54 protein-coding genes (2 of these 54 only partly in view) are annotated in these 56,787 nt (G+C 65.4%); 23 read left to right on the top strand and 31 right to left on the bottom strand.

Annotated features, from left to right (window positions below; genetic code table 11):
- The 3 genes from gltB to ABFX23_RS10120 form a co-directional block, all read right to left on the bottom strand.
- Positions 1-454: the 5' portion of a glutamate synthase large subunit gene (gene gltB / locus ABFX23_RS10130; protein WP_346032943.1), read on the bottom strand. It extends 4,205 nt beyond the left edge of the window; only the first 454 of its 4,659 coding nucleotides appear in the window; it begins with the start codon at positions 452-454; the stop codon falls past the left edge of the window.
- Positions 455-676: 222 nt separating this feature from the next.
- The gene (locus ABFX23_RS10125) at positions 677-1,828 is read right to left on the bottom strand and encodes a hypothetical protein (protein WP_346032942.1); all 1,152 of its coding nucleotides are present in this window, start codon (positions 1,826-1,828) and stop codon (positions 677-679) included.
- Positions 1,829-1,896: 68 nt separating this feature from the next.
- Entirely contained in the window at positions 1,897-3,126 is a 1,230-nt protein-coding gene (locus ABFX23_RS10120) for a TIGR04063 family PEP-CTERM/XrtA system glycosyltransferase (protein ID WP_346032941.1), read from the bottom strand.
- Between the two features lie 88 nt (positions 3,127-3,214).
- Between ABFX23_RS10120 and ABFX23_RS10115 the strand changes: the two genes are divergently transcribed.
- Genes ABFX23_RS10115 through ABFX23_RS10105 form a run of 3 tightly spaced genes read left to right on the top strand, consistent with a single transcriptional unit; the run spans position 3,215 to position 5,839 of the window.
- Positions 3,215-3,370 (top strand): hypothetical protein, encoded by a 156-nt coding sequence (locus ABFX23_RS10115; protein ID WP_346032940.1) that lies wholly within the window; start codon positions 3,215-3,217, stop codon positions 3,368-3,370.
- Positions 3,363-4,730, top strand: a complete 1,368-nt coding sequence (locus ABFX23_RS10110; RefSeq protein ID WP_346032939.1) for a putative O-glycosylation ligase, exosortase A system-associated — start codon at positions 3,363-3,365, stop codon at positions 4,728-4,730. The genes ABFX23_RS10115 and ABFX23_RS10110 overlap by 8 nt, the downstream gene beginning before the upstream one ends.
- Complete coding sequence (locus ABFX23_RS10105; RefSeq protein WP_346032938.1) at positions 4,727-5,839, top strand: acyltransferase family protein; 1,113 nt, start codon at positions 4,727-4,729, stop codon at positions 5,837-5,839. Before ABFX23_RS10110 ends, ABFX23_RS10105 begins: the two co-directional genes overlap by 4 nt.
- Positions 5,840-5,924: 85 nt before the next feature.
- On the opposite strand, the gene ABFX23_RS10100 is transcribed toward ABFX23_RS10105, so the two are convergent.
- The gene (locus ABFX23_RS10100) at positions 5,925-7,154 is read right to left on the bottom strand and encodes a polyhydroxyalkanoate depolymerase (RefSeq protein WP_346032937.1); all 1,230 of its coding nucleotides are present in this window, start codon (positions 7,152-7,154) and stop codon (positions 5,925-5,927) included.
- 209 nt (positions 7,155-7,363) lie between these two features.
- Between ABFX23_RS10100 and ABFX23_RS10095 the strand changes: the two genes are divergently transcribed.
- From ABFX23_RS10095 to ABFX23_RS10075, 5 genes are all read left to right on the top strand, one after another.
- The gene (locus ABFX23_RS10095; RefSeq protein WP_346032936.1) at positions 7,364-9,160 is read left to right on the top strand and encodes an ABC transporter transmembrane domain-containing protein; all 1,797 of its coding nucleotides are present in this window, start codon (positions 7,364-7,366) and stop codon (positions 9,158-9,160) included.
- Between the two features lie 156 nt (positions 9,161-9,316).
- Positions 9,317-11,446 (top strand): M13 family metallopeptidase, encoded by a 2,130-nt coding sequence (locus ABFX23_RS10090; RefSeq protein WP_346032935.1) that lies wholly within the window; start codon positions 9,317-9,319, stop codon positions 11,444-11,446.
- A gap of 115 nt (positions 11,447-11,561) precedes the next feature.
- Positions 11,562-12,407, top strand: coding sequence for an undecaprenyl-diphosphate phosphatase (locus ABFX23_RS10085; RefSeq protein WP_346032934.1), 846 nt, complete (start codon positions 11,562-11,564; stop codon positions 12,405-12,407).
- A 143-nt stretch (positions 12,408-12,550) separates the two neighbouring features.
- Positions 12,551-12,841, top strand: a complete 291-nt coding sequence (locus ABFX23_RS10080; RefSeq protein ID WP_346032933.1) for a hypothetical protein — start codon at positions 12,551-12,553, stop codon at positions 12,839-12,841.
- A gap of 61 nt (positions 12,842-12,902) precedes the next feature.
- Positions 12,903-13,154, top strand: a complete 252-nt coding sequence (locus tag ABFX23_RS10075; RefSeq protein WP_346032932.1) for a hypothetical protein — start codon at positions 12,903-12,905, stop codon at positions 13,152-13,154.
- Positions 13,155-13,234: 80 nt separating this feature from the next.
- Here the strand turns inward: ABFX23_RS10075 and phhA are convergent, their stop codons facing one another.
- Genes phhA through ABFX23_RS10060 form a run of 3 tightly spaced genes read right to left on the bottom strand, consistent with a single transcriptional unit; the run spans position 13,235 to position 14,774 of the window.
- Positions 13,235-14,209, bottom strand: coding sequence for a phenylalanine 4-monooxygenase (phhA, locus tag ABFX23_RS10070; RefSeq protein WP_346032931.1), 975 nt, complete (start codon positions 14,207-14,209; stop codon positions 13,235-13,237).
- A 47-nt stretch (positions 14,210-14,256) separates the two neighbouring features.
- A complete protein-coding gene (locus ABFX23_RS10065) occupies positions 14,257-14,475 on the bottom strand; it encodes a hypothetical protein (RefSeq protein WP_346032930.1) in 219 nt (72 codons plus the stop codon).
- Positions 14,472-14,774 carry a hypothetical protein gene (locus ABFX23_RS10060; protein WP_346032929.1) on the bottom strand — a complete coding sequence of 101 codons (303 nt, stop codon included), beginning with the start codon at positions 14,772-14,774 and terminating at the stop codon, positions 14,472-14,474. Before ABFX23_RS10060 ends, ABFX23_RS10065 begins: the two co-directional genes overlap by 4 nt.
- 122 nt (positions 14,775-14,896) lie before the next feature.
- On the opposite strand from ABFX23_RS10060, the gene recQ reads away from it, so the two are divergent.
- The 6 genes from recQ (at position 14,897) to asd (ending at position 20,119) form a co-directional block, all read left to right on the top strand.
- On the top strand, positions 14,897-16,690 hold the full coding sequence (recQ, locus tag ABFX23_RS10055) for a DNA helicase RecQ (protein ID WP_346032928.1): 1,794 nt from the start codon (positions 14,897-14,899) through the stop codon (positions 16,688-16,690).
- An 82-nt stretch (positions 16,691-16,772) separates the two neighbouring features.
- Positions 16,773-17,681 (top strand): SPFH domain-containing protein, encoded by a 909-nt coding sequence (locus ABFX23_RS10050; protein ID WP_346032927.1) that lies wholly within the window; start codon positions 16,773-16,775, stop codon positions 17,679-17,681.
- 6 nt (positions 17,682-17,687) lie between these two features.
- Positions 17,688-17,888 carry a type II toxin-antitoxin system antitoxin gene (locus ABFX23_RS10045; protein ID WP_346032926.1) on the top strand — a complete coding sequence of 67 codons (201 nt, stop codon included), beginning with the start codon at positions 17,688-17,690 and terminating at the stop codon, positions 17,886-17,888.
- 41 nt (positions 17,889-17,929) lie between these two features.
- Positions 17,930-18,919 (top strand): right-handed parallel beta-helix repeat-containing protein, encoded by a 990-nt coding sequence (locus tag ABFX23_RS10040; RefSeq protein ID WP_346032925.1) that lies wholly within the window; start codon positions 17,930-17,932, stop codon positions 18,917-18,919.
- Positions 18,920-18,995: 76 nt separating this feature from the next.
- Positions 18,996-19,259, top strand: coding sequence for a DksA/TraR family C4-type zinc finger protein (locus ABFX23_RS10035; RefSeq protein WP_346032924.1), 264 nt, complete (start codon positions 18,996-18,998; stop codon positions 19,257-19,259).
- A complete protein-coding gene (asd, locus tag ABFX23_RS10030) occupies positions 19,259-20,119 on the top strand; it encodes an archaetidylserine decarboxylase (protein ID WP_346032923.1) in 861 nt (286 codons plus the stop codon). The genes ABFX23_RS10035 and asd overlap by 1 nt, the downstream gene beginning before the upstream one ends.
- Here asd and ABFX23_RS10025 read toward each other — a convergent pair.
- The 9 genes from ABFX23_RS10025 to pabB form a co-directional block, all read right to left on the bottom strand.
- Positions 20,098-20,595: a GNAT family N-acetyltransferase gene (locus ABFX23_RS10025; protein ID WP_346032922.1), complete on the bottom strand. Its 498-nt coding sequence runs from the start codon at positions 20,593-20,595 to the stop codon at positions 20,098-20,100. The two genes, asd and ABFX23_RS10025, sit on opposite strands and share 22 nt — an antisense overlap.
- Positions 20,592-21,617 (bottom strand): GTP cyclohydrolase II, encoded by a 1,026-nt coding sequence (gene ribA, locus ABFX23_RS10020; protein ID WP_346032921.1) that lies wholly within the window; start codon positions 21,615-21,617, stop codon positions 20,592-20,594. The genes ABFX23_RS10025 and ribA overlap by 4 nt, the downstream gene beginning before the upstream one ends.
- A 44-nt stretch (positions 21,618-21,661) precedes the next feature.
- Positions 21,662-22,450 carry an exodeoxyribonuclease III gene (gene xth / locus ABFX23_RS10015; protein ID WP_346032920.1) on the bottom strand — a complete coding sequence of 263 codons (789 nt, stop codon included), beginning with the start codon at positions 22,448-22,450 and terminating at the stop codon, positions 21,662-21,664.
- Positions 22,451-22,699: 249 nt separating this feature from the next.
- Positions 22,700-23,368, bottom strand: a complete 669-nt coding sequence (locus ABFX23_RS10010; protein ID WP_346032919.1) for a LolA family protein — start codon at positions 23,366-23,368, stop codon at positions 22,700-22,702.
- Positions 23,369-23,492: 124 nt separating this feature from the next.
- On the bottom strand, positions 23,493-23,660 hold the full coding sequence (gene rpmG, locus ABFX23_RS10005) for a 50S ribosomal protein L33 (RefSeq protein WP_120077387.1): 168 nt from the start codon (positions 23,658-23,660) through the stop codon (positions 23,493-23,495).
- A gap of 160 nt (positions 23,661-23,820) precedes the next feature.
- The gene (gene arfB / locus ABFX23_RS10000) at positions 23,821-24,225 is read right to left on the bottom strand and encodes an alternative ribosome rescue aminoacyl-tRNA hydrolase ArfB (RefSeq protein WP_346032918.1); all 405 of its coding nucleotides are present in this window, start codon (positions 24,223-24,225) and stop codon (positions 23,821-23,823) included.
- A gap of 9 nt (positions 24,226-24,234) precedes the next feature.
- Complete coding sequence (locus ABFX23_RS09995) at positions 24,235-24,891, bottom strand: RluA family pseudouridine synthase (protein WP_346032917.1); 657 nt, start codon at positions 24,889-24,891, stop codon at positions 24,235-24,237.
- On the bottom strand, positions 24,888-26,066 hold the full coding sequence (locus ABFX23_RS09990; RefSeq protein WP_346032916.1) for a pyridoxal phosphate-dependent aminotransferase: 1,179 nt from the start codon (positions 26,064-26,066) through the stop codon (positions 24,888-24,890). Before ABFX23_RS09990 ends, ABFX23_RS09995 begins: the two co-directional genes overlap by 4 nt.
- Complete coding sequence (pabB, locus tag ABFX23_RS09985; protein ID WP_346032915.1) at positions 26,063-27,859, bottom strand: aminodeoxychorismate synthase component I; 1,797 nt, start codon at positions 27,857-27,859, stop codon at positions 26,063-26,065. The genes ABFX23_RS09990 and pabB overlap by 4 nt, the downstream gene beginning before the upstream one ends.
- 55 nt (positions 27,860-27,914) lie before the next feature.
- Between pabB and ABFX23_RS09980 the strand changes: the two genes are divergently transcribed.
- A complete protein-coding gene (locus ABFX23_RS09980) occupies positions 27,915-29,441 on the top strand; it encodes a helicase HerA-like domain-containing protein (protein ID WP_346032914.1) in 1,527 nt (508 codons plus the stop codon).
- Here the strand turns inward: ABFX23_RS09980 and ABFX23_RS09975 are convergent.
- From ABFX23_RS09975 to ABFX23_RS09960, 4 genes are all read right to left on the bottom strand, one after another.
- Positions 29,438-30,829 (bottom strand): sensor histidine kinase, encoded by a 1,392-nt coding sequence (locus tag ABFX23_RS09975; RefSeq protein WP_346032913.1) that lies wholly within the window; start codon positions 30,827-30,829, stop codon positions 29,438-29,440. The two genes, ABFX23_RS09980 and ABFX23_RS09975, sit on opposite strands and share 4 nt — an antisense overlap.
- Before the next feature lie 20 nt (positions 30,830-30,849).
- The gene (locus tag ABFX23_RS09970) at positions 30,850-31,584 is read right to left on the bottom strand and encodes a response regulator (protein ID WP_346032912.1); all 735 of its coding nucleotides are present in this window, start codon (positions 31,582-31,584) and stop codon (positions 30,850-30,852) included.
- On the bottom strand, positions 31,581-32,117 hold the full coding sequence (locus tag ABFX23_RS09965) for an EF-hand domain-containing protein (protein ID WP_346032911.1): 537 nt from the start codon (positions 32,115-32,117) through the stop codon (positions 31,581-31,583). Before ABFX23_RS09965 ends, ABFX23_RS09970 begins: the two co-directional genes overlap by 4 nt.
- 207 nt (positions 32,118-32,324) lie before the next feature.
- Positions 32,325-34,133, bottom strand: a complete 1,809-nt coding sequence (locus tag ABFX23_RS09960) for an aminopeptidase P family protein (protein ID WP_346032910.1) — start codon at positions 34,131-34,133, stop codon at positions 32,325-32,327.
- A gap of 116 nt (positions 34,134-34,249) precedes the next feature.
- Between ABFX23_RS09960 and ABFX23_RS09955 the strand changes: the two genes are divergently transcribed.
- Together ABFX23_RS09955 and ABFX23_RS09950 are read left to right on the top strand one after the other, a co-directional pair.
- Positions 34,250-36,394 carry a S9 family peptidase gene (locus ABFX23_RS09955; RefSeq protein ID WP_428831655.1) on the top strand — a complete coding sequence of 715 codons (2,145 nt, stop codon included), beginning with the start codon at positions 34,250-34,252 and terminating at the stop codon, positions 36,392-36,394.
- The gene (locus tag ABFX23_RS09950; protein WP_346032909.1) at positions 36,391-36,804 is read left to right on the top strand and encodes an acyl-CoA thioesterase; all 414 of its coding nucleotides are present in this window, start codon (positions 36,391-36,393) and stop codon (positions 36,802-36,804) included. Before ABFX23_RS09955 ends, ABFX23_RS09950 begins: the two co-directional genes overlap by 4 nt.
- On the opposite strand, the gene ald is transcribed toward ABFX23_RS09950, so the two are convergent.
- From ald to ABFX23_RS09935, 3 genes are all read right to left on the bottom strand, one after another.
- Positions 36,801-37,916, bottom strand: a complete 1,116-nt coding sequence (ald, locus tag ABFX23_RS09945) for an alanine dehydrogenase (RefSeq protein WP_346032908.1) — start codon at positions 37,914-37,916, stop codon at positions 36,801-36,803. The genes ABFX23_RS09950 and ald overlap by 4 nt on opposite strands.
- Positions 37,917-38,022: 106 nt before the next feature.
- A complete protein-coding gene (locus tag ABFX23_RS09940; RefSeq protein ID WP_346032907.1) occupies positions 38,023-39,270 on the bottom strand; it encodes an SGNH/GDSL hydrolase family protein in 1,248 nt (415 codons plus the stop codon).
- A 206-nt stretch (positions 39,271-39,476) separates the two neighbouring features.
- Positions 39,477-40,916 (bottom strand): helicase HerA domain-containing protein, encoded by a 1,440-nt coding sequence (locus tag ABFX23_RS09935; RefSeq protein WP_346032906.1) that lies wholly within the window; start codon positions 40,914-40,916, stop codon positions 39,477-39,479.
- A 123-nt stretch (positions 40,917-41,039) separates the two neighbouring features.
- Between ABFX23_RS09935 and ABFX23_RS09930 the strand changes: the two genes are divergently transcribed.
- On the top strand, positions 41,040-42,614 hold the full coding sequence (locus ABFX23_RS09930) for a tannase/feruloyl esterase family alpha/beta hydrolase (protein WP_346032905.1): 1,575 nt from the start codon (positions 41,040-41,042) through the stop codon (positions 42,612-42,614).
- Positions 42,615-42,685: 71 nt separating this feature from the next.
- On the top strand, positions 42,686-43,444 hold the full coding sequence (locus tag ABFX23_RS09925; protein ID WP_346032904.1) for a siderophore-interacting protein: 759 nt from the start codon (positions 42,686-42,688) through the stop codon (positions 43,442-43,444).
- Between the two features lies 1 nt (position 43,445).
- Here the strand turns inward: ABFX23_RS09925 and ABFX23_RS09920 are convergent, their stop codons facing one another.
- The 6 genes from ABFX23_RS09920 to ABFX23_RS09895 form a co-directional block, all read right to left on the bottom strand.
- On the bottom strand, positions 43,446-44,075 hold the full coding sequence (locus tag ABFX23_RS09920) for a hypothetical protein (protein ID WP_346032903.1): 630 nt from the start codon (positions 44,073-44,075) through the stop codon (positions 43,446-43,448).
- 73 nt (positions 44,076-44,148) lie between these two features.
- Entirely contained in the window at positions 44,149-44,919 is a 771-nt protein-coding gene (locus ABFX23_RS09915; protein WP_346033044.1) for a sugar-transfer associated ATP-grasp domain-containing protein, read from the bottom strand.
- Positions 44,837-46,387, bottom strand: coding sequence for a 7TM domain-containing protein (locus ABFX23_RS09910; protein ID WP_346032902.1), 1,551 nt, complete (start codon positions 46,385-46,387; stop codon positions 44,837-44,839). Before ABFX23_RS09910 ends, ABFX23_RS09915 begins: the two co-directional genes overlap by 83 nt.
- Entirely contained in the window at positions 46,377-47,297 is a 921-nt protein-coding gene (locus ABFX23_RS09905) for a BamA/TamA family outer membrane protein (RefSeq protein WP_346032901.1), read from the bottom strand. Before ABFX23_RS09905 ends, ABFX23_RS09910 begins: the two co-directional genes overlap by 11 nt.
- 151 nt (positions 47,298-47,448) lie before the next feature.
- A complete protein-coding gene (locus ABFX23_RS09900; protein ID WP_346032900.1) occupies positions 47,449-49,794 on the bottom strand; it encodes an FtsK/SpoIIIE family DNA translocase in 2,346 nt (781 codons plus the stop codon).
- Between the two features lie 172 nt (positions 49,795-49,966).
- Positions 49,967-50,503 (bottom strand): thiamine phosphate synthase, encoded by a 537-nt coding sequence (locus tag ABFX23_RS09895; RefSeq protein WP_346032899.1) that lies wholly within the window; start codon positions 50,501-50,503, stop codon positions 49,967-49,969.
- A 20-nt stretch (positions 50,504-50,523) separates the two neighbouring features.
- Between ABFX23_RS09895 and ABFX23_RS09890 the strand changes: the two genes are divergently transcribed.
- Both ABFX23_RS09890 and ABFX23_RS09885 read left to right on the top strand, forming a co-directional pair.
- Entirely contained in the window at positions 50,524-51,189 is a 666-nt protein-coding gene (locus ABFX23_RS09890; RefSeq protein WP_346032898.1) for a YggS family pyridoxal phosphate-dependent enzyme, read from the top strand.
- A gap of 77 nt (positions 51,190-51,266) precedes the next feature.
- Positions 51,267-51,833 (top strand): hypothetical protein, encoded by a 567-nt coding sequence (locus ABFX23_RS09885; protein WP_346032897.1) that lies wholly within the window; start codon positions 51,267-51,269, stop codon positions 51,831-51,833.
- 9 nt (positions 51,834-51,842) lie between these two features.
- On the opposite strand, the gene ABFX23_RS09880 is transcribed toward ABFX23_RS09885, so the two are convergent.
- The gene (locus ABFX23_RS09880) at positions 51,843-54,602 is read right to left on the bottom strand and encodes a [protein-PII] uridylyltransferase (RefSeq protein ID WP_346032896.1); all 2,760 of its coding nucleotides are present in this window, start codon (positions 54,600-54,602) and stop codon (positions 51,843-51,845) included.
- A gap of 143 nt (positions 54,603-54,745) precedes the next feature.
- Between ABFX23_RS09880 and lgt the strand changes: the two genes are divergently transcribed.
- The gene (gene lgt / locus ABFX23_RS09875; protein WP_346033043.1) at positions 54,746-55,666 is read left to right on the top strand and encodes a prolipoprotein diacylglyceryl transferase; all 921 of its coding nucleotides are present in this window, start codon (positions 54,746-54,748) and stop codon (positions 55,664-55,666) included.
- On the top strand, positions 55,663-56,766 hold the full coding sequence (locus ABFX23_RS09870; RefSeq protein WP_346032895.1) for a class I SAM-dependent methyltransferase: 1,104 nt from the start codon (positions 55,663-55,665) through the stop codon (positions 56,764-56,766). The genes lgt and ABFX23_RS09870 overlap by 4 nt, the downstream gene beginning before the upstream one ends.
- Here ABFX23_RS09870 and ABFX23_RS09865 read toward each other — a convergent pair.
- Positions 56,763-56,787: the end of an ABC transporter permease/substrate-binding protein gene (locus ABFX23_RS09865; RefSeq protein ID WP_346032894.1), read on the bottom strand. It continues 1,517 nt past the right edge of the window; 25 of the gene's 1,542 nt are visible here — the last part of the coding sequence; its start codon lies beyond the right edge, outside the window; it ends in the stop codon at positions 56,763-56,765. The genes ABFX23_RS09870 and ABFX23_RS09865 overlap by 4 nt on opposite strands.

The raw sequence follows: 56,787 nt of genomic DNA, 5'->3' as shown, positions 1-56,787 counted from the left end.
TGAAGCACTGGCGGATCACCGGCATCGAATCGAGCACGGCCTTGCCGAGGCCATCGGTGGTGGTCGGCACATCGCGCCAGCCGATCAGGTGCTGGCCTTCCTTGGCGATGAACTTCTCGAACTGGGCGGTGATGAATTCGCGCGCCTCGTCCTGCTGCGGCATGAAGCACATGGCGACGGCATATTCGCCAGCCGGGGGCAGAGTCAGGCCCTCAGCTGTCGCCCAGCGGCGATAGAGCTTGTCCGGAATCTGGATGAGGATGCCCGCACCGTCACCCAGCAGCGGATCCGCGCCCACCGCGCCGCGGTGATCGAGGTTCGCCAGAATTTCCAGGCCCTGGGTAATGATATCGTGCGAGGCGGTGCCTTTGATATGGGCGACAAAGCCCATGCCGCAGTTATCGTGCTCGTTTACGGAATCATACAGACCCTGGGGTGCGGGATACTCGGTCAATCTTCAACTTCCTGTTTCGCGTGCATATTCCGGGCGGAACAATAGCGCGCTTCGAAACCAGTTTCACTGGTAACGAAACGCGAATCAACAGCCCGGCAAGGCACGAAAATTTCGCGAGGCGCCCTCATGGCGACAGGAAGCAATTTTTGCAAGGTTCGGTGCACTGCAAAATAGCTTTGCAGTGCCAAAATGCAGCTTTGGCAGGCGGTTGGCCGCCTGCGTTTAGTTGCTCATGCGCTGCAGGTTCATCAGCGCTTCGCGCAGGGCGCGCTCGTTGTCGTCGTTGGAGTGGCGTGGTGTCTCTACGGGCTTCTTCTCTTTCAGGATAGGCAGAGTGAATGACGCGGCGTGATCGTCTTCCGTGCTCGCCGAAGCGGAGGCAGCGCCGAAATAGGCCGCCATGGCTTGCGACACGTCTTCTGGCCCGGCAGGCTCAAATTCCTCGGATACGGGAGCTTCGGATTGGAGGACCTCGGTGCGCGGAGCTCCCGCTTCGTCCTGTGTCTCGCTGGTGTCCGCTGCCGGGATGGAGGCCTCGGCGGCCGCACGCGCGGCATTGCGTGCTACCCACTCCCGGTGTTTTTCGAGCGTGGAGCCGAGCCGCTGGACCAGTTGAACGAGCCCGTCGCTGTCGCGGTCCTCGCGGACGATGGGCGAATCCAGGACAGGGCCCGCATCGCAATTGGTGACGTGCGCCTCATCGTCCGTTTCGACATCCAGCTCATCGGGTGTCTGGAAAGTGTGGTTCTCGGACACGGGTTCCTCGCTCTGGGTCCAGGTCTTTGGATCCGGGCCCGCTGTCGGTTCGTATTCGGCCGCGGTGGCGCGTGCTTCGGCAGGCTCGGAATATCCGGGCGCACCCATGGGCTCGTTCTCACCACGGTGCGCGCCTGCGCTGGATTCCCCGCCCGGGAGGGTTTCCGGGAGGACGGCGACCTCCTCCAGCTCGAATGGCTCTTGTTCCGCATCGCTAGCCGATTCGGAAACCTTGGCACGCTCGAGCAGTACCGGGCCTTCCGCACGATCGTCGACGCCATGCTTGCCGGTGTTCGTTGCCGAGATAAGTGGCTGGCGACCGTTCCGGAACGCCGCAATCCGGCGTGCGAGCAACAACCCGAACGCCCCGCCTGCCAGCGTGCCGACCAGTGCCAGCAGCGCCTTGGCGGTGAAGCCCAATGGCGGTGCCGCCGCCGGAAACTCGGCGGCAAGGCCGGTGGCGAGGACGGCCCGCTCCAGCATGGTATTGGGAAGAATGAGGCTGCCGATACCCAGCAAAGCGGCGAACCACAGCGCCACGATCCAGGGGAACGCGGGGCTGGCGGTGATGGGCGGCTTGCCTGTCTTGAGGGCAGGAGCCTTCACAGTGTCATCCATGTGCATGGGGCTGCTCGCCACGTGCCGATCCTGTTTCTTCGCCGGTTTATACCCCGCTACCGAAAAGGTCAGGCGGCGGCAGGGATACGGCCATCGTGGATCGCGCCTAGCAGGCCACGGTAAACGACCTGATAACGCTGTGCATTGGCAGCCCAGTCATGGCGCTCGCGCACATGTTCGTATCCGGCCTTGCGAATGGCGGGCCACTCGCCGCGCCGGTCCACCAGTTCGATGAGCGCGGCAGCGCAGGCAGCTGGATCGTCAGGCGCGAACAGCAAGCCTGTCTCGCCATCGCGGATCAGTTCGCGGTGGCCGCCCACGTCGCTGGCGGCGACCAGTTGCATCTGCGCGCTGGCTTCCAGCGGTTTCAATGGCGTGACGAGATCGGTGAGGCGGCTCTTCTTGCGCGGGTAGGCCATGATGTCAGTAAGGGCGTAATACCGCTCCACCTCGCTGTGCGGTACGCGGCCGGTGAAGTGGATGCGATCCGAAACCGGTGAGGCTGATGCCTGCGCGCGCAAGGCGTCGTCCATCGGTCCGCCGCCCACCAGCAGCAGGTGCGCGCCCGGATGCCGTTCGACCAGCATCGGCATGGCGGCGATGAGGTCGTCGAGCCCCTCGTAATCGTAGAAGCTGCCGATGAAGCCGATGACGGGGCCTTCCCCGATGCCAAGCCTTGCCGCCAGCGCATCGTCGCGCGCGGCAGGCTCGCCGAAGGTCGTCAGGTCCACGCCGTTGGGCATGATGCCGATCTTCTCGGCCGGGAACCCGCGCGCGACGAGGTCTTCCTTCAGGCCGTTGCAAATCGTCATCACCGCGTCGGCCCCGCGCACGGCGGAGTTCTCCAGCTCGCGCGTCAGGCGATATTTCAGCGAACCCTCACGCCCGGTCAGATTGCCGACGGCAGCATCTTCCCAGAAGGCGCGGATCTCGTAGACCACCGGAATGCCCAGCTTGCGCCCTGCCTTGATCGCGGCAAGGCCATTCAAAGCGGGCGAGTGGGCGTGCAGGATGGCGGGCCGCCATTCGTCGGCCAGTGCGACGATGGCCCTGGCCAACGCATCGATCTCGCGCCATTCCCTGATGCCGACAGGGCCACCGGGCTTGCCGGGCGTACGGTGGAATGTGAGGCCGTCCACCTGCTCCACCGGCGGACCGGGCTCGACATGGCGCTGCCCGGTGATCCCGCGCACCTCCAGCCCCATCCCCGCCTGCGCGCGCAGAATGGCGCGCGTGCGGAAGGTGTAGCCGCTGTGCATCGGCAGCGAATGGTCGAGGACGTGCAGGATCCGTGTCATCGCCGCTCTCCCTGCCAGAACAGGCTTAACGGCGCGTCAATAGCTTGCCCCTAGACGCGAGGGCTGAACCGCAGGGACGCTTTCACCGGTGATCGACTACTTCTCCATCGCGCTGACGCACGGGCTGATCCTGTTTGCCTGCTGGCGCCTGCTGTTTCGGGATGATCTCGACAGCGAGAGCGGTGTGTCAGGCAAAGCGCCGAGGCCGTGGCTGAGGCAGCAGGACGACAACGCCGATGCGTGATCTCGTCCTCCTCGCCTTTATCGCCGCGATCGCTCTCATGGGTTTCCGGCGCCCGTTCCTGTGGGTGCTCCTCTATATCTACGTCGATATCGTCGCCCCGCAAAAGGTCGGCTATGGCATTATCACCAGCATCTCGCTCTCGCTGCTGTGCTTCGTGGCGGCGTTCGCTGGTTATATCCTGCTCGACAACAAGCAGGGCAGCCGGTTCACCCTTCGTCAGGGGCTGATCGTCGCGCTGCTGGCGTGGTGCGGGCTGACGACGCTGATGGCTGACTTTCCCGAATCGGCGATGGTGAAGTGGGACTGGGTCTGGAAGAGCCTCGTCTTCGCCGCTTTCCTGCCGCTCACCCTGCGCACCAAGCTGAGGCTGGAAGCCGCCGCGCTGATCATGGTGCTCTCGGCCGCCAGCATCATCATATCGGCGGGCATCAAGACCGTGCTCTCGGGCGGCGGCTACGGCACGCTCGTCTCGCTGGTGCAGGACAATGCCGGGCTTTACGAAGGCTCAACCCTCTCGACCGTCGCCATTGCCATGATTCCGCTGATCGTGTGGGTGGCGCGTCACGGCACCATCATTCCCGAGCGAAAGCCGGCGATGCTGTTCGCCGCCGCGCTGGTGTTTGCCGCGCTGATGGTGCCCATCGGCACGCAGACGCGCACGGGCCTGATCTGCATTGCCGCGCTGGGGGTGCTGGTGATGCGCACGGTGAAGTACCGCTTCGTCTATGCCGGGCTGGCGGGCCTTGCCATGCTCACCGCGCTGCCGTTCCTGCCCGCAAGCTATACCGAGCGCATGTCCACCATTATCGAATACCGGGCGGACGAGAGCGCTTCCACCCGCGTGGCGGTGTGGGGATGGACGCTGGACTACGTGAAGGAAAATCCGCTGGGCGGCGGGTTCGATTCCTTCCTCGGCAACAGCTTCAGCTACAACACTCGCCAGACGGTGGAGCTGGGGAATACCGAGACCGTGGTCTATGCCGAAGTGACGGACGAGGGGCGCGCCTTCCATTCCGCCTATTTCGAAGTCCTGGGCGAACAGGGCTATCCCGGTTTCGCCATCTGGCTGGCTCTGCATGGGCTTGGACTGTGGCATATGCAGCGCATCCGTCGCCGCTACCGGAATGCCGGGGACGCTGACGGCAGGCGCTGGTATTCGCTGGCGACGGCGCTGCAGAACGGGCAACTGGTCTACCTTGTCGGCGCCGCTTTCGTCGGCATCGGCTACCAGCCTTTCATGTTCATGCTGCTGGGCCTGCAGATCGCTTTCTACAGTCTGATGAAGCGCGAATGGGCTGGCGATGCGAAGCCAGCGCGCCCTTGGTTGCGGGAGCGGGCCCCGGACGGAGCGCCCGCGTGATCGCCCCGCCGATCCCGCCACAAAGAACGCGCATCCCGCACCTGGCCGCGCTGACGGGGCTGCGCGGGATCGCGGCTTGGTGGGTGGTTTTCTACCACGCACGCCTGTCGCTGACGGAGTGGATGCCCGAGGCGGGAACCGCGATCGCTGCCAGTGGCTACCTGGCTGTCGACCTGTTCTTCATGCTTTCAGGCTTCGTCATGTGGCTCAATTACGGCGAGCGGCTGCGGCGCGAGGGCGCTGCGGGCGCGCCTGCCTTCTGGTGGCGGCGATTTGCCCGTATCTGGCCGCTCCACGCCGCCGTGCTGGGCGCAATGGTCGCCTTCGCGCTGGTGCTGCTGGCAACCGGGCGCGATATGGCGAACTACCCGCTGGCAGAGCTGCCTCTGCACGTGTTGCTGGTGCAGAACTGGGGCCTGACGCCGGAACTGACGTGGAACCACCCCGCGTGGTCGATCAGTACGGAGGTGGGCGCATACCTCATATTTCCGCTGGCCGCCGTGGCCGTGAGATGGGGAGCGATGCGGCCCTGGGCGCTGGTGGCGGGGGTGATCGTGGCTGCGTTGGCGTTGCATGGCGTGTTTACGCTTGCTGGCGCCGAGACGCTGGGCGAGCAGATCACCCGGCTGGGGCTGGTGCGCTGCATCGTCCAGTTCGGCATAGGCATGATGCTCGCGAACCTTTGGGCCGTATGGAGCGGGCGCGGCGCAATCGCAGCGGCGTGCGCCGGGGCCAGCGCGCTATGCCTGGTCGCGTTGTGGCTCTTCGAAGGAATGGATACGCTGCTGGTGCCGCTGGCCTTCGCCGCGTTGCTGCTGGCGCTGGCACTGGATGAAGGCCCTGCTGCGCGACTGCTATCCACCCGTCCGCTGGTGTGGCTGGGGGATGTGAGTTACGCGACCTACCTCGTTCATTTCCCGCTGCTGATCGCACTGAAGCTGTTGGCGGTGGACGAAAGCCTTCAGATCGGTCCCGCAGCGTTCGCTGCCTACCTGCTCATCCTGCTTGCGCTCTCGGGCGGGCTGTACCGCTGGCTGGAAAAGCCCGCGCAGACATGGCTCAACGCGCGCCGGCCGGGCCAAAGGAAAACCGCCTCGGTCTGCGATTAGCGGGTCTCAAGGGCGAACGCCCGCCCGCAGCGGGCGCACAGCGAAGCGAAGGGCGTCTAGCGACGACGAACCTGCGGAGGCAGGATCAGGAAACGGACGGGTTACTGCGCATCCACTCTTCAACCACCGGGGCGATGCGCTCGCGCCACTTGCTGCCGTTGAAGATGCCGTAGTGTCCCACGTCGGGCGCCATGTGGTACTTCTTCTTCGAGGCGGGCAGGTGTTCGGCCAGGTCCAGCGCGGCGCGGGTCTGACCGATGCCGGAAATATCATCGTGCTCGCCTTCGATCGCCAGCAGCGCGGTATCGCGGATTGCATCGGGATCGATTGCCTTGCCGCGGTGAACGAATTCGCCCTTGGGCAGCGAGTGCTCCTGGAACACGTGCTCGATGGTCTGGAGGTAGAACTCGGCCGTCATGTCGCAGACCGAGAGGTATTCGTCGTAGAAGCCCTTGGTCCGGTCCGCACTGTCCTGGTCGCCCACGGTCATGTGTTTGAACATCTCGTAGTGGCTCATCATGTGATCGGAGAGGTTCATCGACAGGAAGCCGGCAAGTTGCAGGAAGCCGGGATAGACGCGCCGACCCGCACCCGGATAGTTCAGCGGCACCGTGGCAATCACGTTGTTCTCGAACCAGCTCAGCGGCTTGTCCATGGCGAGATCATTCACGCTTGTCGGGCTGGCGCGGGTGTCGATCGGGCCGCCCATCATGGTGAGCGAGGCCGGGCGGCATTCGTCCTCGGCCTCCGCCATGATCGCCGTGGCGGCGAATGCGGGTACCGAAGGCTGGCACACGGCCAGCACGTGGGTGTCGGGGCCGAGAAATTGCAGGAACTCGATCAGGTAGTCGATATAATCGTCGAGATCGAAATGGCCCTCGGACACCGGCACCAGGCGAGCATCGGCCCAGTCGGTGATCCACACCTGCTGGTTTTCCACCATGCGCTGCACCGTGCCGCGCAGCAGCGTGGCGTAGTGTCCGCTCATCGGGGCAACGATCAGCAGCTTGGGCGCATCATCCGGCAGGCCGTCGCGGGTGAAGCGGCGCAGGTTGCCGAACGGCTTTTCCATCACCACGCTTTCGCTGACGTAATGGGTCTCGCCATCCTTCTCTACCGGCTGGATGTCGAAATCGGGCTTGCCGCGCTCCTCATACAGGTGCGCGAAGACTTTCAGCGCGGAGGCCATCGCCGGGCCCATGCCCATGTAGCCCATCGGCAAAGCCGGATTGTCCAGCAGCCGCGCGCCCACACTGGCCCAGTTGCTGGCGGTGCCGAGCAGCGCGCGTTGCATTTCGTAAGCGGAATAAAGCAAAGTTAGCGTCCCCTGCAGACGAATGGGTGGCAGGCCGCGTTTGCCGCATGTCCTGCGCTGTTACCTGGTGAACATGGGCGCTTCGCCGGGATTGTGCAATGCGGCATGAAAGAAAAGTGGTTTTTTGCAACCCAAGGTTAGCCTGCCATCCGGCCAAGGTGCAAAGGGTGCTTCAAAGCCGCGGGACTTTGGGCTAGTGCCCCGCCGACATGGCAATCCCCGACGTTTCGAACCCGCCGGAAAAGGCGAAAAGCCTCGGCCCGCTCGCGATGATCTTTCGCGAGGCGAAGAAGTATCCCTTGCAGGTGCTGTTCGCGGCGCTCGCCCTGCTGGTGACGGCTACGATCACTTCGCTCGCGCTGCCCAGCGCCCTGCGCCTGATCATCGACCGGGGCTTTTCCGGCGATGGCGAGATCGGCCGCTGGTTCCGCTACCTGCTGGTGCTGGTCGGCGTTCTGGGCCTGGCGACGGCGCTGCGGTTCTACTTCGTCAGTTGGCTGGGGGAGCGGGTGGTCGCCGATATCCGGCGCAAGGTCTATGACAACCTGCTGCGCCTTTCGCCCTCTTTCTTCGAGGAAAACAGCCCCAAGGAAATCAGCAGCCGCATGGTGTCCGACACCGCGATCATCGAGCAGGTGGTCGGCACCACCGTCTCGGTCGCTCTGCGCAACGTCATCATGGCCATCCTTGCCACCGGCTACCTTTTCTGGCTGGCCCCGCAGCTGGCGGTGTGGCTGCTGGTGGGTCTGCCCGCCATCATCATTCCCATCACCGTGTTCGGCAGGCGCCTGCGCAATGTCAGCCGGGAAAGCCAGGACCGTGTGGCCGATGTGGGCGGCATGGTGACGGAAACGCTCTCCGCGATGAAGATCGTGCAGGGTTTCAACCAGGAGGCGCGCGAGGGTGAACGCTTCGGCGTCTCCGTCGAACGCACCTTTGCCGTCGCGAAAACGCGCATCATGATCCGCGCTGTCATGACGGCGATGGTCATTACGCTGGTGTTCGGCGGCATTACCGCGCTGCTATGGCGCGGGGCGGTGCTGGTGACGACCGGAGAGATCACCGGCGGCACCATCGGTGCCTTCGTGTTCGCCAGCGCGATAGCCGCATCCTCGTTCGGCGCGCTGACCGAAGTGCTGGGCGACCTGCTGCGCGGTGCGGGCGCGGCCAGTCGTCTTAGCGAACTGATGGACGAACAGCCCGTCATCGAGCCGCCCGCGCGCCCACAGGCCCTGCCACAACCGCCGCGCGGCAGCCTGGCGTTCCAGAATGTCAGCTTCAGCTATCCCACGCGCCCCGGCGAACAGGCGATCGTCGATTTCAACCTGACGGTGGAGCCGGGCGAGACCGTGGCCATCGTCGGCCCGTCGGGCGCGGGCAAGAGCACGATTTTCCAGCTGGCCGAGCGGTTCTACGATCCGCAGGTCGGCACAGTAAGGATGGACGGCGTGCCGCTGACCCAGGCCGACCCTGCCGAAGTGCGGCGCCGCATGGCGCTGGTGCCGCAGGAGGGCGTGCTGTTCGCCGCCAATGCCCGCGACAACCTGCGCTACGGCGCCTGGGATGCAGACGAGGAAGCGATCTGGGAAGCCGCGCGCGCCGCCAATGCTGAACAGTTCTTGCGCGATCTGCCCGAGGGGCTCGACACTTTCTTGGGCGAAGGTGGAGCGCGTCTTTCGGGCGGCCAGCGCCAGCGTCTTGCCATTGCCCGCGCCCTGCTGCGCGATGCGCCGATCCTGCTGCTTGACGAGGCCACCAGTGCATTGGATGCCGAAAGCGAGCGGCTGGTGCAGGACGCGCTCGATCACCTGATGGCGAACCGCACCACGCTGGTGATCGCCCACCGCCTCGCCACCGTGCGCGCGGCGGACCGGATCGTCGTGATGGAGGACGGGCGCATCGTCGAGCAGGGCGATCACACCAGCCTGACAGCGAAAGGCGGCCTCTACGCACGCCTTGCGGCGCTGCAGTTCGACGATCCGGCTCCGGTTCCGGCGCAAGCCTAGCCTTTGGTCCAATGCCTTGGTCCGCAAGGCGTTCATGTCTTGCGTCGAGTGGAATCGGCCCTACATCGAATTCGTAACGACAGAAACCGGATGCCCGTTTTGGAGGAAGCCGGTCTTGAATCCAGGAATTCCGCCCAAAAGAGGACTGCTTACCCAATGATCCGCAAGCTGCTTGTCACTTCGGCATCCGTCATCGGACTTGCCGTGGCCGCCCCTGCCCTCGCGCAGGACGATACTCCCGCCGCCTCCACCGCCCCCACCATGGATTTCGGCACCTGGGGTGTCGACCTGAACCAGCTTGACGACAGCGTCGATCCGGGTGACGATTTCAACGCCTACACCAATGCCAAGTGGATCAATGCCAACGAGATCCCGGCGGACCGTCAGCGCTACGGCGCATTCGACATGCTGCGCGAGGAATCGATCCACGACGTCGAAGTCCTGGTGCGTGACCTTGTTGCATCCAACCCCGCGCCCGGCACCACCGCGCGCCGGATCGTGGATGCCTACAACGCCTACGTGGACATGGGCGCGATCGACGCCAGCGGGCTCGCCCCGGCGCAGCCCTACCTGCAGGAAATCTACAACGCGTCCGATCTCGAGGCGCTAACCCGCCTGTTCATGGAAGCAGGGTATCCCGCTCTCGTGACGGCCGGTGTCGGCATCGACGCGCGCAACCCCACAGACTACGTCGTCAGCCTTGGCTTCGATGGCATGGGCCTGCCGGACCGCGACTATTACCTCGTCGATTCCGAGAGCAACCTGGAAATCCGGGAAGCCTACAAGGACTACCTCACCTTCGTGCTCGGTAAGGCCGGATACGAGGATGCGCGCGGCGCAGCCGAGGCTGTCTACGCGTTCGAGACGAAGGTGGCCCGGCTGGAATGGGCGCGGCAGATGTTCCGCCTGCCGCAGCTGACCTACAATGAACTCACCCCTGCCGAGCTGAACGAGATGGCCGGCGACTTCCCCATCGCCACGCTGCTGGAAGCGGGTCAGTTCTCCGAACAGACGCGTTTCCTCGCGCCGCAGATTCCGCCGACCGCCGAAGAGGTGGAAGCGCTGGGTCTGACGGCAGAGCAGCAAGCGATGATCGGCGAAGGCCTGCCCGGCATGATGAAGCTGGTGACCGAAACGCCGCTCGCCACGATGAAGGCCTTCATGGCCGCGCAGTTCCTGTCGAACAACGCGGCCGTGCTTTCCAGCGAGCTGGATGACGCGCGCTTCGAGTTCTACGGGCGCACCATCAGCGGCCAGGAAGCGCAGCAGGAACGCTGGAAGCGCGCCATCGGCGCTGTCGAAGGCACGCTGGGCGAACAACTGGGTGCGCTCTATGTCGAGCGTTACTTCCCGCCGGAAAGCAAGGCCCGCATGGACGAGCTGGTGGCCAACCTCCAGCGCGCCATGTCTGCCGCGCTCGATGAAAACGAGTGGATGACGGCGGACACGCTGACCGAAGCGCGCACCAAGCTGGAAGGCTTCGTGCCGATGATCGGCTACCCGGACGAATTCGAGACCTATGACGGTCTTGAAATCACGCCTGACGATCCGCTGGCCAACCGCATGAGCGCGATCCGCTGGAACGTGCAAGACAACCTCCAGCGTCTTGGCACCAAGGTCGATCCCAGCGAGTGGGGCATGTTGCCGCAGACGGTGAATGCCTACTATTCGCCGCTGACCAACCGCATCGTCTTCCCCGCCGCGATCCTGCAGCCGCCGTTCTTCAACGCGGAAGCCGACCCGGCCGTGAACTACGGCGCCATCGGCGCGGTGATCGGGCACGAGATCGGCCACGGCTACGACGATCAGGGCTCGCAGTTCGATGCCACCGGCACGCTGCGCAACTGGTGGCAGGATTCGGACCGCGAGGGTTTCGAGCAGTTCACGCAGCGCATGGGCGAATTCATCGAGGCCTATTGCCCGGTCGACAGCCCGGAAGGCCCGGTCTGCCTGCGTGCCGGCCAGTCCATGGGTGAAACCCTTGGCGACGTCGTCGGCCTGCAGATGGCGCACCGCGCCTATCGCCTGTCGCTGAACGGCCAGGAAGCCCCGGTGATCGACGGCCTGACCGGCGACCAGCGCTTCTTCCTCGGCTTTGCCCAGGTGTGGCGCGGCATGGAGCGCGAGGAATCGCTGCGCAACCGCGTGATGACGGCCAACCACCCGCCGGGTGAATTCCGCCTCAACAACGCCGTGCGCCATCTCGACGCGTGGTACGATGCCTTCAACGTGGGGCCGGACGACGAGCTCTACCTCGCACCGGAAGATCGTATCTCGATCTGGTAAGAGGCAAAAATCTCACCATTCGACACCACTTGACGGGGGCGAGGCTTGACTTCGCCCCCGTTTTGGTTGGAGGCGGGCGCTACGCCAGTTTCCAGTCCAGGACCATTATTCGCGCATGACTTTCCTTCAGATGCTGATCCTCGCCGTCGTGCAGGGGATCACCGAATTCCTGCCGATCTCGTCGTCCGGGCACCTGATCCTCGTGCCGGTGTTCCTCGACTTTCCCGACCAGGGGCCAATGCTCGACATCGCCGTGCACATCGGCTCGCTGCTGGCGATCATCGTCTACTTCTTCAAGGACGCCTGGGGCCTCGCGCGGGGCGGCTTCGCGACTGTCGGTATCGGTGACGCGCCCGAACAGAAGAGGTTGTTCTGGTGGATCGTACTCGGCACCATCCCGGCCGTGATTGCGGGCCTCGCGATCAAGACCGGCGCGCTCAATGGCGTGGCCGTGGCGCTGTTCGGTCTCACGATCGAGGACGGCGACCTTCTGGCTTCCCTGCGTTTCACCGATCTCATCGCTTTCAACCTCATTTTCTACGGTATCCTGCTGGGCCTCGCCGACTATTTCGGGCGGGAAGACCGCAGCTACGAGGACATGACCTGGCGCGATGGCTTGCTGGTGGGCCTGGCGCAGGCACTGGCGCTGATCCCCGGCACCAGTCGTTCCGGTGTCACCATGACTGCGGCGCGCGTTCTCGGCTTCGGCCGGGTGGAAGCAGCGCGCTTCTCCTTCCTCCTTTCCATTCCCGCCGTGGCGGGCGCGGGCGTGCTGATCGTGCCGGACCTGATGGAAGCGGGCAGCGAAATGGTGATGGAGGCGCTGATCACTGGCGCGCTGACATTCGTCGCCGCCTTCGCCACCATGGCCTTCCTGATGAACTTCCTGAAGAAGGCATCCATGCTGGTCTTCGTAATTTATCGTATCGCCATGGGCGTACTTCTGCTGTGGATGTTCTAATCCGGCGTTAACGGATTAAACGAAGCATTATCAGTCTCTTGACTGCCGAATTACTGGATATGGGACCGCCTGGCGGCTGACCTTGCGGAACCCGCCCGCGCACTTGCCCGTTCTATAGGTGACGAAACGCAAGGAAGAGGCAGATGGGCTATCTCTACATGATACTGGTGGGCGTGGTCCTGGGTTGGCAGGCAGCATTCGTGCTGCGCGCCGAATCCACCCGCGATACCACCCGTTTCATAGGAGTCGGCGTGGCGGGCTCCCTTGTGTCGGGCATCCTCCTCACCCCTACTCTTAGCGAGGGGAATCTTATTTCAGGAACCTATACGGTAGATGCGTTGTTGATCACCATGGCCGGGGCTGTGGCCGCGCTTGCAGCATGTCATTTGCTGCACACGCGCGGGTTTTTCGAGCCGGGTCTGGAAAGACGTTAGTATCGTTTTGCAAAGGCTTTTTCCGTGTGTGGGATGGCCGTTTCTGGAAGGAAATATCACAATGAAGAAGATCATCGCTTTCGCCTCTGCGGCAGCTCTGGGTCTGGGTCTCGCTGCCTGTGACAGCCCGAGCGAAGAAGCCGCGGAAGAAGAAGCCGAAGCCATGGAAGAGCAGGCCGACGAAATGGAAGACGCCGGCATGATCACCGACGAAGAAGCCGACGCGATGGAAGCCGAAGCCGACAACATCGAAGATGCTGCCGAAGGCGATACCGACGAGTATACCGAAGGCATGGAAGAAGCCGTCAACTAAGACATCTTTCCCAAGACACGAAAAGGGCCGATCCTCACTGGAGGGTCGGCCCTTTTTCTATGCGGTTTGGACTGGCGAAGTCAGACCGGCTTGGCGCTGCTGCCGCGTCCGCCGCGCAGGAAATATTCCTGCGTGCCCCGGTGCAGCACGTTGTCGACATCGATCACCGCCGAATTGGCGTAGGTGAAGCCGGCGCCAAGGTTGCGATAAAGACGGTCGAAATCGCGCTCCACCGTCTGGCGGTAGAGGTCTTCGAAGCTCTCGATCACGAAATAGGTCGGTTGCAGGTCGTCGATCACGTAATCGGTGCGCATGACCCGGTCGACGTTGAGCATGATGCGGTTGGGGCTTTCGCCCTCCAATGCGAAGATAGCCTCGGTCGGGCCGGACAGGATGCCCGCGCCGTAGATGCGCGGCTCTCCCGCTTCCAGCATCAGGCCGAATTCCACCGTGTACCAGTAGAGCGCGCCCAGCGCCTTCAGCTTGTTGTAGCGCATGGCCTTCCACCCGGCACGGCCGTATTCCTGCATGTAGTCGGCGAAAGTCGGGTCCGTCAGCAGCGGCACGTGACCGAACACGTCGTGGAAGACGTCCGGCTCCTGGATGTAGTCGAACGTCTCGCGCGTGCGGATGAAGTTGCCCGCCGGGAAACGGCGGTTGGCGAGGTGCCAGAAGAACACGTGATCGGGGATCAGCATGGGCACGGGCACCACGCTCCAGCCGGTCAGCTTGCCGAGTTCCTCCGACAGTTCTCCGAAATCGGGCACGCCGCCCTTGCCGAGATCGAGCTTTTCCAGCCCCTCCAGCATGGCCGAACAGGCCCGGCCGGGCAGCACGCCCATCTGACGGGCGAACAGGTCGTCCCAGATCTTGTCGTCCTCGCTGTCGTACTGCGTCTGCTGCGGCTCCAGCCAGTCCTCGCCTACGTGGGCGGGTCGCTTCAACGGCGCGGTGTACACGTCGTTCGAGACGACGGGCAGGGCGCTGAAATCATGCGGGCGATCATCGGCTTCGCGGGCGTCGGCTTCACGGGGCTTCTCGGCAATATCGGTCATGTTTCACTTGATACCACATTTGCGGGGTCGGAGCGAATCATTGGACCCTAGGGCGCGGTCGTTTCGTCCGGCGTTGTTTCCTCTACGTTTCCAGCAGGTTCGCGTTCCTCCAGCATGGCGGCGGCATCGCGCAGGGCCGCCTCCTCGCCCTCGGTTGCAGGGGCCGGGCCGCGACCTGTCTCGCCGTCGCTGCAGGCGGCAGATCCAAGAAGGGCCAGGCCCGCGAAGGCCCGGCCCCACCTATGCTGTTTCTGCGCGACGATCACTCGGTCGCGGCGTCCATCTCGGCCTGTGCAGCCTCGGCCGCAGCCAGCGCATCGTCGACGGCTTCCTGCGCCTCGTCACCGGCGGCTTCGGCAGTGGCTTCAGCCTCGTCCATCGCGGCTTCGACGTCTTCTTCCGTCATGGCATCGGCATCCTCGACCGGATCGGGCGCGCCGGCCATCGCGTCGTCCGCGGGCACTTCCACGGTGTCGGCAACGGCTTCTTCGGAAGCGTCGGTGGAATCACCGCAGGCGGCGAGCGCGAGTGCGGCGGTGGTGGCGACGAATGCAAGCTTCTTCATGGTGGGATGTGTCCCCTTCCTCGTGATTGAACCTGTCGCAGCGATATAGCCGCGCAACGTCCACGTGGAAATGCCTGTTGCGACGGTAGGCGCGGGGGCGGCGACCTGTCACATGGGGGGCCGTGATCGACACGCTGGATCTTGACCGGGCGCGCGAGGAATTGCGTCGCCTTTATGGCTATGCCGACTTCCGCGGGCGGCAGGCCGACGTCGTAGAGCGCGTGCTGGCGCGGCAGAGCACGCTGGCGGTAATGCCGACGGGCGCTGGCAAGTCGCTCACCTACCAGCTTCCCGCGACGATGCTGGACGGCACCTGCGTGGTGATATCCCCACTGATCGCCCTGATGCACGACCAGTTGCGCAGCGCGCGGGCCAACGGCATCCGGGCCGCGACGCTCACCAGCGCCGATGCCGATTGGCGCGAGACGCTGGACGCGTTTCGCGCAGGCGAGCTGGACCTGCTCTACGTTGCGCCGGAACGCGCCAGCCAGCCGGGCTTTAGGGACTTGCTGACCTCTGCGCGGCTCGCCCTGTTCGCCGTGGACGAGGCGCATTGCGTTTCGGAATGGGGTCACGATTTCCGCCCGGACTATCGCCAGCTTCGCCCGCTGATGGATGCCTTCCCCGATGTGCCGCGCCTTGCGCTGACGGCCACGGCGGACGCCCACACGCGGGCCGATATCCTCGCCCAGCTCGGCATCCCCGAGGACGGCCTGATCGTCGCCGGGTTCGACAGGCCCAACATCCGCTACGCCATTCGCCCGCGCGAATCGCTGCCCCGGCAACTGGCGCGGCTGTGCGCGGACAATCCGGGGCCGGGCATCGTCTATGCACCCACCCGCCGCAAGGTGGAGCAGCTGGCCGAGCAACTGGCGAAGGACACGGGGCGCCCGGTGCTGCCCTATCACGCAGGCCTGCCGCCAGAGGTTCGCGCGGAGAACCAGGCGAAGTTCGTCGCCAGCGAGGACATGGTGATGGTGGCGACCATTGCCTTTGGCATGGGCATCGATAAGCCCGACGTGCGCTTCGTCGCCCACGCGGCAACCCCCAAGTCGATCGAGGCCTACTACCAGGAAACGGGCCGCGCGGGCCGCGACGGTGATCCGTCCGTGGCGCTGATGCTGTGGGGCGCGGGCGATTTCGCGCAGGCCCGGATGCGCGTGGCCGAGGTGGACGAGGCGCGCCAGCACGGCGAGCGGCAGCGGCTCGACGCGCTGGCAGGTCTTGTCGAGACTGCCGGTTGCCGCCGCGCCGTGCTGCTGCGTCATTTTGGCGAGGATCCGCCGCAGACTTGCGGCAATTGCGACAACTGCCTGGATCCGCCCAAGGTGATCGACGTCACGCAGCTGGCCCGCAAGCTTCTCTCCGCCGTCTATCGCACCGGGCAAAGCTTCGGCTTCGGCCATTTGCAGAAGGTGCTGACCGGCGTTGCCGACGACCGCGTGGTGCAAAAGGGGCACGAGAGCCTGTCGGTGTTCGGGATCGTGGAGGGCGAGGACGCGGTGCTCCTCCAGCCCGTATCCCGCACGCTCCAGGCGCGCGGCAGTCTGGTGCAGACCGAGCACGGCGGCCTCGCGCTGGCAGGCGACGCGCGCGATATCCTGACAGGCGAGGCCGCCGTGGTGATGGCCAAGCCGCCGGAGCGCCAGCGCGGACGAAGTGGGCGAGGGCGTGGCGGCGGCTCCACACCCAATCCTGTTGGCGATCCGCTGTTCGATGCCCTGCGCAATCTGCGCCGCGACCTGGCGGCGCAAGCAGGCGTTCCGCCTTACGTGGTGTTTCACGACGCCGCCCTTCGCGCGATGGCAACGGACAGGCCGGTGAACCTTGCGGAAATGTCGCAGATTCCCGGCGTGGGCGCAAAGAAACTGGAGGCCTATGGCGAGCCATTTCTGAAGGCGATTGCCGAGTACTGAGGCGCCTGACCGATTTTGCTTCCTCAAACCTGTAATTTGATATAAAAGTGATATCATAATTATATCAGACAGGAGGGTTCCGATGAGTGAACAACACATTCCCATGGCGCGCAGCCGGGAAGTCCCGGCCAGCGGCTACAACGGTTATGTCATGCTACTGGTTGCCTTGGTGCTGACGGCGGGAGGCGTCTGGTTATTTCTCGCGGGCGTATCGGTTGCCAAGGCGGGCGGAGCCCCAGTGATGCTGATTACTGGCATCCTTGTCGCGCTGGTTGGCCTGTTGTCGTGGATCGGGTTTTACATGATCCAGCCGAACCAGGGCGCAGTCATCACGCTGTTCGGCGAATATCGCGGCACCGACCGGACCGAGGGCCTGCGCTGGGTCTGGCCGTGGATGGGCAAGCAGAAGATCAGCGTGCGCGCGCACAATATCCATTCCGAGCGGATCAAGATAAACGACCTGCGCGGCAATCCCATCGATATTGCCTGCAACGTGGTGTGGCGCGTGCGCGATACGGCGCAGGCGGTGTTCGACGTGGACGATTACGACCAGTTCGTGAACATCCAGATCGAGGCGGGCCTGCGCACGGTGGGGGCGCGCCATCCCTACGACGATTTCGAAGAGAACGAGACGACGCTGCGCGGCAGCCCCGATGTCGTAAATTCCGAATTGCAGGCCGAACTCAACGAACGGCTCGCTGTCGCCGGAATCGTGGTGGACGAGGCGGGTCTTACCCACCTTGCCTATGCCAGCGAGATCGCCGGAGCCATGCTGCGCCGCCAGCAGGCCGAGGCGGTGATCGCCGCCCGCGCCAAGCTGGTGATGGGCGCAGTCAGCATGGTGGAAATGGCCTTGGAAAAGCTTTCAGCCGACGAGATCGTCCACCTCGATGACGAGCGCCGCGCTGCGATGGTGTCCAACCTGATGGTGGTGCTTTGCGGCGAGCGGGACGTGAACCCGGTCGTCAATGCGGGCTCGCTCTACCAGTAAAGACCAATGGCCAAGGCACAGAAGAAAGCATTTGCCCTGCGGCTCGACCCGGCGCTCCACGACGTTGTGGAGCGCCTTGCCGCGGGCGAACTGCGTTCGGTGAATGCCGAGATCGAGGTGCTGCTGCGCGAGGCCCTGAAACGGCGCGGGATCGAGGTGCCGAAAACGGCCGGGCCGCGCCGGGGAAGGCCACCGAAGGACGCGTGAAACGGGGCAGGGCGTTAACCATTGCGCGCTAGTCTGCACCCATGATCTCGCAGGATTCCCGCTTTGCCCCGCGCCGCTTGCCAACAGGCGTGATCGCGGCCATTGCCGCCCTTGCCGTGGCCGCCATTCCGCTGGCCACCCTGTTCGCGCAGGAACGGCAGGCGCCGTTCACAGTGGTCGAGACCGGGCGCGGCTACGATCGGCTGCAGGACGCGGTCGACGCCATCGGCGACGCGCGCGGCTCCATCTCCATTGCGCCCGGCCGCTACGAACAGTGCGCCGTGCAGACGGCGGGCTCCGTCTCCTACCTCTCGGCGCAGGCGGGTTCGGCCGTGTTCGACGGCGTGACCTGCGAGGGCAAGGCCGCGCTTGTGCTGCGCGGACGCAGCGCTGAAGTTTCGGGCATCGTGTTCCAGAACATGCGCGTGCCCGATTTCAACGGGTCGGGCATACGGTTGGAGCAGGGCAACCTGACCGTTGCCGAAAGCTGGTTCCGCGACAGCCAGCAGGGCATCCTGACGCACAACGATCCCACCGGGCAGTTGGTGATCGACCGCAGCACCTTTACTCGCCTCGGCACTTGCGAGGGTTCGGGCGGCTGCGCGCATTCGATCTACACTGGCGAATACGGCCACGTGCGCATAACGCGCAGCCGGTTCGAGCAGGGGCGCGGCGGGCACTACGTGAAGGCCCGCGCCGTCCGCGTCGATATCGCTTCCTCCAGCTTCGACGATTCCGCCGGGCGCGGCACCAATTACATGATCGACCTGCCAGGCGGGGCCAGCGGGCAGATCACCAACAACTGGTTCGTGCAGGGGCAGGACAAGGAAAACTACGCCGCCTTCATCGCCGTCGCCGCAGAGGGTCGCACGCACGACAGTTCCGGCCTGTCCGTCGTCGGCAACGATGCGCGCTTCGCCAGCGGGGTCGATCGCAATTCGATCTTTGTCGCCGACTGGTCGGGCGACATGGGCGGCGTGGGCGAGAACACGCTCGACCGTCGTTTGACACCCTACGAAGTCATCCGCTGAGGCTTTGCGAAAGCGGGCCTTTTGCGGGAACGTGTGACCCTGCTAGGCCATTGGCTGAGAAAGCAGGAGATTTCCAATGGCAGGCGGATGGTCGCGCGATGGCGCGGTGCAGGACCAGATCGACGATACAGTAAGCGACGCTGTCGCTGCCGCGCGCTCGCGCATTCCCAAGGGCGAAAGCGCCGAGTATTGCGACATCTGCGGCGAGGACATCCCCGAAAAGCGCCGCGAGGCCGTGCCCGGCGTGCGCACCTGCGTGGAATGCCAGTCGGGCAAGGACAGCGCGGTGCGCCACTCGACCCTTAACCGGCGCGGCTCCAAGGATAGCCAGCTTCGCTGATGGCAAATCCGTTCATCTGGATGCAGCACGCGCTGCCGCACCACGGTATCTCCCGCCTCGCAGGCAAGTTCGCAGGCAGCGAGACACCTTGGCTGAAGGACCGCCTCATCCGCCGCTTCATCGACGCATACGACGTCGACATGACCGAAGCTGCGCGTCCGGCCGAGGCCTATGCCAGCTTCAACGACTTCTTCACCCGCGAACTGAAACCCGGCGCGCGCCCGCTGGCCGATGCCGAGGAATATGTCCTCTCCCCCGCCGATGGCGCAATCAGCCAGATCGGGCGCATCACGGAGGGCCGTATCTTCCAGGCCAAGGGGCGCGAATTCACCGCGACACAGCTGCTGGGCGGCGACCCGGAGCTGGCCCGGCGGTTCGAAGGCGGAGCATTCGCCACCATCTACCTCAGCCCGAAAGACTATCACCGCGGCCACATGCCCGCTGCCGGAGAGCTGCTGGGCACCATCTACGTTCCGGGCGACCTGTTCAGCGTGAACCAGGTAACGGCGGAGAACGTAGACGACCTGTTTGCCCGCAACGAGCGGCTGGCCGCGTTGTTCGACGGGCCGCGCGGTTGCTTTGCCAGCGTCATGGTCGGCGCGATGATCGTGGCCGGTATCGAGACCGTGTGGGGCGGTCGAGAAGCCGCACACGCTCCGCAGCCTCGCCATCGCACCTTTGCCGACGGCGAGCACGACTTTGTGGCCGGAGACGAAATGGGCCGCTTCTTCCTCGGCTCCACCGTCGTCCTTCTGTTCGAGGCGGGGCGCGTCGAATGGCTGGAGCAGTTCAGTGCCGGCGATAGCGTTCGCATGGGCGAGGCGCTGGGGCGATGGGTTCAGCCGAAGGCGGGCGCGTAGGTCAGCGTGGCGGCGGGAATCGGCGCGCCGAAGCTCTTCACCTGCAGGAATTCACCCAGCTCGCCTGCGAGTGTCATCGGCGTGTGCTGGACGTAGCCGAAACGCCCGAAAATCTGCGGATCGCCAAGCACGGTGATGCCCTTCGCGCCGCGTGCCTTCATCGCCTGTTCGCCTGCGTCCATCAGCGCGCGGCCGATGCCTTTGCCTCGACGGGCAGACTCCACGCAGATCGGACCGATAACCATCCAGCCATCCTCCCCGTTGGAAAGCCGTGCGGTCGAATAAGTAACCTGGCCGATGATCGTGCCCTCATCCTCCGCAACCAGCGACAGTAGCAGGTCGCCGTCCTTGCGCAGGCGATCGATCACGTCTGCCTCGTCGCCGTCGGAAAAGGGGTGTCCTTCGAAAGCGCGCCGTGTCATGGCGTGGATCGCGACTTCGTCTCCGGGTCGTTCTTCGCGGACGGTCCAGCTCACGTCAGCAGGTGCCCGGCGCGGTCGCGCTTGGTGGCGAGATAGCGGGTGTTGTGCGGGTTAGAAGGTAGTTCGTGCGGCACGCGCTCGATCACCTTGACCCCGGCATCCTCCAGCGCGACGACCTTTTCGAGGTTGTTCGTCATCAGGCGGACCTCGCCGATGCCCAGCAGGTCCAGCATCCGCGCTGCCAGCGGGAAATCGCGCGCTTCCTCCGGCAGGCCGAGGCGGCGATTGGCTTCCAGCGTGTCGAAACCTTCGTCCTGGAGGCGATAGGCGCGCAGCTTGTTGACGAGGCCGATCCCGCGCCCTTCCTGCCGCATGTAGAGAAGCACGCCCCAGCCGCCTTCGCTCGCCGCGGCGGACATGGCCGCCAGCGCATGGTCAAGCTGCGGGCCGCAATCGCACTTGAGGCTGCCGAAGATGTCGCCGGTCAGGCATTCGGAATGCAGCCGGACGAGCGGCGTAGTGTTCGTCGAACGCGCTCCCAGTACCAGCGCCACGTGTTCGCGCATGTCTCCGGGAGAGCGGAAGACGACGATCTCGGCGTGTTCCTCGCGCGCAATGGGCAGGTGCGCGCGGGTGGCGATAACGAGGTTGGCGGGGTCTTTCCAAGCGGCAAGGTCTACGGAATGCAGGGTTGCGGGCTCACCCGCCGGTTCGGGATCGACGAGAAACGCAGGCAGCACCCCTGCAATCCGCGCCAGTTCCATCGCCACCTTCGCCGCCGTCATCCATTCCAGTGGTTCGGCAAGGAACGGGCCTTTCAGCGGATTGACCGGATCGAGTGCCGGGTCCGCCACCGGCAGCGCGGCGTGAAGATCGAGCGGATCGGCTGCGCGCATCAATACGGGCGAGTGTCCATCGGCGGCGGGCCGCTGGTTGGTTAGTTTCAGCGTTTCCGCGCGGGCGGCGGATATCAGCAGGTGGTCGGAGCGGCAGCTTCGATCGAGCGCAGTCTCGACGGGCAGCAGCACCGGAGCGTCTCCAACCCTGATCGGCCAGCCATGCCGCAGGGCATCCACCGCTTGCGCAACGCGCCGTTCGGGCGACGGAGGCGATGCCTCGCTCAGAGGTCGAACTCCGTCATCAGCGGCACGTGGTCGCTCGGCTTTTCCCAGTCGCGCGTGTCCTCGGCAATGGAGTGGGCAACGCTTTGCGCGGCAAGATCGGGCGATGCCCACATGTGATCCAGCCGCCGCCCGCGATCCTTACCCTGCCAGTAGGTACGGTAGGACCACCACGAGTAGTTGCGCTCCGGCGCGGGGATATGCTTGCGGCCAAGATCGACCCATTCGTGCGCGCCTTGGAGCAAGCCGAGCGTTTCGACCTCCAGCGGCGTGTGGCTGACGACTTTGAGCAGCGCCTTGTGATCGTAGACGTCGCATTCCAGCGGCGCGATGTTGAAATCGCCAACCAGCAGCGTGGGCCTGTCGATCTTTTCGGCCCAGCGCGTCATGCGTTCGAGGAAGTCGAGCTTCTGCCCGAATTTCAGGTTCTTCTCCCGGTCGGGAATATCGCCGCCTGCCGGGATGTAGACGTTCTCCAGCACCAGCCCGTCGAGCGATGGAAATTCCACGCCCACGTGCCGGGCCTCACCGTTGTCCTGCCAATCATGACGAGAGAATTCCTGCATGGGGATGCGGCTGACCGTGGCAACGCCGTGATAGCCCTTCTGCCCGTGCACGGCGGTGTGCTCGTAGCCCAGCTCGGCAAACGCCTTGTAGGGGAACTGCTGCTCCTGGCACTTGATCTCCTGCAGGCACAGCACGTCGGGCGCATGCTCCTTCAGGTAGCGCTCCACGATGGGCATGCGCAGGCGAACCGAATTGATGTTCCAGGTGGTGATCTTGACCATGACTGCTGCCTAGTCGCGGGCAGCAGATAAAAAAACCCCCGTCGCGGGGGCATAATGCGACGGGGGTTCGTTTTTCGAGCGTTCGTCACGCTTCGCAAGAGATACGGCTCTATTCGAGGTCAGGGCAACAGGGGGGAAACCCGCCTCACCGCGTCTCTATGCACTCAGAAGTAGGGGGAAGTCCCTGTCACGGCAATGAATGACGCGTGTAATCTGTCGCAAATTTACAACCGTTCACCTACGGACTGTTTATCCCGGACGGCGGGACGAACGGCGCGGGTCACGGAAACGGAATTCGCTGTCCGAAACGCTCATGCCGTAGCGATGGTTGCGCAGGCGCACGGTGGTGCGCTGGTTCTGCGAATCGAGAGCCACCCAGCTATTCAGTTCCAGCCCGCCGGGGGCTGATGCCTTTTCGACGAAGATCAACGTCATCGTGGGAAATTCCGGACGGTTGGGATCGCTCACCGCAATGGAGACCACACCGTTGCGCGTGCCGTCCTGCACGCGGCCATAACGCGTGATGTCGCGATCGGGGTTCAGCAGCGCGCCCAGCGGCGAATCGCCGATGGGATAACGCTCCACCTGGCTCACTTCGTAATCGATGATCGAAAGCGCGCTGCCGTTGGAAACGACCAGCATGTTCACGTCATTCGAATACTCGAAGCGGATCTTGCCGGGGTTCTTCAGCGTCAACTCGCCCGACAGCACGTTGCCGACACGATCGGTCTGCGTGAAGTCGGCGCGCATCGTGGAAATGCCGCGCAGCGCGCGGGCAGTGCGTTGCAACTGGTCCGACTGAGCCTGGGCGGCGACGGGAGCAGCGGCGACCGATAGGGTAGCCGGAACGGCGAACGCCATGGCGCCCAAAGCGGCGGCGATGGCGGGGGTGCGGAAAATGTTTTTCAAGGCGTTCATAGTCTCACCAATTATGGACCCTCTGGGTACAGGTGAGGCATTGAACCGTCAGTGAACCCCTGAGGTTCCCCCCATTCAGGAAAACCGGGTTCAGCAAAACCGACCAAGCGTGCCCGAAGGCGTCTTACTTGATCTTGCCTTCCTTGTACTCGACGTGCTTCTTCGCAATCGGATCGTACTTGCGGAAGGTGAACTTTTCCGTGTGGTTGCGCGGGTTCTTCTTGGTCACGTAGAAGTGGCCGGTGCCTGCGCTGGAGTTCAGGCGGATCTTGATGGTTGCGGGCTTCGCCATGGTCTTGCCTTCAAAAAGTCTGGTAAGGGCGCGTCTGGCCCGAAAATAACTGGGGCGACGCATCAGGCGCCGCCCATCGCGCGTGCCATTGGTAGAGAATCGGGGAAAAGTCAAGCTTGGTAAGCGCCCGAGCCGAAGGACAGGGCAAAGCCGTTCGGGCCTAAAGGTCGATCTTGCCGCGCATCGCCTTCTTCTCGCCGTGGGCCTTCTTGCTGGCGAGGCGTTTCTTCTTGTTCAGCCGGTTCACGCGGGTCTTGGCGCGCTTCTTCGGCTCCTTGATCGCTTCCTCGATCATCGCCGCCATCCGCTCTCGCGCGTCGCGACGATTCGCGTCCTGCGTGCGGTGGCTGCGCGCGTCGATCACGATGTCGCCGGACTGGCTGAGCTTGTTGCCGGCAATATCCTTCAACCGATGGAACACGCGCGGCGGCAGGCCGAGAGCATAGATGTTGAAACGCAACTGCACGGCAGTCGCCACCTTGTTGACGTTCTGCCCGCCGGGGCCGGAGGCGGCGATGAAGCTCTCCTCCGCGATCTCGTGCGCCCGGTCGAGTATCCTGCCCATGCCCGGCCTTTATCCGGCGCCCAGCTTCACGAAATCGGCAGGCAGCGGCGCTTCGGCCACGATGTCGGGCTTGCCCTCGCGCGGCACGACCAGCGCGCTGGCGTGGAGCATGGTGCGCGAGACGCGGGCATCCTTGTTGCCGTAGACCGGATCGCCCAGCAAAGAGCGCTTGAAGGCGTGTTCGGCATGGACGCGGATCTGGTGGGTGCGGCCCGTTTCCGGGCGGAATTCCACCAGCGTCAATCCGCCTTCCAGCTCCTTACGCTTGGTCCAGTGGGTGACGGAGGGCTTGCCCTTCTTCGCGACGATCATGCGCCAGCCGCGCGCCTCGCTGCTGATCTTGGAAAGGGCGAGGTCGATGGTGCCTTCCTCGTCCTCCACCGGCCCGGCAACGATACCGAGGTAGGTCTTGGAGACGAGCTTTTCCTCGAACGCCTTGTTGAAGCGTTTCAGCGCCTTGGGGTTGCGCGCCAGCAGCAGGCAGCCGGAGGTATCGGTATCGAGCCGGTGCACGGCCTGCGGCGCGCGCTGGAAGCCGAGTTTCAGCTGCTCGAGATGGTCCTCGAGGCTCGCGCCGCCCTTGCGCGGTGTCTCGATGGGCAAGCCGGCGGGCTTGTCGATGACGAGCGCCTCGCCGTCTTCGAAGAGAATGTCGATCTTTGTCATGAAAGCGCCTTTTCGATGCGATCCAGCGCTGTGTCCAGCACGGCCTCGTCCGCGGCGAAGCTGATACGGAAGCCGTCCTTGCCGCCAAACGCCGAAGCCGCGACGGTGGCCACGCCGTTCTCCAGAAGGTGCATCGCGAGCTTGCCGTCGTCGCCGCCGAACCGCTCCATCAGCGGGGCGGCATCGACCAGGCAGTAGAACGCGCCGTCGGGCACGGGTGTGGAAAGGCCGGGAATGGCGTTGATGCGGGCCACCACCATGTCGCGGCGGCGGCGGAAGGCATCGCGCCAGCGTCCGAGGAAATCCTGTGGACCCTCGAACGCGGCGACGGCGGCAGCCTGCGATATGCTGGCGGGATTGCCGCTGGAATTGCTTTGCAGCTTGCCCATCGCGGAGATCAGCCAGTCCGGCCCCGTGGCCACTCCGATGCGAAAGCCCGTCATCGCATGGCTCTTGGAAACGCCGGAGATGGTGATGATGCGGTCGGAAAGGTCCGGGCAAAGGGCGGCAAGGGTCGCGTGCGGTTCGTCGGAGTAGCGCAGCGGTGCGTAGATGTCGTCGCTCAGCACGAGCACCTGCGGATGGCGGCGCAGCACGTCACCGATGCCGCGCAGCATGTCGTTCGGAAACACCGCGCCGGTCGGATTGCCGGGCGAATTGAGCAGGAGCCAGTTGGTGCGCGGGGTAATCAGCGCCTCGAGTTCGCTCGGGCGGAATCGGAAGCCATTGCCCGCCGACGTGCGCAGCGGCACCACGGTGCCCCCTGAAAAGCGCACCATTTGCGGATAGCTTACCCACCACGGAGAAGGTACGATCACCTCGTCGCCGGGGCTGACGGTGGCAGCCAGCGCTTCGAAGATCGCCTGCTTGCCGCCTGCGGTCACGATCACGTCCCGCGCCTCGGCAGCAATCCCGAGATCGCGGCGGAAATGCAGCGCAGCGGCTTCCTTCAGGCGAGCGGTGCCGGTGACGGGGGTGTAGCGCGTGTCGCCCGCATCGAGCGCGTCCTTGGCGGCTTCGATGACGTGGGGCGGGGTGTCGAAATCCGGCTCTCCCACGCTCAGCGAGATGATGTCGCGGCCTTCTGCACGAAGTTCGCTCGCCCGGTCGGTCATCGCCGTCGTGGGCGATGCCTCGATCCGCTGAAGCGCCTGGCTGAGATGCTGCGCGTTCATGGCAGTTCCAGCGTTGCGGGGATCAATCCGCGCAGGGCGTTGCCGATGAAGAAGCCTTTCTCGAGGTCTTCCAGCGCGACTTCCCCTTCGCATGCCTTGCCGTCCTCGATCAGCGAACGGCGCAGCACGCCCGGCAGCAGTCCGGCGGAAAGCGGCGGGGTGACGAGCGTGCCGTCTCGCTCGACAAACACGTTGGTCCAGCTGCCTTCCGTCACCATGCCGTCGCGCACCAGCAGGGCCTCCACCGCGCCGACGCTCATCGCGGTCGCCAGCGCTGCCTCGTAGAAGCTGCGGTCGCTGCTCTTGTGATGGAGCCGCCAGTCATGCGCGACCGTGGGATGCGGCAGGAGCACGCAGGGCGCGGGATCGGGCAGGGGAGCGGGCAGCGGGTGCGCTTCCAGCGTGACCGCGCCCGAGCGCGAGAGCACGAGCCTCAGCTTGGCCGCTTCCTCCAGTTCGAAACACAAAGCCTGAATACGGTTGCGCGTTTCGTGTCGGTCGAAGGCAAAGCCCAGTTCCGCGGCGCTCGCCTTCATGCGTTCGAGGTGCATTTCCAGCAGCGGCGTGCCTGCCATCGGATCGAAGCGCATGGTCTCGATCAGGTCGTGCCCGCCTGCCGCGCCGCGCACGAAAGCGCCTTTTACGAGGCACTCGCGCCATTCCTCCATGCCGTCGCTGTCGGCGACGATCGCGCCGCCCACGCCCAGCACGGCCTTGTGCCGCTGGTTCTCGCCCGGCGTCAGGCGAATGGTGCGGATGGCGACGTGGAATGCGGCATCGCCGCTGGCGTCGATCCGCCCGATGCCGCCGCAATAGGGGCCGCGCGCATCGCGCTCCACCTCGTCGATCAGTTCCATCGCGCGAATCTTGGGCGCACCGGTGATGGAGCCGCAGGGGAAGATGGCGTGCAGCACGTCCACCGCGGTGCGGCCTTCCTTCAGGTCCGCCAGCACCGTCGTCGTCATCGTATGGAGCGTGGGATATGTCTCCACCTTGAAGGGATGCTCCACCCGCACGCTGCCCGCCTGCGCCACACGGCTCAGGTCGTTGCGCATCAGGTCGACGATCATCAGGTTCTCGGCCTTGTCCTTCACCGACCGGCTGAGCTGCTCGCGCAGCGCCGCGTCCTCGGCCTCGGTGCCGCCGCGCGGGCGGGTGCCTTTCATCGGCTTCACCTTGGAGTGGCCGTCGCGAAGGGCAAAGAACAGCTCGGGGCTGAACGAGAGCAGCCAGTCCGATCCGTCGAACACGAGACCCCCGTAGCCGGCAGCCGCCGTGGGGCGGATTTTGGCATAAAGCGTCAGCGGGTCGCCCTTGGCCGGGCCAGCCAGCGGGAAAGTGAGATTGGCCTGGTAGATATCGCCTGCGCGAATCGCTTCCTGCAGCGCGTCGAAGGCGTCGAGGTAGGCGCCGGTCGAGACCTGCGGATCGAGCGGGCCGATGCTCGCCTCTCCCTTGCACCTCGCGGCAAGCCAGCCCTCGACCTCGGCAGCAGGGATGATTTCGGGATCGTCGAACAGGCCCAGCCACACCAGCGGTCCGGCGGCCCCTGCGCGGGATGCCGCAAGCGGCACCAGCCTATCTTCCAGTGCAAGGCCCGCTTCGTAGGCGATATAGCCCGCCAGATGCTTGCCGCTTTCCTGCCGCGCCGCGTCGGCCTCCGCCAGCACGCGCACGACGTCGTCTGCCCGCCGCGCCACGAAAACCTGCGACGGGTTGGTGAAGCAATGCGCGTCGCTCGCACCATGGGCGCGCGCATCGTCCAGCAGCACAAAGGGGGACTTGCCATCCATCAGGCCCGCTCTAGGGTTCGCATCGGAATCCGGCAACAAGGTATTAGGGGCTAGAATGGCCGACATTTTTCTCGGTAACGATCTTAATGGAAACCGGCAGGCGCTGGACCTTTCGCGCGCGAACCGCCACGGCCTGATCGCGGGCGCGACCGGCACGGGCAAGACGGTGACGTTGCAGGGCATGGCCGAGAGTTTCTCCGCTGCCGGGGTGCCGGTGTTCGTGGCCGATGTGAAAGGTGACCTGTCGGGCATCGCCATGCCGGGATCGCCCACGTTCAAACATGCCGACAAGCTGGAAGGCCGGGCGAAGGAACTGGGCATGGACGATTATGCCTATTCGGATAACCCGGTGGTGTTCTGGGACCTCTACGGCAAGAACGGCCACCCGATCCGCACCACGGTATCGGAAATGGGTCCGCTGCTGCTCGCCCGCCTGCTGGACCTCAACGAGACGCAGGAAGGCGTGCTGCAGATCGTGTTCCGCTACGCCGACGAGAACAAGCTGCTGCTGCTGGATTTCGAGGACCTGCGCGCCATGCTCGCCTGGGCATACGACAACGCGCAGGAACTGTCGGGCACTTACGGCAACGTATCCAAGCAGTCGGTCGGCGCGATCCAGCGCCAGTTGCTCAGTTTCGAATCGCAGGGGGCTGACAATTTCTTCGGCGAGCCTGCGCTGGAGATCGACGATTTCCTGACCGTGGACGACCAGGGACGCGGCGTGGTGAACGTGCTGGCGGCGGAAGAACTGATGCGCAGTCCCAAGCTCTACGCCACCTTCCTGCTGTGGCTGCTGGCCGAATTGTTCGAGAGCCTGCCCGAGGTGGGCGACCCGGAAAAGCCCAGGCTGGTGTTCTTCTTCGACGAGGCGCACCTGTTGTTCGACGATGCGCCCGATGCCTTGCAGGACACCATCGAGCGGGTGGTGCGGCTGATCCGTTCGAAGGGCGTCGGCGTCTACTTCGTGACGCAGAACCCGATTGATATTCCGGAGGAAGTGGCCGGCCAGCTGGGCAACCGCGTGCAGCACGCCCTGCGCGCCTTCACCCCGAAGGACCAGCGCGCCATCAAGGCGGCGGCGGAGACGTTCCGCATCAATCCCGATCTCGACGTCGCCGAGGCGATCACGCAGCTGCGCGTTGGTGAGGCGCTGGTCTCCACGCTGGACGAGGAAGGCGCACCCACAATCGTGCAGCGCACGCTGATCAAGCCGCCGCGTTCGCGCCTTGGCCCGGTGAACGCGAAGGAACGCGCGATCATCCAGTCGGTCAGCCCGCACGATGGCAAGTACGACCAGCGCGTCGACCGCGAGAGCGCCGAGGAAGTTCTGGCGCAAAAGACACTCGATGCCGCGAAGACGGCGGAGGAAGTGGAAGAGAAGGGCGTGGAGGAAGTGCGCAAGCAACCGCGCAAGACCACCTCCATGTGGGAAAAGGCCGGCAAGAGCGCGGTGAAGGCGGCGACGGGTTCGCTGGCCTCGATTGCCGTGGCGACGGCACTGGGCAAGAAATCCAGCGCGGACCCGGTGCGCACGGGGCTCAATGCCTTCGTCCGCAATATCCTTGGCGGACTGATGCGCTAGAGCGGCAGCCTGATTTCGGCCACCAGGCCGGTGGTGGCACCGGCCTCGCCCTTCGCATTGGACAATACCAGCGTGCCGCCGTGCTGTTCGGCAATCGCGCGGGCCAGGGTCAGGCCGAGGCCCGCACCGCCGGTTTCCCGGCTGCGCGATGTTTCGCCGCGCGTGAACGGCTCCGTCATGTGAGCGATCTGTTCTTCGGGAATGCCCGGCCCGGTATCGGCAATGCGGATGATGGCGTGGCCGTTGTCCCTGATCAGGCTGAGACGGGCATGATTGCCGTAGCGCAGGGCATTGCCCACGAGGTTGCGAATGGCGCGGCGCAGCCAGGTGGCGCGCACCGGCAGAGCCACGCGCTCGGTGTCACCCAGGGCCACGTCCTCGCCCATGTCCTCGTATTCCTCCACCACCGAGGAGACGAGGGCGGAGAGTTCGGTTTTCTCCAGCGGGTCGCTTGGCCGCCCCACGCGGGCGAGCGAGAGGATATCGTCGAGCGAGCGGGTGATGTCTTCGATCGTGGCGGCCATCTTCGCGCGCTCGGCTTCGTCGTCCACGCTTTCGATGCGCACGCGCAGCGCGGCGAGCGGCGTCTTCAGGTCGTGCCCGATCGCCCCCAGCATCACGTCCTTCTCGTCCAGCAGCCCCGCGATGCGGGCTTCCATGGCGTTGTGCGCGGTGATCAGTCGGCGGGTGTCTTCCGGGCCGGACGGTTCCATCGGCGGCGCACCGTCCGACACTCCGCCGAAGCGCTCCACCCTGCGGGTCAGCGTGGCGAGCGGGCGGGTGATCCGGCGCAGCAGCAGGTAGAGGCCGCCGACCATCACGAGGTAGAGGATCAGCGTCTGCATGATGATCCCGACCATCGTGCTGCGAGGCCGTTCGGGGCGCGGGGCGCGCGCGATCAGCCACTGGTCCTCGCCCTCCCGCTTCATGCCGGCCACGACCAGCTCCCCGCCGGGGTCCCAACGGTTGCGCAGGAAGCGCCCGCCGCGGCGCAGGCCGTCCATGATATAGCTGTCCCGGGAAACCTCGCGTGAGATCACGACCAGCTCACCCACGGCGATACCCTGGGTTTCGAGCACGCCGCGCAGCGCCCGCTCACGTTCGCGATTGCGGCTTTCGCCTTGTAACTGGGGGGACTCCAGCGCCCGCTCTATCCGCAAGCGACGACGTTCCCTGCGTTGCGACCTCTGATCGCCGCGCGGCGCGTATTCGATTCGCGGATCGGCGACCAGCTGGAAAGCCAGTTCGTTGACAAGGCCATTTTCCACGCGCCGTTCTTCCGCCCGGTAGCGCAGGACGACCGAAATGGTCTGCGCCACCAGCAACGCCAGTGCCACCGACAGCAGCATCTGCCCGAGCAGGCTCCTGGGAAGGATGCGACGGATCATGCGTACCCCGGTTGTGCCTTTCAGCTTTCTTCGGGCACGAAGCGTTTCACTTCGGCTGCCAGCATGTACCCGCCGCCCCAGACGGTCTGGATCAGCTTCGGGTCACGGCTGTCGACTTCCACCTTGCGCCTCAGGCGGCTGACCTGGTTGTCCACCGCCCGGTCGAACAGGTGCGCTTCGCGCCCCTGCACCATGTCGAGCAGGCGATCGCGGTCCATGACTTGCTGCGGATGGTCGAGCAGGGCGACCAGCAGCCGGAATTCGGCAGACGAGATCGGCACGACGGTGCCTTCCGGATCGGTGAGGCGGCGCTTCAGGGGATCGAGCTGCCAGCCCTCGAACTCGTAATGCGCTTCGGCATCATTCGCGGGCGTTCCGTTCCTGCCCGCACGGCGCAGGACGGAGCGGATACGGGCGACCAGTTCGCGCGGTTCGAACGGTTTCACGACGTAATCGTCCGCGCCGATCTCGAGGCCGACGATACGGTCCATGGACTCGCCCTTGGCGGTGAGGAAGATGACCGGGAGATTGCGGCTCTCGACCAGATGGCGGCACAGCGAAATGCCATCTTCGCCAGGCATCATGATGTCGAGCAACACGATGTCGGGCAGCTCTTCCAGCAAGGCGGAACGCGCCTTGGCTGCATCGCTGGCCTGGCGCACGGCAAACCCCTGGCGCGACAGGTAGTCGGCCAGGGGTTCACGCAGGCTGGCTTCGTCATCCACCAGCAGCACTTTTACAGGCGTGTCGCTCATCCGCGGTTCTGGCGACGGTGGGCGCGGCGTTCGCTGCGCTGTTCGCGGCGTTCCTCCGCCGTGACGGTGCCGTCGTTGTTGGCATCGGCGCTGTCGAACCGGGCGAGGGCGGCGCTGGTGAATTCGGCCTGGCTGACCGTGCCGTCACCGTCAGCGTCGGCGCGGGCCATCATCATGCCGCGCATTCCGCCACCGCGGCGACCCATGCGATGGCCTCGGCGGCCCTCGCGTTCGCCAGCTTCGGCGCGGCGTTCACGCATGGTATCACGTGCGGCCTGCGATTCTTCGAAACTGAGCAAGCCGTCGCCGTTTGCATCCATCCGGTCGAAGCGGGCGCGGGCGCGGGCTTCGCGGTCCGCATCGTCTACCACGCCATCATCGTTGGCATCCATGCGGGCGAAATGCGCGGCGGCACGGGCCTCGGCGTCGGCGCGGGTCATGTCGGCACCGCGTTCGGGGCGGTCCTGGGCAACGGCAACGCCACCGATTGTGAGACCGGTCGCGGCCAGGGCGAGGATCAGGGTCTTTTTCATGTTCTCTACTCTCCAGGGTGTCTGAGTAGAGCAACGAGACGCCGGCTTGAAGGGGGAGGAGGACATCCGGCGTCCCGCCACTCTCAGTTGCCGGTTATAGGGGGGCAATGTCGCAGGACTTTGCCGCGCGAAAACAGATTTGTCGCAGTTTGTCGCGCTGAGGCAGACCCGTTAATCCCGCCGCCAGATTGCGGCGGCAAGGCCGCCCTAGAGCGGCTTGCACGCCTCTTCCAGCCACGCCAGCGCGTCGCCTTCCATCTGCGGCGCCAGCACATCGCGCACCTTGGCGTGATAGCTGTTCCACCACTCGAGCTCGGCGGGGCTGAGCAGGCTGCGGTCGACCAGCGTGCGGTCGATCGGCGCGAAAGTCAGCGTTTCGAAGCCGAGCCATTCGCCTTCGCCGCCCGGAATCTCGCGCTTCTCCACCAGCACCAGGTTTTCGATGCGGATGCCGTATTCGTTCGCCTTGTAATAGCCGGGCTCGTTGGAGAGGATCATGCCCGCCATCAGCGGCTGGTCGGTCCCCGCCTGCGATCCGCGCGGCTTGGCGATGCGCTGCGGCCCTTCGTGCACGCCCAGGAACGCGCCGACGCCGTGGCCGGTGCCGTGGGCATAGTCCACGCCCGCCATCCACAGGTGCTGGCGCGCCAGGGCATCGAGGGCAGAGCCGGGGGTGCCGGGCGGGAAGGTCTGCATGTCGAGAGCGATGTGACCCTTCAGCACGCGGGTGAAGCGGTCGCACACCTCTGCGGGCGGCGCATCAGGGCCGACCCAGATGGTGCGCGTGATATCGGTGGTGCCGTCGGGATACTGCCCGCCTGAATCGACGAGGTAGACGCTGTTCGGCTCAAGCCGGATGTTGCTTTCCTCGTCCACGCGGTAGTGCGGGCTGGCGCCATTGGGGCCGGCGCCGCTGATGGTATCGAACGAGAGGTCGCGCAGCAGGTCCGAGTTCGCCTTGCGCAGTTCGTGCAGCTTGGCGGCGGCGGAAAGCTCGTCCACCTTGCCCTGCGGCGCTTCGACCGAGAGCCAGTGGAGGAATTGCGTGATCGCCACGCCGTCGCGCGCTTGCGCATCGCGATGACCCTGCTGCTCTGCGGGCGTCTTGATCGCCTTCGGCAGCACGGTGGGATCGTCCTTCGTCACGATCTCGGCCCCGACATCGTCGAGCCGCTGGAAGATCGCCGCGACGGAGCGTTGCGGATCGGCGGCGACGCGCTTGCCCGCCATTTCGGCAAAGGCATCGGAGAATTCGTGACGTGGGCGGATGCGCACGGCATTGCCAAGCGCCTGCGCCACTTCGGCGGGCACCTTGTCCGGCGCGATGAACCAGTCCGCCGTGCCGTCCGATTGCACGAACAGATAAGAGAGCGCGACCGGCGTATGATCCACGTCCGCGCCGCGGATGTTGAGCGTCCAGGCGACCGAATCGAGCGCGCTGATCACCACGGCGTCGAGCTTTTCTGTCTTGAGCCACTCGGCGATTTCGCTGCGCTTCTCTGCGCTGGAGCGGCCTGCGAGCTTGTCGTCCTGGACATAGGCCGGGGCGGGCGAGGGTTCGGGCTGGTCGTCCCACACGGCGTCCAGCGGGTTGCTGTCGACCGGCACCAGCTCGGCACCAACTGCTTCAAGCTTCTTCGCCACGGCATTGGCCCAGCCGCGCGTGTGCAGCCAGGGATCGTATGCGATGCGGGCGCCCTCTCCGGCGTTCTCGGCCAGCCAGTCTGCCATCGAATCGTCGGGCACGCTCTTGTACTCGTAAAGCTGCCCGCTCACCTGCTGGCGCACCTGCAGGGTGTAGCGGCCATCGACGAACATCGCCGCCTTGTCTTTCAAGACGGCCGCGCTTCCGGCAGAGCCGCCGAAGCCCGTCAGCCATGCCAGGCGCTGGGCATAGGCGCCCACGTATTCGCTCAGGTGCTCGTCGCTGATCGGGATCACGAAGCCATCAAGGTCGCGGCGGGCAAGCTCCTTGCGCAGGGCGTCGAGGCGGGCTTCATGGGTCTGCATCAGCATTTGGTCGGATTCCCGGTTTCTAAGGAAACAATTTGGCGTTACCGACGCGACATAGGCCTTCGCCGCGCGGGTTTCCACCCGCAGCGCGGCAGGCCGGACCAGGAGCACGCCAATCTATGTCGATCTTTCGCAACATCGCCCTTGTCGCCGCAGCCGCCGTTGCTACGTCGATGCCGGCAAAAGCACAGGACAGCGATTTGAACTACGACACCAGCATCCAGCCGCCTCGCGCGGAACAGCGGGAATACAGCTACACGCGCCACGGCATTACCGTGTCCGACCCCTGGGCGTGGCTGCGCGACGACAGCTATCCCACCATCGATGACGAGGACGTGCTCGACTACGTTCGCGCCGAGAACGCCTATTTCGAAGCGCAGATGGCCGGCCAGCGCGGGTTGGTGGACGAACTCTTCACCGAGATGCGCGCGCGCATCAAGGAAGCCGACGCCAGCGTGCCGCAGCGTGACGGCGAATACGAGTACTGGTCCGAATTCGAAGAGGGCGCGCAGTATCGCAAGTACTATCGCCGCCCCGTAGCAGGGGGTGATGCGCAGCTGATCCTCGACGGTCCGGCACTGGCCGAGGGGCAGGAGTATTTCAGCCTCGGTGCCTTCTCCGTCAGCGAGAACGGGCGCTACCTCGCATATTCCACCGATACGACCGGCGGCGAATTCTATACCGGCTTCATCAAGGACCTGGAAACCGGCGAACTGCTGGAAGACCGGATCGCGGATGTGAACACTGGCCTGATCTGGGCCGCGAATGACAGCGTGCTGGTCTATGGCCGCGCGAACGAGAACTGGCGCGTGGACCGCATTCTTGCCCACACCGTCGGCCAGCCTGCGGAAAGCGATGTGGAACTCTTCCACGAGGAAACGCTGGGCTACACCGCGTCGCCGGGCATCTCTTCGAACCGCGAATGGCTGGTGATCGCAACGGGCGACAACGAGACGAGCGAGGTGATGTTCACCTCGCTCGACAATCCCACGGGCGAACTGACCGTCATCAAGCCGCGCCAGGTGGGCGTCGAATACTCCGCCGATTTCCACGACGACACGATCTACATCTGGACCAACGACGAACACGTCAATTTCCGCCTCGCCACCGCGCCGCTGAGCGATCCGGGCGAGTGGACGACGCTGATCGAGGGATCGGACGAATTCTACCTGACCGGTTTCGACCTGTTCAAGGATTTCTACGTCACCGAAGGTCGCCTGAACGGCCTCGACCAGGTGCAGGTGCGCTATTACGACGATCCTTCGCGCGTGGAATCGATCGATTTCCCCGAAGCGGCCTACGATGCAGGCGTGGCGAACAATCCCGAATGGGACGTGGACCGCATCCGTCTCGCCTACGAAAGCCTGATCACGCCCGACACCGTCTACGACTACCACGTCGCCAGCCGCGAGCTGGAGACGCTGAAGGTGCAGGAAATCCCCAGCGGTTTCGACCCGTCGCTCTACACCGTCGAGCGGCTGGAAGTGCGCGCGCGTGATGGAGCGATGGTGCCGGTGTCCATCGTCTACCGCAAGGATCGACCCATGGGCGGGCCGCTCCATCTCTATGCCTACGGCGCCTATGGCTACGCCGTGCCGCCGGGCTTCTCCACGTCGCGTTTCAGCATGGTCGACCGGGGCATGGCCTACGCCATCGCGCACATCCGTGGCGGCGATGACCTGGGCCGCAATTGGTATCTCCAGGGCAAGATGGAAGAGCGCACCAACACCTTCAACGACTTCGTCGACGTTGGCCGTGGCCTCGTCGAGATGGGCTACACCTCCGAAGGCATGGTCAGTGCCAGTGGCGGCTCTGCCGGTGGCGAGCTGATGGGCGCGGTGGTGAACCAGGACCCGGCGCTGTTCGGCGCGGTGGTGGCGCATGTGCCTTTCGTCGACGTGCTCAACACCATGCTGGACGACAGCCTTCCGCTGACGCCCGGCGAATGGCCCGAATGGGGCAACCCGATCGAGAGCAAGGCGGCTTTCACGCACCTGCTCAGCTATTCTCCCTACGACCAGGTAACGCGGCAGGATTACCCGCCGATGCTGGTGACTGCCGGCCTTAACGATCCGCGCGTCACCTATTGGGAGCCTGCCAAGTGGGTCGCCAAGCTGCGCGAGTACAAGACCGACGACAACATCCTGCTGCTGAAGACCAATATGGGCGCAGGCCACGGTGGTCGCTCCGGCCGCTGGGAAGGCCTGCGCGAAACGGCGGAGGAAGTTGCCTTCATTCTGTGGCAGCTTGGCGTGGAGGAGTGAGCAACCGCTTCACGCTGACTTTCACCGCGTTGCCCGAGCACATCGATGCGAACGGGCATGTGAACAACACGGTCTGGGTGCGGTGGATGGAGGACCTGTCCGTCGCGCACTGGAACGCGCAGGCCCTGCCCGAGCACCGCGATGCCTATGTCTGGGTCGTGACCCGGCACGAGATCGACTATCGCGGCAACGTGACTGAGGGCGCGGAAGTGACCGGGGAGACCATCATCAAGGATGGCCCGCGCGGGGCCCGGTTCGACCGGCATTACGAATTCCGCGATGCCGATGGCAAGGCGCTGGTGCGCGCCAAGTCGACATGGGCAATGGTGGACAAGGCCAGCGGGCGACTGATGCGCGTTCCGCCTGAGGTCGCCGCGCCGTTCCTGCCGCCCGAAAGTTCCGAAAGCTAGGCGATCGCCTCTTCGATCGGCAAAAGGTCGTAGCCCAGCTCGCTGGCGACTGCCGGATAGGTGACGGACCCTGCGTGGACGTTCAGCCCCTGCGCCAGGTGAGCGTCGCGGCGCATGGCTTCCTTCCAGCCGAGATTGGCGATGCGGATGGCGTGGGGCAGGGTAACATTGTTCAGCGCATAGGTGCTGGTGCGGCTGACGGCGCCGGGCATGTTGGCAACGCAGTAGTGCACGATATCGTCCACGACGTATGTCGGGTTGTCGTGCGTCGTTGGCTTGCTCGTCTCGAAACAGCCGCCCTGGTCGATGGCGACGTCCACCAGCACCGCGCCGGGCTTCATGGTCTTCAGCATCTCGCGGCTGATCAGCTTGGGCGCGGCGGCACCGGGCACCAGCACGGCGCCCACCACCAGGTCTGCCTGCGCCACGGCCTGTTCGAGGTTCGCCTTGCTGGCAAAACGCGTGCTCGCGCGCGCCTCGAAGTGGGTGCCGACTTTCTCCAGCACTTCGGGGTCGAGATCCATGATGACGGTGCGCGCGCCAAGGCCCGCCGCCATCTGCGCGGCATTGAAGCCGACGACGCCGCCGCCGATCACCAGCACCCGGCCCGGCAGCACGCCCGGCACGCCGCCCAGCAGCACGCCGCGACCGCCGTGGACTTTCTCCAGCGCGTTGGCCCCTGCCTGGATGCTCATGCGCCCGGCCACTTGGCTCATGGGCTTCAGCAGCGGCAGGCCGCCGCGCGGACCGGTGACGGTTTCGTAGGCAATCGCGGTGCAACCCGATTTGACGAGACCCTCCGTCTGTGCGGCGTCGGGGGCGAGGTGGAGGTAGGTGTAGAGGATCTGGCCCTCGCGCAGCCGGGCGATTTCCTCCGGCTGCGGCTCCTTCACTTTCACGATCATGTCGCACTCGGCAAAGATGTTCTCGACCTTGTCGATCACCTTCGCGCCGCTGGCGACGTACTGGTCGTCATAAGCGCCGATGCCTGCGCCCGCGCCGGTTTCCATCCACACCTCGTGACCGTTGGCGACGAGTTCCTTGGCACTCTCGGGAGTCAGGCCGACGCGGTATTCACGGTTCTTGATCTCGCGGGGACAGCCGATGCGCATGGGACGAAAACTCCAGTTGGTTTCGGATCAAGCCGGGGGCGGACTCGAAAGTTCCCGCAAGCCGTTACAGATGAAACCTCTTTGCCGCAATGCCGTTCCGGCTGGACTAGTCGGGCTGGAACAGGGTCAGGTCGATGCTTTCGCCAACGGCGCGCAGCCCCGCGTCGGAACCGTGCAGGAAGTCTCCCATGTGATAGCCGTCGCGCATCGCCTGCGGAACGTCCGGGTCGGCGAAAGCAAGGTCGAGCCGCACGACGGCATCGAACTCGCCCGAATTCACGATCCAGTCGTTCACCGCCTGCCGCGCGGCCTCGCCTTCCTCGCTCCAGTAGGCAGCGCCCTTGTAGGGGCCGATCGGCGAGCCGATGACTTCGATTCCCTCTGATCGGGCGCGGGTGATGATCTGGCGATAGCCTTCGATCATCTGCTCGGCATCGATATCGGGCTGGTCCAGCCGAAGACCGCCCAGCGGCCCGCCATCGGGATTGTCGAACGCCCCGCCGAAGCGGTTGCCGATATCGTTCACGCCGACGAACACGATCATGTGGGTGACGTTCGGCAGGCTCAGCACGTCCTCGTCCAGCCGCGCCAGCGCGCTCTCGCCCATGCCGGGGCTGAGCACGCGGTTACCGCTGATGCCGGCATTGGCGACCGCATATTCCAGGCCCGCCGCTTCCAGCCGCTCTGCCAGCACGTCGGGCCAGCGGCGATCTTCGCCCGGTGTCGAGCCGACGCCATCGGTGATGGAATCGCCATAGGTGACGATGGTCCCCAGGGCGTCGTCGGAATCCACTTCGACCACGGAGAGGAACGCGCGGTGCATCGCGGTGGAGGCAGGCTCCCAGCTATCGCCCACGTGGTTACCCGATGGCGATACGGCCAGGGTGTCCAGCCCGGTAAGGTGGCAGGTGCAGGGGCCGGTTTCCTCCGGAAGGTAGAACTCCACCTTCACCTTGTCGAAATCGGAGGTGTCCAACCCGACCTCGTCACTAACAAACGGAGCGCCGCGCGGGATCACCGCGCCAGACTCTCCGCCGAAAGTGAGCGGACGGCTGGTGCCGGCCACTTCGTTACCCGCGTCATCCAGCAGCACGATCCGCGCCGCGCCGATTTCCAGCGGACGGTCGCCGTAGCGATTGGTGAAATGCACCCGCAGACGGTCCCCGCCTTCGGAGAGGCGCAGCACCTGGCTGATCGTCACATCGTCATACGAAGGGGCAGCGAAAGGGCCTTCGTCGGTTAGCGGAGCGTGGGGGGACGCAGTCCAGCTCGCCACCCAGTTATCGTGCGCGGCGACCGGCGTTGCCAAGATCAGCGCGGCGGCGGAGAGGGTGAGTTTGTTGATGAAATACATGCTGGGGCCCCTTTTCCCGTATCTCCGGCTCGTGGCTGGCCGGGGTTTCGGTTCCGCAGCCTAACCGGGGATTCGAGCGGCGCAAGCCGCTTGTAGGAAAGGCCTTTTCATGGTGCCCTTGCCACCCCGCCTCCCCGCCCGGCCACCAAGGATGCCACTACCTTGCGGTGGCCGGGCGGGGAGGCAGGGCGGTATGGACTCGTCGATTATACCAGCACGTCTTCTATGCCGGGCACGGTGATCGTGCGTTCGCCGCCGAAGTCCTCGTGCACCGAGATCAGCCCGGTCTTTTCGAGATGTTCGAGCAGGCGGCGGATGCGGCCGGGCGAGGCGGTGCCGTAGACGCGGGCGAGGTGATCCTCGTCGGGCGTGCCCGATCCGCGCGCGGCGGACACCACGATGGCGAGGTATGGTGCCAGCACATCGTCTGCCACGCCTTCCGCCATCGCTTCCACCCGTGCACGCTGGCTCTCCTCCAGCAGGCCGACCCCGGCGCTGGCGAAAGCGAACAGGCGGCGGAAGGTGGGCATGTCGATATGTGCGCTGGCCACGCCCTGCTGGCGGCAGCGGGTGGCAAAGTCGCGGAACAGCGTGCTGGCTGGACGGAAGGTCGCGCCGTCCTCCGCCGCCATTTCGGCGAGCACCGAATCGACATCGCCCGTCGCTACATCGTGCGACAGCGACTCCTGCGGTTCGGCGCGAGAGGCCATGCTCTGCGCCAGTTCCTCCACCGGCGGCGGCGCGGGCGGTGGAGGGGGAGGGGGCTGGTGCACCTTTTCCGCCGCTTCCTCCGCCAGGTCGGCATGCAGCAGTTCGCCCATCGAGGCAGCGTCCGCCTGCGGCAGCGGGGTGAGCGCGCTGGCGGCGTTCTTCCCGCCCGTCTTCACCTCGCCGATGTGCACGGCCACCGGGCGGCGGCTGACCGCCGGGCCGAGGCCGAGGAAATGCCCGCGCTGCAGATCGCGGATACGCTCCGCCTGCTTGCGGTCCATGCCCAAAAGGTCCGCCGCGCGCTGCATGTCGATATCGAGGAAAGTGCGGCCCATGAGGAAGTTCGACGCCTCTGCCGCCACATTCTTCGCCAGCTTCGCCAGCCGCTGCGTGGCAACGATGCCCGCGAGGCCGCGCTTGCGCCCCCGGCACATCAGGTTCGTCATGGCGGACAGCGTCATGCGGCGGGTGTCTTCCGCCATCTCTCCGGCGGCGGCAGGGGCGAACATCTGCGCCTCGTCCACCACCACCAGCGCGGGGAACCAGTGTTCGCGCGGGGCATCGAAAAGCGCGGTGAGGAACTGCGCGGCGCAGCGGATCTGCTGTTCCACTTCCAGATCTTCCAGCGCCAGCACGACGGAGGCGCGGTGCTGCCGGATGCGACCAGCCAGCGCTTCGATCTCGCGCGGGGAATAGCTCGCGCCTTCCACCACCACGTGATCGAAATGGTCGGCGAGGCTCACGAAATCGCCCTCGGAATCGATGATGACCTGCTGCACGAGGCCCGCGCTCTGTTCCAGCAGGCGGCGCAGAAGGTGCGACTTGCCGCTGCCCGAATTGCCCTGCACCAGCAGGCGCGTGGCGAGCAGTTCCTCCACGTCCACCAGCACCGGGGTGCCGTGCGCGTCCTTTCCGATCTCGATGTCCGTATTCACGAGCGAAGTCCCATTGGCCCGAGGGTAGGGAGCCGATACGATTCGGACTAGGCGGCAAAAGGCATTTATCCAGCGATTGTTAGCCGCTAGCGTCATTGGCCAGAGGAAGAGGGGACCGAGTTCATGCGCGTAAGTGTTCTTGCAGGTGTCGGCCTTGCCGCCGTTGTTGCTGCCTTTGTCGCCACCGGGCCTGCCGCGTCGCAGGATGGCGCGGGCAGCGCACAGCGATGCGATCGTTTCGCTGGCGAGGTGGCGCGCCTCGATAACGTGAGCGAAGCCAGCGCCACGTTCGAGGAAGCGGGCATGATGCCCGGCCAGTTCGGTCAGCCCGGCATGATGCTGCCCGCCCACTGCAAGGTCAGCGGCGTGATCGACCGGCGGCAGGGTGTCGGCGGCGTCGAATTCGGCATCGGCTTCGAACTCCGCCTGCCGGCAGAATGGAACGGACGCTTCCTGTTGCAGGGCGGTGGAGGGTTGAACGGCAGCGTGAACCCCGCTGTCGGCCCCGTAGCAGCCGCGCGCACGCCTGCGCTTTCGAGGGGCTTTGCCGTTGCGAGCCACGACAGCGGGCACAAGGGGCCCGTGTTCGACGACAGCTTCTATGCCGATCAGCGCGCGGCACTAGATTTCGCCGAGGCTGCGGTGCCGCAGGTGACGCACGTGGCCCGCGAGCTGACGGCGATGTTCTACAACGAAGCGCCGCACCATTCCTACATGACCGGCTGCTCCACCGGCGGGCGCGAGGGGATGCTGGCGAGCCAGCGCTATCCCGAACTGTTCGACGGCATCGTGATCGGCGCGCCTGCCATGCGGCCCGGCCATTCGAACCTGGCGATGGAGCACGCGCAGGTGCTGCTGAACGCCACGCTTCCTGCCGGAGCCGAGGAACCGGCGGGCTTCACCCCCGCCGAACTGGCGCTGGTGGAGAGCGAACTGGTGCGCCAGTGCGATGCCCGCGACGGGGCGGCGGACGGTATCATCGCCAATGTCGAGGCGTGCCGCGCTTTCGATCCCACCGTCCTGCAATGCGAAGCCGGAGAGAGCGATGGCTGCATTGCGCCCGATCGCCTCGACGCGATGCAGCGCGGCATGGCCTCTCCGCAACTGGCCGACGGGCGCGATACCTACGTGCCTTATCCGTGGGACACCGGCATTACCTACGCCGGGCCGGGCCTTCCGGGGTTCCTGCCACGCGGACAGGGCGGCCCGCTCGGTCCGGCGAGCACGGCGCGCGACATCGATATCGATGGACGGATGCACGAGGTCCGCTGGGATGCGGTCGGGCGGCTGACCGACACCGCCTACTGGACGAACCTTTCGACCTATCTCGGGCGCGGGTCCAAGCTGATGTTCTTCCACGGCGTGTCCGACCCGTGGTTTTCCGCCTTCGACACCTGGGACTATTACCAGCGCGCCCGCGCGGCGAACGGGGCAGAGGCGTGGGACGATGCCGCGCGCTTCTACATGGTGCCGGGGATGATGCACTGCTCCGGCGGCAACGCCTTCAGCAATTTCGACCTGCTCGGCCCGATGGTGGACTGGGTGGAAGGCGGCGAGGCGCCCGGCGCTGTCACCGCCACCCGCGCCGACAGCGATGCGCAGATGCCGCTGTGCCCGCACCCGTCCTATGCGCACTATACCGGTGGCGGCGAGGGTGTGGCCAGCAGCTACGAATGCCGGATGCCGCAGGAAAGTTGACGAAGCGGGGGTTGCAATCACCTGCGGGGGTGGCCAAGTCTTTTGCGAATAGATCGCAATAAGGAACCAGCATGGCCTCCAGACCCGCCCCCCGCACCATGACCGTCACCGCCACGCGCAAGGTAACGCCCTCGATGCTGCGCGTGACTCTGGGCGGGGAGGGGATGGCGGACTATCCCGAAGGTCAGCAGGGCGGATACGTGAAGCTGCGCCTCGATCCGCTGCCGGGCAAGGACAAGCCGGTGGTGCGGACCTACACCATCCGCGCCCAGCGCGATGGCGAGATCGACGTTGATTTCGTGCTCCACGAAACGCCCGACGGAAGCCACGGCCCAGCCACCGACTGGGCGCTGGCGGCCGGGCCCGGAACGGTGATCGACCTCGGCGGCCCCGGCCCGGCCAAGCCCCTTCCGGAGGACCGCGACTTCTACCTGATTGCTGGCGACATGACCGCGCTTCCCGCGATATCGGTCAACCTCGAGGCGCTGCCGCGCGATGCGAAAGGCGTGGCACTGCTGGAAGTGCAGGACGAGGCGGACAGGCAGGATATCGATGCGCCCGAGGGCGTGGAGATCCGCTGGCTGGTCAGTCCGCAGCCCGGCACCCGGCCCGACCTGCTGGCCGACGCGCTGCGCGAGGTGCCGTGGCCGCAAGGCGAGGTCTATGCCTGGGCGGCCTGCGAGTTCTCTTCGATGAAGCAGCTACGCGCCTACCTTCGCGGCGAACACGGGCTGGGGCCGGACAGCCTCTATATCTCCAGCTACTGGAAAAGCGGGCTGACCGAGGAAGACCACAAGATCGCCAAGCGCGAGGACGCCGAAGCGGCCTAGGCTACGCCGCTACCGTCTCCCGCTTGTAGACCCAGTAGTTCTGGCCCCAGCGCTCCTCCAGTTCGGCGAGGCATTCGCGGTGGATTTCGCGCACGCGCTCGGGCGTCATGTATTCCGCCTTGTCGATCTCCTCGATCTTCAGGGTCGACTTGTCTTCATATAGGTGCTCGCCTTTCAGCAGCGCGTTATCGTCGTAGGGCCAGATGAAGGCCTGGCGGCTGGAGACGAGATAGAGCCCGTCTGCCTTTTCCGCCTTCACGCCGATCTTCGCCAGTTCCTCTCCGGTGCTCATCTGGTGGAACCACATCTCGTCGGCGATGCCCCAGTCGGCCACGGCCACCTTGTCGCCGCTGTTCCACAGCACGATGTCGCCGATGGCGGAGTAGAAATCGAACACGCCCTGCTTGCCGTGAACCTGCGTGGGATTATCACCCCAGCACACGTGATAGACGGGGTCGTCCGCCATCATGTCGGGCGCGGTGATCTCCTCGAACATGGCCGCGCCTTCCAGGTGAACATGGCGGCAATAATTCTTCAGGATCGCCTTGTGCAGCGGATTATCGAGGCTGTCGTGCAGGGCGATGGATGGGTCCATGCAGGCATAGACTTCGCGTTCGTACTTGCTGGGCATTTTTCTGTCTCTCTCCCGTTCTTGCGGGAAGAATGCCACTTGTGCGGACGAAATCAACGGCTGCGTGGCCGGCCTAGCAATCCTCGCCCGCCGCGATCAGCCTGCCGCGCAGCCCTTGCAGCGTGGTGTTCTGGATTTCGATGCCGGGGTGGGCGTTCACCTCGATCACCATAGGCCCCTCGTTGACGTCGTGCACGATATCCACCCCGCAATAGCCCAGCCCCACGGCGGGGCCGGAGTGGGCGGCGATATCGAGCACGTCCTTCCAGTGCGGGATCTTGAAACCGATCAGCTGCTGGCCGGTGTCGGGATGATGGGTGATGACCTTCTTGCCCTGCTTGGCGCGGAAGATCACGCCTGTCTCCAGGTTCACGCCCGCGCCGATGCCGCCTTGGTGCAGGTTCGCCTTGCCGTCCGATTCGTTGGTGGGGAAGCGCGCCATCGCCATCAGCGGGAACGTGCCGCGGCAGATCACGCGCACGTCGGGCAGGCCGTCGTCCACGAGGAAGGCGAAGGCCGGGTCGGCGCGGATCAGCGGTTCGATCAGCGCGGCATCGTCCGACGCCGCATCGCCCGAAAACTGCCCGTCCACGATGCGGCGAACGTGGTTCTGCACGTCGTCGGGCGTGATCGGCTTGCCCGATCCCTTCAGCCAGTTGCGGCCTTCCTTGCGCACCGCCAGCAGGATGCCGTCGCCCTGCGATCCGCGCGCGGGCTTGATTGCCCAGGCATCGGGCAGGATTTTCTCCGGATCGAAGCTGCTAAGCTGACCATAGCCGGAGACCACGGCTATGGTGCCGGAGGTTTTGACGCCGTGCTCCACCAGCGCCACCTCGGCCGCCACCTTGTCGCGCGCCCGCTCGATCGCGTGGCGCGGATTGTACTTGGCGATGATCGCGTTGCGCAGATTGATGCCCAATATCTCGTCCACCACCAGAGTCGAGGAAGCCGAGGAGGGCAGGCTCGAAGAGTCGTCCGATCTCGTGGCGTCGGGCGAAGAGAGCGGCGATGCTGCCGCCATCATCGCGTCTGCCGGCGGATCGGTCATAGGGCGGGAGCGGCGCGTCAGCAGGTTCATCGGGTTGAACATCTGGCAATCCTGGCTGTGTGGCGGAAATTTCGGCGCGGACGCGGTCCCAGTCGAACGCTGTCAGGCGACCGGGGGGCAATTCTGCGGGTTCATCCGTGCTATCGTTTGCGGCAATGCCGCCGTCGTGGTGACGCGGCTCCGGCGTTGCCACGCGAGCAGCGGCCACATCCGGCAATTCCGGCGCAGGCGGCTTCGCCTGCATCCGCGGAGGCGCGGCGCGCCTGTCGATCTCCGGCGGGTTTGCGCGCCTGTCGGTCAGCGACCTGACGACGAGGGGACGCCCCGGTGGGGGCGGCCGGGACGGGAAGACCGAGAGTTGGACCTCCATCTCCTTCTCATCCTCGTCGTGCGGCTTGTCGATTTCGGCGCGGGCGGCGAGGATCTGTTCCACTTCCTCGACCGGGGCGGGCGCCACATCCTTGCCCATGCGCTTCATCCAGCCTTCGTACCAGATGGGGAAGAACCGCCCGATCTCGGTCATGCGCAGGCCGCGATACCGGCCCAGGATCGTGATGGCGATGGCAGCAAAACCCGGCAGCAGCAGCGGGGAGACCTCGATCAGGCGCAGCGCGATCTCGCTCACCATCACGAACTGGATCACCAGCGCCAGCATCATGGTGTTGAAAGCGATGTGCGCGGCTTCGAAATAGCCGTCCTTCTCCCACTGGCGCCACCAGCGTTCCACCACCAGCGCGGTGACGACCACGGGCATGGCGTCCACCTGCAGGTTGGTGTCGAGAATGCCCTGGAGCGCGGCCAGGACGAACACCACCAGCGAGATCAGCACGCCGAGAAAGCCCACGCGGGTCATCCGCAGTTTCAGCAGTGACGGGGCCACCGCCATGCCGATGGCGACCGCGGTGCACAGCACGATGGGGCCGAACACCGGGCCGATTTGCAGAAAGGCGAGGGCGATCAGCATGGGCGTGAACAGGCCGAACGCCTTCATCCCGATGAAACTGCGCGCCAGCTCCACCAGGAAGCTGCCGATGGGAAGTACCATCAGCAGGTTCGAGGGTTTAAGGCCCCAGATCGCCTGCGACACGGCGATGCCGCCCAGCGCCGATGGCATGGACAGCGGGTTGCGCGTGTTGCTGATGCCCCAGAGCGCAAGCGCGCCCAGCACGGCGAACACCGCCATGCCGATATAGGCGGGGCGGCGCACCTGCGGCGTAGCGCGCTCCCACGCCCGGCTGAGGAATGCGATCTTGCTAGAAAACATAACCGATGGACAGGCTCAGCCGGTATCCCTCACGCTCGCGGAGGGGATCGTTGGAGGTGCTGACGATGTATTTCGCCTCCGCCTCGATCCGCCAGTCGCCCGGCCACCACAGGAATTCGACCTCCGGCACGAACTGCGTGTCGTCGCGCGGGGTGCCGCCGGGGGTCATGCGGCCCTCGAACTCGGTATGCCGCACTTCGATTGCCGGGCGCACGCGCAGGTCGTCCGTGATCGGGTGGGTGTAGGACAGCGACGCGGATTCGCGGGTGTAGGCTCGGTCCGGGTTGTCGGAATCGATTTCCTCGGCGCGCAGGTCCACGTTCACGTAGTGATAGCGGCCGATACGGTGGCGATATTCGACATCGACGCGCAGGCCCTCGCCTTCGGACGCGGTGCCGCCGGGGCCGGCGGTGTCGGCATATTCGCGGTCCCGCCAGGTGACGGTGGCGCGCACGCGGTGCTCGAGGACGGGCTGGTATTCGATGCGGACGGAGACCTGGACCTCGTCGGTGTCGGGGCTTTCCACGGTAACGAGGTCATCGTAGACGCGGCCCTGCAGGCGCACGGCCCAGTCCTCGCCGAACTCCTGTTCGACCGAGGCTGTGAACCGGTCGCGGTCGTAACGCTCGCGGCCCGTGGCATTGCCGAAGCGTTCCACCTGGATGCGGTCTGCCTCCAGGCGGAAAGTGGTGCGCTCGTCCTTCAGTTCCACGCCCACCTGTCCGCGCAGGTAGCCGCCGTCGCCGACGATGATGAGCTCGTCCTCGCGGTCGCTGCTTTCGGAGGTGACGACGCCCGCCTCGACACGGGCGAAGGGATCGAGTTCCCAGCCATCGTCGTCCTGCGCGGCGGAGGGCACGGAAAGGCCCGCCCCCAGCATGGCGAAAGCGACGGCGGCGAGGCGCAACACGGCGCAAAAAGACGATTTCCCCTGCATGGGAGGGGAATTACGCAGGCAATGGTTTAGACTTTGCTAACCCTAACGCGAAAGGTTTTGATCGGTACGTTGGCGCACTTCCGAGACGTAAAACCAGATCGGTTACTTATCCTGAGGGAGGCAATCAGATCGGGTTGCCATCCCGGTCGCGGAAGATCTCGCGTCGGCCCACGTGGTTGGCGGGGCCGACCAGTCCTTCGCCTTCCATCCGCTCGATCCACTTGGCGGCGGTGTTGTAGCCGACGCCCATCTGGCGTTGCAGCCAGGAGCCGGACGCCTTCTGGTTCTCGATCACGATCTGGCACGCCTGGCGATACTTGCGCTCTTCGGGGTTGTCGCTGGCGGTGAATTCGTCCTCGAAGTTGAAGCCGCCGTCTTCCGGCTCCTCGGTAACCGAATCGACGTAGGCCGGTTCGCCCTGCGCACGCCAGTGATCGGCCACCTTCTCCACTTCCTCGTCGGACACGAAGGGGCCGTGCACGCGCTTTATCGCGCCGGTGTTCGGCTTGTAGAGCATGTCGCCCTTGCCCAGCAGCTGCTCCGCGCCCTGTTCGCCCAGGATCGTGCGGCTGTCGATGCGGCTGGTGACGTTGAAGCTGATACGGGTGGGAAGGTTCGCCTTGATGACGCCGGTAATCACGTCGACCGAGGGGCGCTGCGTCGCCATGATGAGGTGGATGCCCGCCGCGCGCGATTTCTGCGAAAGGCGCTGGATCAGCACTTCGATCTCCTTGCCGACCACCACCATGAGATCGGCCAGCTCGTCGACGATCAGCACGATCTGCGGCAACACTTCGTAATCGAGTTCGGCCTCTTCCACGATGGCCTCGCCGGTTTCGGGGTCGTACCCGGTCTGCACGGTGCGCTTCAGCGGTTTGCCCTTGGCGGCGGCAGCGGCGACGCGTTCGTTGAAGCCGTGGAGGTTGCGTGCGCCGATCTCGCTCATCATCCGGTAACGCTTCTCCATCTCCTCCACCGCCCACTTGAGGCTGCGGACAGACTTGTGCGGCTCCGTCACCACGGGCGCGAGGAGGTGGGGAATGTCGTCGTAGCTCTTGAGCTCCAGCACCTTGGGATCGATCAAGATCAGGCGGCACTCGGCAGGCGTGAACTTGTAGAGCAGGCTCAGCAGGATGGCGTTGAGACCCACCGACTTGCCCGAGCCGGTGGTGCCGGCCACCAGCAGGTGCGGCATGGCGGCAAGGTCCGCGACGATGGGATCGCCGGAAATGCCCTTGCCCAGGATGATCGGCAGGTTGCCCTTGGCATCGACGAAAGACTCGCTTTCGCACAGTTCCTTGAAGCTGACGGTCTGGCGGTTGGCATTGGGCAGTTCGATGCCCATGACGGTCTTGCCCGGAATCGGCGCGACACGGGCGCTGATCGCGCTCATGTTGCGGGCGATGTCTTCGGCGAGGCCGACGACGCGGCTGGCCTTGATGCCGGGCGCGGGCTCCAGTTCGTACATGGTGACGACCGGGCCGGTCTTCACTGCAGTGATCTCGCCCTTGACGTTGAAATCGTCGAGCACGGTTTCCAATAGGCGGGCGTTGCGTTCCAGCGCCAGCTTGTCGACCGGCGGGGCGTTGTCGATCGCCGCGTCTTCCAGCAGGTCGATGCTGGGCAGGGCGTAGTCGGCGAACATGTCGGGCTGCTGCGTTTTCGTGGATGGCTTGGCCCGGCGCGGCGGCGCGGCGGGATCGGCGATCTCGACCGGGCGGCGCTCCACCGCAGGGGCGGAATCGGTATCGTCGTCGGCCTCAGGCCGGGCTTTCGCACGCCGAGACTTTTGCCGTTTTGGTTCGTCAGGCTTGAACGGATTGTCCGATCTGGAGAGGCGCGGGAGGAAGCGGCCCCAGTCCGGCATGGTCAGCAGTCCGGCCCAGTCCACCGCGAACACGCGGCCCGCCAGCAGCGCACCCCCGCCAAGGCAGGCAAGCCCGCCTGCGAGGATGCCCCAGAACCGCCCGCCTTCAGGCAGCAATCCCGCCAGAGCTTCCAGCGCGCTTTCGCCCAGCAGCCCGGCAAGCCCGCCGAACCCGGCAGGCCAGCTGTGCTGGCGTGCGTCCGTCACCAGCGAGAATGCCGTGGCGAGCAGCACCATGGCCACCAGCAGCACGCCCACGGTGCGCCACCACGTACCGCCCCAGCGTTCGTCCTCGTCGGCATCACGCCACAGCTTGCGCGCAAAGGCATAGGTGAGCGGCAGGAGCAGCACGGAGACCCAGCCGAAAGCCGTCAGCGCCAGGTCGGCGGCGAATGCGCCGGGCGCGCCCATCCAGTTCTCGATGGTGTCGCCCGCGGCGGTGGAAAGCGAGGGATCGGTCTGGCTGTAACTGACCAGCGATATGGCGAGGAACGCCGTGAAGGCGAACAGCACCACCGCGCCCGTCAGTTGCGCGCTGCGCGCCAGCGACCGGCGGAAAGCGGCGCGCCAGTCTGCATTCGGTTTGGCGGCCCTGCTGGCCATGGTCGATCCCCTAATGATGCGTCCCGGTCGGCAGAATCCCATAGCGGGACTCCGGGGTCAAATTGTTTGTCTCATGAACCCGCGTCCGCGGGTTCGTCCTCCCGGCTGTTCCCTCCGCTTCGCTGCGGGGCCGGTCCGGGCGGGCGTTCGCCCTTGCGGCCCTCTGGGCCGTTTACGAGAGGCCGTCTATGGCTGCCCAGCTCGGCCAGTTGAGATGGCGCGCTCTTTCGCGGGTCATTCCGCCCAGCGCGATGACGGGCATCTGCGCATGGCTTGCGAGCGTGCGAAACCTTGCCGGGCCCAGCACCTTGCCGCCGGGGTGGGAGCGGGTGGGGAAGACCGGCGAGAGCATGATCGCGTCTGCACCGATGCGGTTGGCCTGTGCCATCTCGCGCATGTCGTGGACCGTGGCGATGGTGATCATGTCTGCCCGCGCCGGATAGATCGACAGCGGCGCGCCGTAGACGCCGTGGGCGCCCCATTCGCGCGCGGTCAGGGTGCTGTCGGACAAGATAATGAGGTGGCCCCTGCGCCGCGCAATGCGTGCCAGCGTCTCGAACCGGGCCAGCCGCTCCGCCGGAGGCAGGTGGTAGTGGCGGTAGACCAAACCCACCGGCTCCCTGAATTCGCCCAGCCGCGCCTCCAGCACGGCATCGTTGCGCGCGTCCGAAAGCAGCCACAGGTTCGGCAGGGACTGGAAACCGTTCATCCCCGCGCTATAGCGCGCCTATGAGCAAAAGCGCCACAGAACGCCTGGCAGAAGTGCAGGCCAAGATCGACAAGACCTGCGCCATCGCCCGACGCAAGCCCGAGGAAGTGACGCTGGTCGCCGTCAGCAAGACGCACTCCGCCGACGCGATCCGCCCGCTGCTGGAAGCGGGCCAGCGCGTGTTCGGCGAGAACCGCGTGCAGGAAGCGCAGGAGAAGTGGCCCGCCCTGCGCGAGGACTATCCGGACGTCCAGCTCCACCTCGTCGGGCAATTGCAATCCAACAAGGCCGAGGACGCCGTCGCCCTGTTCGATTGCATCCACTCGCTCGATCGGCCCAGCCTGGTGAAAGCGCTTGCCAAGGCCTTCGACAAGACCGGCAGGCGCGTACCGTGTTTCGTGCAGGTGGATATCGGCGAGGAGGAGCAGAAGGGCGGCTGCGCCATCGCCGATCTGCCCGCCCTGCTGGAGCAGGCGCGCGAAGCGGATATCCCGATTGCCGGCCTGATGTGCGTGCCGCCGCTCGGGATCGAACCCGCACCCTATTTCGCCCTGATGGCCAAGATTGCCGACGAACACGGCCTCGAAGGCCGATCGATGGGCATGAGCGGCGATTTCCCCACCGCCATCATGCTGGGCGCGACCCGCGTGCGCGTGGGCACGGCGCTGTTCGGCGAACGGGGCTGACCGCTCAACAGGAGTTGACGCAGGGGCCGTCGAAGCGGCAAGTCACACCTGTAACCAATCGAACCGGGACGCCCGCCATGATCATCCGCCTCGCCACCGCAGCCAGTCTGTCGCTCGCCGCTGTCGTTTCCGGTCCCGCCCTTGCGCAGGCCGACGATCCCTACGCCGATTGCGCGGCCACGACGGACGACGCCGCGCGCCTTGCCTGTTTCGATGCGACCTACGCCGAGCAGCGCGAGGTGATCGCCGCGCGCGCGGCGGCAGAGGCCGAAGCGGCGGCCCGCGCGGAGGAGCGCGAGCGCGAGGAATTCGGCCTCAACGCCTTCCAGCGCGATGATCGCCGCGAGGAAGTGGCTGAAAGCGATCCCGTGCAGGCCGAGGAACTGGCGCGGATCGAGGAAGAGGAACGGCGCGAGGAAGAACGCGAGGTCAATTCCGCCGTGGTCGAGGTGTTCCAGGATGCAGCCCGCAGGCAGGTCGTGCTGCTGGCGAACGGGCAGATCTGGCGCGAGACGTCCAATTCCAACATGCGCCGTGACGTGCGACCGGGGTGGGAAGCCAACATCAGCCGCAGCGGCCTGGGTGGTTTCCGCATGACCTTTGAAGGGCAGCGCGGCTATATCGGCGTATCGCGCCTGCAGTAAGGCGGGCGATCAGGCGGCTTCCGCCGTTTCCGGCTCGCCCGCGGCGATCGCGTCGAGAAGGGCGCGCTTGACCTTTTCCAGCCGTTCCTCGTTGACGATCTTCCCGCCCAGCAGGTCGGTCACGTAGAAAGTGTCCACCGCGCGCTCCCCGTACTGGGTGATGTGCGCGGAATTGATGATCAGGCTGGCTTCGAACATGGCGCGGGTCAGGCGGTTGAGCAACGCGGGCCGATCCGTCGCGTTCACCTCGATCACGGTAAAGCGGTTCGAGGCATCGTTATCGAACAACACCTGCGGAGCGACGCGGAAATTCTCCGCCCGGCTCTGCTTCAGCGGACGCTTGGCAAGGCGCGGCACCATGTCGATCTTGTTCGCCAGCGCGTCCTCGATGGCCTTCTTGAGCCGGACCAGTTGCTGTTCTTCGCTGAACGGCTTGCCCAGCGGATCCAGTACGAGGAAATTGTCGACCGCCTTGCCCACTCGGTTCGTGTGGATGCGCGCGTCGATGATGTTGCCGCCAGCCAGGTGGATGGCACCCGCGATGCGGAAGAACAGGCCTGGGTGATCCTCCCCTATGACGGTCACCAGCGTCGCACCCAGCGCCTCGTAGAACTGTGCATGGATGGAAAGGGCGTGCTCGGCATCGCGCGCGGCCTCGTAATGCGGCAGGTTGATAGCGATCACGTCCTCGGGTTCGGCGATCCAGTAGGCATCGTCGAAGCGGTTATCGAGCGCTTCGACGAGGTAGCCCTTGTCGCCAAGCATTTCGGCAACGGCTTCCTTCTTGGCGTTCACACGCTCCTCGCGCCCGTGCGCCTTGTGGCCCAGGCGCAGTCGTTCGACGCTGCTTTCGTAGAGGTCGCCGATCAACTGTCGTTTCCAGCTGTTCCAGATGCCCGGTCCCACGGCGCGGATATCGACGATGGTCAGCACGGTCAGCAGCCGCAGCCGTTCCAAGTTCTGCACCTCGGCCACGAAATCGCCGATGGTCTTGGGATCGGAAAGGTCGCGCTTGAAGGCGGTTGCGCTCATCAGCAGGTGATAGCGCACCAGCCAGGCGACCAGTTCGGTCTCTTCCGCGTCCAGCCCGAAGCGCGGGCAGACCTTGCGCGCCACGTCGGCGCCCAGCACCGAATGATCGCCGCCGCGGCCCTTGGCGATATCGTGCAGCAGCACCGAGACGTAGAGCGCCCGCCGGTTCTTGATAAGCGGCACCATCTCGGTGGCGAGCGGATGGTCGTCCTTCAGCTTGCCGCGCTCGATCTCCCTGAGCAGGCCGATGGCGCGGATGGTATGCTCGTCCACCGTGTAGTGGTGGTACATGTCGAACTGCATCTGCGCGTTGACCTTGCCGAAATCGGGCACGAAGCGGCCGAACACGCCCGCCTCGTTCAACCAGCGCAGCACGGTTTCGGGGTCGCGGTGGCCGCTCAGGATTTCGAGGAACAGCTCGTTCGCGCGCTTGTCCCTGCGCACCTTGGCGTCGATCAGGCCGGAATCGCGCCGGGCGATGCGGATGGTGGCCGGGTGGACTTCCAGCCCCTCGCGCTCGGCAATGGCGAACACTTCCAGCAGGCGCACCGGGTCCTGTTCGAACCAGTCGTCCGACGGGGCGGCGATCTTGCCGACTTGCACCGGATAGCCATCGATCGTCTTCGCCGGTTTCAGTGCGGAGAAGAACTCGCTGATGATGCTGCGTTCCTGCGTCTCTTCCTCGATATGGGAAAGGAACACGCCGGTCAGGTGGCCCACGTGCTTCACCTGCAGGAAGTAGAATTGCATGAAGCGTTCGACCGCGCTCTTGCCGGGGCGGTCTGCGTAATTCATCCGCGCCGCGACTTCGCGTTGCAGGTCGAAGGTCAGCCGGTCCTCGCCGCGTTTCGCAATGGTGTGCAGGTGGGCGCGCACGGCCAGCAGGAAACCCTCCGCGCGGCGGAAGCTGCGATATTCCTTCTGCGTGAAGAGGCCCTTGTCCACCAGCTCGCGCGCGCTTTTTACGCGGTGGGTGTACTTGCCGATCCAGTAGAGCGTTTGCAGGTCGCGCAGGCCGCCCTTGCCGTCCTTCACATTGGGTTCGACGACGTAGCGGCTGTCGCCCATGCGCTTGTGCCGGGCATCGCGCTCGGCCAGTTTCTCGGACACGAACTGGGCTTCGGTGCCGGGCACCACTTCGGCCCAGAAGCGGCGGCTGGCGGCCTCGTAAACGTCCTGGTCGCCCCACAGGAAACGGCCTTCCAGCAAGGCTGTGCGGATGGTCAGGTCTTCCTTGGCCATGCGCACGACCTCGTTCAGCGAACGGCTGGAATGGCCGACCGTCAGGCTGAGATCCCACAGGTAATAGAGGATCGCCTCGATCACCTGCTCGCACCACGATGTCGGCTTGTCCGGCGTGACGAAGGCGATGTCGACATCGGAATGGGGGCACATCTCGCCGCGCCCGTAACCGCCCACGGCAATCAGCGCGAGCCGCTCCCCACTGGAACGGTTGGCGACCGGGTAGACGTCGTCGATCACGTGATCGTGCACGATGCGTATGAGCTGGTCGGTCAGGAAGGCATGGCCGTAGGCGCTTTCGTGGCCCGAACCCGGCTTTTCCTCCAGCCTGCGCGCCAGTTCGGCGCGGCCAGCGTCCAGCGCAGCGCGCAATTCGTCGACAATCGCCTGACGTCCTTCGGTCACGCCCTTCTCGGCCACGACCTCATCGATCGCGGCGACGAGTTTGCGCCGATCGAGCACGGCGCGCTGCCTGGGAATACTGGGAAGGCTCACATGGGCCGAGATAGGCGCAGGCGCGGTTCATTGCAAAGGGGCTTTGATGCGGGAAGGGGTTTCAAGCCACAGCGCCCTGTGCCAAAGCGCGGGCATTGCCACGAGAGGCGCATCGCCTCCTCAGTCTCAAGGGAAACAGCGTGATCGTAGATGTTCTGGCAGCAGCGGGCGGCGAAGTCACCCGGTGGAGCGACCTGGGGCTGCGCACCGGTATCGACCTCGGCTTCTTCGAGCTGAAATACTATTCGCTCGCCTACCTTGCGGGCATCATCCTTGGCTACTGGCACTTGTCCAAGATGGTGAAGGCGCCCGGCGCGCCGATGGCGCAGGTGCACGTGGACGACCTGTTCTTCTACTGCACGCTGGGCATCATCATCGGTGGACGGCTGGGCTACGTCACCTTCTACGAACCCGGCCACTGGACCGATTTTTCCGGCGACGGCTTCGTCAGCTGGAAAGTGCTGCGCCTGTGGGACGGCGGCATGAGCTTCCACGGCGGCCTGGTGGGCGTGGTGGCGGCGATTGCCTATGTCAGCTGGCGCGGCGGCCTGCCGTTCATCCGGGTGGCGGACTATATTTCCGTGAACGTGGGCTTCGGCATGATGTTCGGCCGCCTGGCCAATTTCATCAACGGTGAGCTGTGGGGACGCCCCGCCGGCGAAGGCGTGCCCTGGGCGATGACCTTTTGTGACCGCGGGCGCGGCCCTTCGGGCGAGTGCCTGTCGAGCTTCATCCCCCGCCACCCCAGCCAGCTTTACCAGGCGCTTGGCGAAGGGCTGATCGTGGTGGTCATCATGCTTTGCCTGTTCTGGCTCACCCGCGCGCGCTATCGCCCGGCGATGCTTGTGGGCGTGTTCACGACCGTGATCTCGATCGCCCGCTTCGTGGTGGAATTCTACCGCGAGCCCGATGCGCAGTTGCAGGAATTCGCGGCAGAGACGGGGCTGTCGATGGGCCAGTGGCTCACCATCCCGCTGATCCTCGTCGGGATCGGGCTGGTGGTGTGGTCGCTCACCCGCGCCCCGCTGGCGAGCGGAGGCAGGAAACAGGCGGAGGCCTCTTGAACGACCTGCGTGACGAGGACGCCAGGCGCGACCTTGGCGATACTTTCCGCCGCCTGATATCCGCCACCGGGCCGATCAGCCTGATGCATTTCATGGCCGAATCGAACATGCGCTATTACGCCGAGAAGCGCGTGATCGGGCCCGGAAGTGGTGGGGGCGGAAGCGCGGGCGGCGACTTCATCACGGCGCCCGAGATCAGCCAGATGTTCGGCGAACTGGTGGGCCTGTGGCTGGCGGACATGTGGGTCCGCGCCGGGCGCAAGGAGCCTGTGCATTACGTCGAGCTGGGACCGGGCCGGGGCACGCTGGCCCGCGATGCGCAGCGCGCGATGAAACACCACGGCCTGACGCCGAAGATGCACCTCGTGGAGACTTCGGCCCGGATGCGCGATGCGCAACTGGCCAGCGTGCCCGACGCGATCCAGCACCGAGACCTGTCGACCGTGCCGATGGAGGGGACGATCCTGCTGGTCGCCAACGAGTTTCTCGATGCCCTGCCGGTACGCCAGCTGGTGAAGACCGTGGACGGCTGGCGCGAGATCATGGTGGGCGTGGACGGGCTGGGGAAGTTCGTCGAAACACCCGGCCGCCAGCCGATGGATTCCGCCGTGCCCGAAGCGCGGCGCGACGATCCCCCCGGCACCGTGATAGAGACCTCGCCTGCCAGCGCCACGGTGATGTTCGAAGTGGCAGGCCGCCTCGCCCGCCAGGGCGGTGCCGCGCTGTTCATCGACTATGGCTATACCCACGGTCGCAGCGGCTCGACCCTGCAGGCGCTGAAGGACCACCGGAAGATCGGCGTGTTCGATGCGCCGGGCGATGCGGACATCACCGCCCATGTCGATTTCGCGCAGATGGCGCAGGTCGCCCGTTCCCGCGAGGCGCGCGTCCTGGGCACGGTGACGCAGGGTGAGTGGCTGACGCGGCTGGGCATCAACCAGCGGGCGGAGGCGCTGGCGAACGTCGCCCCGCAGCATCGTGACGCCCTGATGCGCGCGCGAGACCGGCTGGTGAAGCCGGACCAGATGGGCGACCTGTTCAAGGTGATGGGCCTTGCCGGACCCGACTGGCCGGACGGTGCGGGATTTGCGGAGGGCTAAGGGGCTATCTGCTCCAGCAGC

The organism is Erythrobacter westpacificensis (genome assembly GCF_039542285.1).
GTDB classification, from domain to species: Bacteria; Pseudomonadota; Alphaproteobacteria; order Sphingomonadales; family Sphingomonadaceae; genus Alteraurantiacibacter; species Alteraurantiacibacter westpacificensis.
This window is presented reverse-complemented; position numbering and strand designations above follow the sequence as displayed.

Coding starts and splice junctions, on each gene's coding strand:
- ABFX23_RS09895 (WP_346032899.1), bottom strand. CDS start 50,503: ATGAACGGTTTCCAGTCCCTGCCGAACCTGTGGCTGCTTTCGGACGCG.
- ABFX23_RS09965 (WP_346032911.1), bottom strand. CDS start 32,117: ATGAAAAAGACCCTGATCCTCGCCCTGGCCGCGACCGGTCTCACAATC.
- ABFX23_RS09980 (WP_346032914.1), top strand. CDS start 27,915: ATGGCCGACATTTTTCTCGGTAACGATCTTAATGGAAACCGGCAGGCG.
- ABFX23_RS09960 (WP_346032910.1), bottom strand. CDS start 34,133: ATGCTGATGCAGACCCATGAAGCCCGCCTCGACGCCCTGCGCAAGGAG.
- ald (WP_346032908.1), bottom strand. CDS start 37,916: ATGCGCATCGGCTGTCCCCGCGAGATCAAGAACCGTGAATACCGCGTC.
- ABFX23_RS09925 (WP_346032904.1), top strand. CDS start 42,686: ATGGCCTCCAGACCCGCCCCCCGCACCATGACCGTCACCGCCACGCGC.
- ABFX23_RS10110 (WP_346032939.1), top strand. CDS start 3,363: ATGCGTGATCTCGTCCTCCTCGCCTTTATCGCCGCGATCGCTCTCATG.
- ABFX23_RS10075 (WP_346032932.1), top strand. CDS start 12,903: ATGAAGAAGATCATCGCTTTCGCCTCTGCGGCAGCTCTGGGTCTGGGT.
- ABFX23_RS09885 (WP_346032897.1), top strand. CDS start 51,267: ATGATCATCCGCCTCGCCACCGCAGCCAGTCTGTCGCTCGCCGCTGTC.
- rpmG (WP_120077387.1), bottom strand. CDS start 23,660: ATGGCGAAGCCCGCAACCATCAAGATCCGCCTGAACTCCAGCGCAGGC.
- ABFX23_RS09930 (WP_346032905.1), top strand. CDS start 41,040: ATGCGCGTAAGTGTTCTTGCAGGTGTCGGCCTTGCCGCCGTTGTTGCT.
- ABFX23_RS10095 (WP_346032936.1), top strand. CDS start 7,364: ATGGCAATCCCCGACGTTTCGAACCCGCCGGAAAAGGCGAAAAGCCTC.
- ABFX23_RS10060 (WP_346032929.1), bottom strand. CDS start 14,774: ATGAAGAAGCTTGCATTCGTCGCCACCACCGCCGCACTCGCGCTCGCC.
- ABFX23_RS10035 (WP_346032924.1), top strand. CDS start 18,996: ATGGCAGGCGGATGGTCGCGCGATGGCGCGGTGCAGGACCAGATCGAC.
- ABFX23_RS09975 (WP_346032913.1), bottom strand. CDS start 30,829: ATGATCCGTCGCATCCTTCCCAGGAGCCTGCTCGGGCAGATGCTGCTG.
- ABFX23_RS09940 (WP_346032907.1), bottom strand. CDS start 39,270: ATGTATTTCATCAACAAACTCACCCTCTCCGCCGCCGCGCTGATCTTG.
- arfB (WP_346032918.1), bottom strand. CDS start 24,225: ATGGGCAGGATACTCGACCGGGCGCACGAGATCGCGGAGGAGAGCTTC.
- ABFX23_RS10010 (WP_346032919.1), bottom strand. CDS start 23,368: ATGAACGCCTTGAAAAACATTTTCCGCACCCCCGCCATCGCCGCCGCT.
- ABFX23_RS10045 (WP_346032926.1), top strand. CDS start 17,688: ATGGCCAAGGCACAGAAGAAAGCATTTGCCCTGCGGCTCGACCCGGCG.
- ABFX23_RS09955 (WP_428831655.1), top strand. CDS start 34,250: ATGTCGATCTTTCGCAACATCGCCCTTGTCGCCGCAGCCGCCGTTGCT.
- ABFX23_RS09920 (WP_346032903.1), bottom strand. CDS start 44,075: ATGCCCAGCAAGTACGAACGCGAAGTCTATGCCTGCATGGACCCATCC.
- ABFX23_RS09995 (WP_346032917.1), bottom strand. CDS start 24,891: ATGACAAAGATCGACATTCTCTTCGAAGACGGCGAGGCGCTCGTCATC.
- ABFX23_RS09970 (WP_346032912.1), bottom strand. CDS start 31,584: ATGAGCGACACGCCTGTAAAAGTGCTGCTGGTGGATGACGAAGCCAGC.
- ABFX23_RS10090 (WP_346032935.1), top strand. CDS start 9,317: ATGATCCGCAAGCTGCTTGTCACTTCGGCATCCGTCATCGGACTTGCC.
- xth (WP_346032920.1), bottom strand. CDS start 22,450: ATGGTCAAGATCACCACCTGGAACATCAATTCGGTTCGCCTGCGCATG.
- ABFX23_RS10050 (WP_346032927.1), top strand. CDS start 16,773: ATGAGTGAACAACACATTCCCATGGCGCGCAGCCGGGAAGTCCCGGCC.
- ABFX23_RS10085 (WP_346032934.1), top strand. CDS start 11,562: ATGACTTTCCTTCAGATGCTGATCCTCGCCGTCGTGCAGGGGATCACC.
- ABFX23_RS09900 (WP_346032900.1), bottom strand. CDS start 49,794: ATGGCCAGCAGGGCCGCCAAACCGAATGCAGACTGGCGCGCCGCTTTC.
- asd (WP_346032923.1), top strand. CDS start 19,259: ATGGCAAATCCGTTCATCTGGATGCAGCACGCGCTGCCGCACCACGGT.
- ABFX23_RS10040 (WP_346032925.1), top strand. CDS start 17,930: ATGATCTCGCAGGATTCCCGCTTTGCCCCGCGCCGCTTGCCAACAGGC.
- pabB (WP_346032915.1), bottom strand. CDS start 27,859: ATGGATGGCAAGTCCCCCTTTGTGCTGCTGGACGATGCGCGCGCCCAT.
- ABFX23_RS10125 (WP_346032942.1), bottom strand. CDS start 1,828: ATGGATGACACTGTGAAGGCTCCTGCCCTCAAGACAGGCAAGCCGCCC.
- phhA (WP_346032931.1), bottom strand. CDS start 14,209: ATGACCGATATTGCCGAGAAGCCCCGTGAAGCCGACGCCCGCGAAGCC.
- ABFX23_RS09990 (WP_346032916.1), bottom strand. CDS start 26,066: ATGAACGCGCAGCATCTCAGCCAGGCGCTTCAGCGGATCGAGGCATCG.
- ABFX23_RS10080 (WP_346032933.1), top strand. CDS start 12,551: ATGGGCTATCTCTACATGATACTGGTGGGCGTGGTCCTGGGTTGGCAG.
- ABFX23_RS09890 (WP_346032898.1), top strand. CDS start 50,524: ATGAGCAAAAGCGCCACAGAACGCCTGGCAGAAGTGCAGGCCAAGATC.
- ABFX23_RS10120 (WP_346032941.1), bottom strand. CDS start 3,126: ATGACACGGATCCTGCACGTCCTCGACCATTCGCTGCCGATGCACAGC.
- ABFX23_RS09910 (WP_346032902.1), bottom strand. CDS start 46,387: ATGTTTTCTAGCAAGATCGCATTCCTCAGCCGGGCGTGGGAGCGCGCT.